The 57,671-nt window shown below is 67.3% G+C and carries 49 protein-coding genes, 1 tRNA gene and 1 pseudogene (1 of these 51 running past the window's edge); 24 read left to right on the forward strand and 27 right to left on the reverse strand.

The features are described from left to right. From LHJ74_RS30540 to LHJ74_RS30575, 8 genes are all read right to left on the reverse strand, one after another. Positions 1–157 (reverse strand): flavodoxin-dependent (E)-4-hydroxy-3-methylbut-2-enyl-diphosphate synthase (locus LHJ74_RS30540; protein WP_511262225.1); only part of this gene is annotated, 157 nt, incomplete at its 3' end. Positions 158–369: 212 nt separating this feature from the next. After that, entirely contained in the window at positions 370–1,674 is a 1,305-nt protein-coding gene (locus LHJ74_RS30545; RefSeq protein ID WP_260221501.1) for a M50 family metallopeptidase, read from the reverse strand. Then, positions 1,671–2,927 carry a 1-deoxy-D-xylulose-5-phosphate reductoisomerase gene (gene dxr, locus LHJ74_RS30550; protein WP_260221502.1) on the reverse strand — a complete coding sequence of 419 codons (1,257 nt, stop codon included), beginning with the start codon at positions 2,925–2,927 and terminating at the stop codon, positions 1,671–1,673. Before dxr ends, LHJ74_RS30545 begins: the two co-directional genes overlap by 4 nt. Positions 2,928–2,999: 72 nt before the next feature. After that, a complete protein-coding gene (locus LHJ74_RS30555) occupies positions 3,000–4,904 on the reverse strand; it encodes an acyl-CoA dehydrogenase family protein (protein WP_260221503.1) in 1,905 nt (634 codons plus the stop codon). A gap of 181 nt (positions 4,905–5,085) precedes the next feature. Continuing rightward, positions 5,086–5,868: a metallophosphoesterase gene (locus LHJ74_RS30560; RefSeq protein ID WP_260221655.1), complete on the reverse strand. Its 783-nt coding sequence runs from the start codon at positions 5,866–5,868 to the stop codon at positions 5,086–5,088. A 569-nt stretch (positions 5,869–6,437) separates the two neighbouring features. Beyond that, positions 6,438–7,004 (reverse strand): DUF4865 family protein, encoded by a 567-nt coding sequence (locus LHJ74_RS30565; protein ID WP_260221504.1) that lies wholly within the window; start codon positions 7,002–7,004, stop codon positions 6,438–6,440. A 129-nt stretch (positions 7,005–7,133) separates the two neighbouring features. Further along, positions 7,134–7,769 (reverse strand): TetR/AcrR family transcriptional regulator, encoded by a 636-nt coding sequence (locus LHJ74_RS30570; RefSeq protein ID WP_260221505.1) that lies wholly within the window; start codon positions 7,767–7,769, stop codon positions 7,134–7,136. A gap of 138 nt (positions 7,770–7,907) precedes the next feature. Further along, positions 7,908–9,368, reverse strand: a complete 1,461-nt coding sequence (locus LHJ74_RS30575) for an aldehyde dehydrogenase family protein (protein WP_260221506.1) — start codon at positions 9,366–9,368, stop codon at positions 7,908–7,910. Positions 9,369–9,766: 398 nt separating this feature from the next. On the opposite strand from LHJ74_RS30575, the gene LHJ74_RS30580 reads away from it, so the two are divergent. Next, positions 9,767–11,146 (forward strand): M14 family metallopeptidase, encoded by a 1,380-nt coding sequence (locus tag LHJ74_RS30580; protein WP_260221507.1) that lies wholly within the window; start codon positions 9,767–9,769, stop codon positions 11,144–11,146. Between the two features lie 114 nt (positions 11,147–11,260). On the opposite strand, the gene LHJ74_RS30585 is transcribed toward LHJ74_RS30580, so the two are convergent. Next, positions 11,261–13,027, reverse strand: coding sequence for a PucR family transcriptional regulator (locus LHJ74_RS30585; RefSeq protein ID WP_260221508.1), 1,767 nt, complete (start codon positions 13,025–13,027; stop codon positions 11,261–11,263). Between the two features lie 66 nt (positions 13,028–13,093). Further along, entirely contained in the window at positions 13,094–15,280 is a 2,187-nt protein-coding gene (locus tag LHJ74_RS30590; protein ID WP_375546873.1) for an ATP-binding protein, read from the reverse strand. A 348-nt stretch (positions 15,281–15,628) separates the two neighbouring features. Between LHJ74_RS30590 and gabT the strand changes: the two genes are divergently transcribed. Next, the gene (gene gabT, locus LHJ74_RS30595; protein WP_260221656.1) at positions 15,629–16,978 is read left to right on the forward strand and encodes a 4-aminobutyrate--2-oxoglutarate transaminase; all 1,350 of its coding nucleotides are present in this window, start codon (positions 15,629–15,631) and stop codon (positions 16,976–16,978) included. A gap of 390 nt (positions 16,979–17,368) precedes the next feature. After that, positions 17,369–17,902 carry a phosphatase PAP2 family protein gene (locus tag LHJ74_RS30600; protein ID WP_260221510.1) on the forward strand — a complete coding sequence of 178 codons (534 nt, stop codon included), beginning with the start codon at positions 17,369–17,371 and terminating at the stop codon, positions 17,900–17,902. Here the strand turns inward: LHJ74_RS30600 and LHJ74_RS30605 are convergent. Both LHJ74_RS30605 and LHJ74_RS30610 read right to left on the reverse strand, forming a co-directional pair. Continuing rightward, positions 17,823–18,290, reverse strand: coding sequence for a hypothetical protein (locus LHJ74_RS30605; protein ID WP_260221511.1), 468 nt, complete (start codon positions 18,288–18,290; stop codon positions 17,823–17,825). The two genes, LHJ74_RS30600 and LHJ74_RS30605, sit on opposite strands and share 80 nt — an antisense overlap. A 125-nt stretch (positions 18,291–18,415) precedes the next feature. Next, the gene (locus LHJ74_RS30610; RefSeq protein ID WP_260221512.1) at positions 18,416–19,216 is read right to left on the reverse strand and encodes a DUF4190 domain-containing protein; all 801 of its coding nucleotides are present in this window, start codon (positions 19,214–19,216) and stop codon (positions 18,416–18,418) included. A gap of 93 nt (positions 19,217–19,309) precedes the next feature. Here LHJ74_RS30610 and LHJ74_RS30615 point away from each other — a divergent pair, with 93 nt between their 5' ends. Both LHJ74_RS30615 and LHJ74_RS30620 read left to right on the forward strand, forming a co-directional pair. Beyond that, complete coding sequence (locus LHJ74_RS30615; RefSeq protein WP_260221513.1) at positions 19,310–20,341, forward strand: adenosine deaminase; 1,032 nt, start codon at positions 19,310–19,312, stop codon at positions 20,339–20,341. Next, positions 20,326–21,042, forward strand: a complete 717-nt coding sequence (locus tag LHJ74_RS30620) for a glycerophosphodiester phosphodiesterase (RefSeq protein WP_260221514.1) — start codon at positions 20,326–20,328, stop codon at positions 21,040–21,042. The genes LHJ74_RS30615 and LHJ74_RS30620 overlap by 16 nt, the downstream gene beginning before the upstream one ends. 22 nt (positions 21,043–21,064) lie before the next feature. Here LHJ74_RS30620 and LHJ74_RS30625 read toward each other — a convergent pair whose 3' ends face one another. Together LHJ74_RS30625 and LHJ74_RS30630 are read right to left on the reverse strand one after the other, a co-directional pair. Beyond that, positions 21,065–21,424, reverse strand: a complete 360-nt coding sequence (locus tag LHJ74_RS30625; protein WP_260221515.1) for a zinc-ribbon domain-containing protein — start codon at positions 21,422–21,424, stop codon at positions 21,065–21,067. Positions 21,425–21,690: 266 nt separating this feature from the next. After that, a complete protein-coding gene (locus LHJ74_RS30630; protein ID WP_260221516.1) occupies positions 21,691–23,139 on the reverse strand; it encodes a gamma-aminobutyraldehyde dehydrogenase in 1,449 nt (482 codons plus the stop codon). Between the two features lie 260 nt (positions 23,140–23,399). On the opposite strand from LHJ74_RS30630, the gene LHJ74_RS30635 reads away from it, so the two are divergent. The 3 genes from LHJ74_RS30635 (at position 23,400) to LHJ74_RS30645 (ending at position 26,618) form a co-directional block, all read left to right on the forward strand. Then, positions 23,400–24,182: an ABC transporter ATP-binding protein gene (locus LHJ74_RS30635; RefSeq protein ID WP_260221517.1), complete on the forward strand. Its 783-nt coding sequence runs from the start codon at positions 23,400–23,402 to the stop codon at positions 24,180–24,182. Further along, positions 24,164–25,423 carry a hypothetical protein gene (locus LHJ74_RS30640; protein WP_260221518.1) on the forward strand — a complete coding sequence of 420 codons (1,260 nt, stop codon included), beginning with the start codon at positions 24,164–24,166 and terminating at the stop codon, positions 25,421–25,423. The genes LHJ74_RS30635 and LHJ74_RS30640 overlap by 19 nt, the downstream gene beginning before the upstream one ends. Before the next feature lie 76 nt (positions 25,424–25,499). Continuing rightward, on the forward strand, positions 25,500–26,618 hold the full coding sequence (locus LHJ74_RS30645; RefSeq protein ID WP_260221519.1) for an LOG family protein: 1,119 nt from the start codon (positions 25,500–25,502) through the stop codon (positions 26,616–26,618). 166 nt (positions 26,619–26,784) lie between these two features. Here the strand turns inward: LHJ74_RS30645 and LHJ74_RS30650 are convergent, their stop codons facing one another. The 9 genes from LHJ74_RS30650 to rpsB all read right to left on the reverse strand — a co-directional run bounded on the left by LHJ74_RS30650 (position 26,785) and on the right by rpsB (position 36,887). Next, a complete protein-coding gene (locus tag LHJ74_RS30650; protein ID WP_260221520.1) occupies positions 26,785–27,816 on the reverse strand; it encodes an ABC transporter ATP-binding protein in 1,032 nt (343 codons plus the stop codon). Next, the gene (locus LHJ74_RS30655) at positions 27,816–29,429 is read right to left on the reverse strand and encodes an ABC transporter permease (RefSeq protein ID WP_260221657.1); all 1,614 of its coding nucleotides are present in this window, start codon (positions 29,427–29,429) and stop codon (positions 27,816–27,818) included. Before LHJ74_RS30655 ends, LHJ74_RS30650 begins: the two co-directional genes overlap by 1 nt. Positions 29,430–29,548: 119 nt before the next feature. Further along, on the reverse strand, positions 29,549–30,625 hold the full coding sequence (locus tag LHJ74_RS30660; protein ID WP_260221521.1) for a thiamine ABC transporter substrate-binding protein: 1,077 nt from the start codon (positions 30,623–30,625) through the stop codon (positions 29,549–29,551). 215 nt (positions 30,626–30,840) lie between these two features. Continuing rightward, a complete protein-coding gene (gene rlmN, locus LHJ74_RS30665; protein WP_260221522.1) occupies positions 30,841–31,947 on the reverse strand; it encodes a dual-specificity RNA methyltransferase RlmN in 1,107 nt (368 codons plus the stop codon). A 118-nt stretch (positions 31,948–32,065) separates the two neighbouring features. Beyond that, positions 32,066–33,217, reverse strand: a complete 1,152-nt coding sequence (locus LHJ74_RS30670; RefSeq protein WP_260221523.1) for a phosphatidate cytidylyltransferase — start codon at positions 33,215–33,217, stop codon at positions 32,066–32,068. 11 nt (positions 33,218–33,228) lie between these two features. Beyond that, the gene (frr, locus tag LHJ74_RS30675) at positions 33,229–33,786 is read right to left on the reverse strand and encodes a ribosome recycling factor (RefSeq protein WP_260221524.1); all 558 of its coding nucleotides are present in this window, start codon (positions 33,784–33,786) and stop codon (positions 33,229–33,231) included. Positions 33,787–33,960: 174 nt separating this feature from the next. Beyond that, entirely contained in the window at positions 33,961–34,728 is a 768-nt protein-coding gene (pyrH, locus tag LHJ74_RS30680) for a UMP kinase (protein ID WP_260221525.1), read from the reverse strand. 128 nt (positions 34,729–34,856) lie between these two features. Then, entirely contained in the window at positions 34,857–35,711 is an 855-nt protein-coding gene (tsf, locus tag LHJ74_RS30685; RefSeq protein ID WP_260221526.1) for a translation elongation factor Ts, read from the reverse strand. 207 nt (positions 35,712–35,918) lie between these two features. After that, the gene (rpsB, locus tag LHJ74_RS30690) at positions 35,919–36,887 is read right to left on the reverse strand and encodes a 30S ribosomal protein S2 (protein ID WP_260221527.1); all 969 of its coding nucleotides are present in this window, start codon (positions 36,885–36,887) and stop codon (positions 35,919–35,921) included. Positions 36,888–37,303: 416 nt separating this feature from the next. On the opposite strand from rpsB, the gene LHJ74_RS30695 reads away from it, so the two are divergent. After that, on the forward strand, positions 37,304–38,086 hold the full coding sequence (locus tag LHJ74_RS30695; protein ID WP_260221528.1) for a murein hydrolase activator EnvC family protein: 783 nt from the start codon (positions 37,304–37,306) through the stop codon (positions 38,084–38,086). Here the strand turns inward: LHJ74_RS30695 and LHJ74_RS30700 are convergent. The 4 genes and pseudogenes from LHJ74_RS30700 to LHJ74_RS30715 all read right to left on the reverse strand — a co-directional run. Further along, positions 38,040–38,579 (reverse strand): TetR/AcrR family transcriptional regulator, encoded by a 540-nt coding sequence (locus LHJ74_RS30700; RefSeq protein ID WP_260221658.1) that lies wholly within the window; start codon positions 38,577–38,579, stop codon positions 38,040–38,042. The genes LHJ74_RS30695 and LHJ74_RS30700 overlap by 47 nt on opposite strands. A gap of 71 nt (positions 38,580–38,650) precedes the next feature. Further along, positions 38,651–39,496, reverse strand: coding sequence for an RNA polymerase sigma factor WhiG (whiG, locus tag LHJ74_RS30705; protein ID WP_260221529.1), 846 nt, complete (start codon positions 39,494–39,496; stop codon positions 38,651–38,653). 237 nt (positions 39,497–39,733) lie between these two features. After that, on the reverse strand, positions 39,734–40,876 hold the full coding sequence (gene dprA / locus LHJ74_RS30710; protein ID WP_260221530.1) for a DNA-processing protein DprA: 1,143 nt from the start codon (positions 40,874–40,876) through the stop codon (positions 39,734–39,736). Beyond that, positions 40,873–41,841 (reverse strand): annotated as a pseudogene (locus LHJ74_RS30715) (ATP-binding protein); the annotation flags it as partial. The pseudogene LHJ74_RS30715 and the gene dprA, both read right to left, overlap by 4 nt. Before the next feature lie 52 nt (positions 41,842–41,893). Here LHJ74_RS30715 and LHJ74_RS30720 point away from each other — a divergent pair. The 15 genes from LHJ74_RS30720 to LHJ74_RS30780 form a co-directional block, all read left to right on the forward strand. Beyond that, complete coding sequence (locus tag LHJ74_RS30720; protein WP_260221531.1) at positions 41,894–43,456, forward strand: recombinase family protein; 1,563 nt, start codon at positions 41,894–41,896, stop codon at positions 43,454–43,456. Positions 43,457–43,998: 542 nt separating this feature from the next. Then, a tRNA-Asp gene (locus tag LHJ74_RS30725) sits at positions 43,999–44,071 on the forward strand. 1,033 nt (positions 44,072–45,104) lie between these two features. Next, a complete protein-coding gene (locus LHJ74_RS30730) occupies positions 45,105–45,422 on the forward strand; it encodes a hypothetical protein (RefSeq protein ID WP_260221532.1) in 318 nt (105 codons plus the stop codon). Positions 45,423–45,949: 527 nt separating this feature from the next. Continuing rightward, positions 45,950–46,384 carry a phage terminase small subunit gene (locus LHJ74_RS30735; RefSeq protein WP_260221533.1) on the forward strand — a complete coding sequence of 145 codons (435 nt, stop codon included), beginning with the start codon at positions 45,950–45,952 and terminating at the stop codon, positions 46,382–46,384. Positions 46,385–46,766: 382 nt separating this feature from the next. Continuing rightward, positions 46,767–47,993: a terminase large subunit domain-containing protein gene (locus LHJ74_RS30740; RefSeq protein ID WP_260221534.1), complete on the forward strand. Its 1,227-nt coding sequence runs from the start codon at positions 46,767–46,769 to the stop codon at positions 47,991–47,993. Between the two features lie 16 nt (positions 47,994–48,009). After that, positions 48,010–49,413, forward strand: coding sequence for a phage portal protein (locus tag LHJ74_RS30745; RefSeq protein ID WP_260221535.1), 1,404 nt, complete (start codon positions 48,010–48,012; stop codon positions 49,411–49,413). Between the two features lie 520 nt (positions 49,414–49,933). Next, positions 49,934–50,395, forward strand: coding sequence for a VG15 protein (locus LHJ74_RS34585; RefSeq protein ID WP_446033493.1), 462 nt, complete (start codon positions 49,934–49,936; stop codon positions 50,393–50,395). A gap of 60 nt (positions 50,396–50,455) precedes the next feature. Beyond that, positions 50,456–50,971: a hypothetical protein gene (locus tag LHJ74_RS30750; RefSeq protein ID WP_260221536.1), complete on the forward strand. Its 516-nt coding sequence runs from the start codon at positions 50,456–50,458 to the stop codon at positions 50,969–50,971. A 23-nt stretch (positions 50,972–50,994) separates the two neighbouring features. Further along, positions 50,995–51,957 carry a phage major capsid protein gene (locus LHJ74_RS30755; protein ID WP_260221537.1) on the forward strand — a complete coding sequence of 321 codons (963 nt, stop codon included), beginning with the start codon at positions 50,995–50,997 and terminating at the stop codon, positions 51,955–51,957. Between the two features lie 805 nt (positions 51,958–52,762). After that, positions 52,763–53,044 carry a DUF5403 family protein gene (locus LHJ74_RS30760; RefSeq protein ID WP_260221538.1) on the forward strand — a complete coding sequence of 94 codons (282 nt, stop codon included), beginning with the start codon at positions 52,763–52,765 and terminating at the stop codon, positions 53,042–53,044. Next, entirely contained in the window at positions 53,041–53,454 is a 414-nt protein-coding gene (locus LHJ74_RS34590; protein WP_446033492.1) for a phage tail termination protein, read from the forward strand. The genes LHJ74_RS30760 and LHJ74_RS34590 overlap by 4 nt, the downstream gene beginning before the upstream one ends. A gap of 8 nt (positions 53,455–53,462) precedes the next feature. Beyond that, positions 53,463–54,017 (forward strand): phage tail tube protein, encoded by a 555-nt coding sequence (locus LHJ74_RS30765; RefSeq protein WP_260221539.1) that lies wholly within the window; start codon positions 53,463–53,465, stop codon positions 54,015–54,017. A gap of 111 nt (positions 54,018–54,128) precedes the next feature. Continuing rightward, positions 54,129–54,485: a phage tail assembly protein gene (locus LHJ74_RS30770; RefSeq protein ID WP_260221540.1), complete on the forward strand. Its 357-nt coding sequence runs from the start codon at positions 54,129–54,131 to the stop codon at positions 54,483–54,485. Between the two features lie 385 nt (positions 54,486–54,870). Then, a complete protein-coding gene (locus tag LHJ74_RS30775) occupies positions 54,871–57,579 on the forward strand; it encodes a phage tail protein (protein WP_260221541.1) in 2,709 nt (902 codons plus the stop codon). 6 nt (positions 57,580–57,585) lie between these two features. Then, positions 57,586–57,671: the beginning of a hypothetical protein gene (locus LHJ74_RS30780; protein WP_260221542.1), read on the forward strand. Its footprint extends 1,777 nt past the window's final position; only the first 86 of its 1,863 coding nucleotides appear in the window; it begins with the start codon at positions 57,586–57,588; its stop codon lies beyond the right edge, outside the window.

The following is a 57,671-nucleotide window of genomic DNA, read 5'->3' on the forward strand; positions in this document are numbered from 1 at the left end:
TCGCGTTCACGTCGGAGGTGACGGTCGTGGTCATCGACTGGATGGAGACCGGCGCGTCACCACCGACGGCCACTGAGCCGACCTGGATCTGCCTGCTCCTCCGCCGGTCGGCGAGCTTGATCGGGACATCCGGCATTCCGAGCGAAATCGCGGTCATGGGCCTTCTCTCGTGACGGCAGAGCACACTGCGCGGGGCGACAGCGACTCTCGGTCGACGAACCAGTGGTCGCCACTGGAACCCCCTCCGTGGGGAGGGGCTGGGTCGAAGTGCGGGCACGCACCAGGCTAGCCGAGGTGCCGGACGCGCGAGGCCGCACACGAGCCGAGCGGGAAATGCCTTCCCGCCGTCACTTGTCCGGCACGGGTATGTCACCCGGTGAGCCGTACGGGATTCACCACGTCCGCCACGAGCACCAGGAGGGTGAAGCAGATGAAGACGCCCGCGACGACGTAGGCGACCGGCATCAGCCGGGCCACGTCGAACGGCCCGGGGTCGGGGCGGCGGAAGACTCTGGCGATTTTCCGGCGCAACGACTCCCACAAGGCTCCGGCCATATGACCGCCGTCCAGCGGCAGCAGGGGCAGCATGTTGAAGAGGAACAGCGACAGGTTGAAGCCCGCGACCAGGAACAGCATGGTCGCCACCCGCTGCTCCGGCGGAATGTCCAGGGAGAAGACGTCGCCGCCGACGCGGGCCGCGCCGACTACGCCCATAGGGGAGTCCTGCTTGCGTTCACCGTCGCCGAACGCCGCGTCCCACAGGTCAGGGATCTTGGCGGGGAGGTCTATCAGCGCCTCGACACCGGAGACCATGATGTCGCCCATCCGGTCGACGGCCTGCGGGAAGGACTGCTCGACAATGCCGCTTGCCGGGGTGAAGCCCAGAAAACCCGTGGTGACGAACTCACCCTGGACATATCCGCCCCGGCCGTCGAACTTCGCGACCTGGTTCTCCACGAGATCCGCGTGCAGGGTCTTACGGGTACCGTCCCGCTCGACGGTGAGGGTCGCGGGGCCGATGGTGTCGCGGATGTCCTTCTGAAGCTCGTCCCACTCGGTGACCTTGTGGCCGTTGAACGCCACGACCTTGTCACCAGGTTTCAGGCCCGCGGCCTTCGCCGGGGAGTCCGGAGCCTTGCCCGTGCACTTGTCGGTGTTGGCGGAGGCCTGGATGACGCAGTCGGAGACGCTGGACACGGTGGTCGTCGTCGTGTTGACGCCGAAGGACATCAGCACGCCGAGGAAGATCACCACAGCCAGGATCAAGTTCATGAACGGCCCGGCAAACATCACGATCACGCGCTTCCAGGGCTTGCGCGTGTAGAACAGCCGCTTCTCGTCGCCGGGCTGGAGCTCCTCGAACGCCGCCGCGCGGGCGTCCTCGATCATCCCACGGAAGGGTGAGGTGGAGCGCTGCCGGATGGCCCCGTCGTCCCCTGGCGGGAACATGCCGATCATGCGGATGTAGCCGCCGAGCGGGATCGCCTTGATGCCGTACTCGGTGTCGCCCTTACGACGGGAGAAGAGCGTCGGACCGAAGCCCACCATGTACTGGGGCACCCGGATGCCGAACATCTTGGCTGTCGAGAGGTGACCCAGCTCATGCCATGCGATGGAGAAAAGCAGACCCACGACGAAGACGACTATGCCGAGGATGGTCATGAATGTCGTCATGCACGGGCCTCCACTACGGCCTGGGCCAGCTCACGGGCTCGGCTGCGCGCCCAGCTCTCGGCTTCCAGGACATCGGACAGGGTCGGATCGGTTCCCGCGGGGTGGCCCCCCGAGTGTTCGCCGACCACAGCGGAGACCGTATCGACAATGCCGGTGAACGGCAGCCTGCCCGCGAGGAAAGCGTCGACGCACTCCTCGTTGGCTGCGTTGAAGACGGCAGGAGCGGTGCCACCGAGAGCGCCGACGTGACAAGCCAGCGGGACCGACGGGAACGCCTCCTCGTCCAGCGGGAAGAACTCCCAGGACATGGCCTTCGACCAGTCGAAGACCGGCCCCGAGTCCGGGACCCGGCTCGGCCATCCGAGGGCCAGCGCGATCGGCAGCCGCATGTCGGGCGGGCCGCATTGGGCCAGCGTGGAGCCGTCGGTGAACTCCACCATGGAATGGATGTACGACTGCGGGTGGACGACCACCTGAATCCGGTCGAAGGGGATGTCGTAGAGCAGATGCGCCTCGATCACCTCGAGTCCCTTGTTGACAAGGGTGGCGGAGTTCACGGTGATGACGGGGCCCATTTCCCATGTGGGATGGGCCAGCGCGTCCTGTGGCGTCACATTGGCGAGTTCCGCTCTCGTACGGCCGCGGAACGGGCCTCCGGAGGCGGTGACCAGCAGCTTGCGGACCTCCTGCCGGCTACCGCCCATCAGTGCCTGGAAGAGCGCGGAGTGCTCGGAGTCCACCGGGATGATCTGACCGGGTGCCGCGAGCGCCTTCACCAGCGGACCGCCGACGATCAGCGATTCCTTGTTGGCGAGTGCGAGCAGCCGTCCAGCCCGCAGCGCCGCCAGAGTGGGAGCCAGGCCGATGGAGCCGGTGATGCCGTTGAGCACCGTGTGGCACTCGGCGGCGGCCAGTTCGGTCGCGGCGTCGGGCCCTGCCAGCACCTCGGGGATGGGCTCCCCCGTCCCGTACTCCGCGCGCAGCGCCTGCCGCAGCTCGACGGCCTTGTCCTCCCGCGCGACCGCGACCGTACGCACCTGAAGACGGTGCGCCTGCCCGGCCAGCAGACCCACCCTGCCCCCTGCGGCGGACAGCCCGGTCACTCGGAAGCGGCCGGGATTGTTCAGCACCACGTCTACCGCCTGGGTGCCGATGGAGCCGGTCGACCCGAGAATCACGATGTCGCGGGGGCCGTCGGATGCCGGAGCATCGGCCGGGAAGCGCGTATGCGGATCAGCGAGGGAGTTGGTCATTGCCCCATTGTGTCTGGTCCGCTGTGACCGGGAGCACGGCGCCCTCCCGCCGTACGGGGCCGCCCCGGCCGGTCAGCGGACGGGCCGGTGCACGTTGTCCCTCCGGGCTGGTCCGGGTGCCTGGTCGGCGATCCAGGGGCCGTCGTCGGAGGGGTCGATGATGCCGGCCTCGAGCCAGGTGTAAGAGCCGTTGAGGATGCCGCGCACGACGGAGCGATCGAGGTCGTCGGTGTTCGTCCACAGCCGGCCGAAGAGCTCTTCCACGCGGATGCGCGCCTGGTGGCAGAAGGCGTCCGCGAGCCGCTGGGCGGCCCGGCCCTCGCCTCCCCCGTCGCTGCGCAGTTTCTCCGCACGTACGCAGGCCGCGCTCATCGCGAAGAGTTCCGCTCCGATGTCGACGATGCGGCCCAGGAAGCCCTGCTTCGTCTCCATCTTCCCCTGCCATCGGGTCATTGCGTAAAAGGTCGAGCGGGCCAGCTTGCGAGCGGTGCGCTCGATGTAGCGCATATGCGGGGCGAGATGACCGAACTCCGCGTACGAGCGCGGCAGGTGCCCCGGTCCGGCCACCAGCTTGGGGAGCCAGCGTGCGTAGAAGCCGCCTGCGGCGACGGCAGCCCGGCGCTTGTCGGCCATCGAGGCATCCGGGGCGATCAGATCACCGGCTACGGCAAGGTGCGCGTCGACCGCCTCTCTGGCGATCAGCAGGTGCATGATCTCCGTGGACCCCTCGAAGATGCGGTTGATACGCAGATCCCGCAGGATCTGTTCGGCCGGGACGGACCGCTCGCCCCGTGCGGCCAAGGACGCCGCGGTCTCGAAGCCCCGTCCGCCGCGGATCTGGACCAGTTCGTCGGCGATCAGCCACGCCATCTCGGAGCCGTAGAGCTTGGCCAGCGCGGCTTCGATCCGGATGTCGTTGCGGTCCTCGTCCGCCATCTGGGAGGCGAGATCGAGGACCGCCTCCAGCGCGAAGGTCGTCGCGGCGATGAAGGACATCTTGCTGCCGACGGCTTCGTGCTTCGCCACCGGCCTGCCCCACTGGACGCGCGCCTCGGTCCACTCCCGGGCGATCTTCAGGCACCACTTGCCCGCCCCGACACACGTGGCGGGAAGTGAGAGGCGCCCGGTGTTCAGTGTGGTGAGCGCGATCTTGAGACCGGCTCCCTCGGGACCGATGCGGTTGGCGGCTGGTACGCGTACCCGGTGGAAGCGGGTGACGCCGTTCTCCAGGCCACGCAGTCCCATGAACTCGTTACGGTTCTCGACGGTGATTCCGGGCGAGTTCGCCTCCACCACGAATGCGGTGATGCCTCCCTTACGCTCCGGCGTACGGGGCACCCGCGCCATCACGACCAGCAGGTCGGCGATCACGCCGTTGGTCGTCCACAGCTTCACCCCGTCCAGGACGTACTCGTCGCCCTCGGGGATCGCCGAGGTGGCGAGCCGTGCCGGGTCGGAGCCGACATCCGGCTCGGTCAGCAGGAACGCCGAGATGTCGGTGCGGGCACAGCGAGGCAGGAAGGTGTCCTTCTGCTCCTGGGTGCCGAAGAGTTTCAGCGGCTGCGGCACCCCGATCGACTGGTGTGCGGAGAGCAGCGCCCCGACGGCGGGACTGACCGAGCTGACCAGCGCGAGGGCCTTGTTGTAGTAGACCTGGGAGAGGCCGAGACCGCCGTATTCGGTGTCGACCTTCATGCCGAGCGCGCCCAACTCCTTGAGTCCGCCCACCACGTCGTCCGGGATGCGGGCCTCCCGCTCGATCAGCGGGCCGTCGATCACGCTTTCGCAGAAGACGCGGAGTGCGGCGAGGAACTCCTCACCGCGCCGAACGGACTCCGGTTCCGGCTGGGGGTGCGGGTGGATGAGATCGAGCCGGAACCGGCCGAGGAAAAGCTCTTTGGCGAAACTGGGCTTGCGCCAGTCCTGTTCGCGGGCGGCCTCGGCCACCTCTCGCGCCTCACGCTCTGTGACGGTCATGACGCTCGTTCACCTCGCACTTCCAGCGCTCGCTGCGCACTGGCGCCCGCGCACTCGCACAGGCGCTACCGACGGGTGCTACTCGTCCGTATCTACCCGAAACGCGCGGTCCGTGCCAGCCCCCGCGCGGAAAGGCGCAGTCGGTGCGGGGCCCGGGGTCACCTCGGTGCGGAGCCCGGGGTCACGGCACGACACGGAAATGGGTGGTGAGGCGGCCGTCGTCGTCATAAATATGGAAGGCGAGCATCGGGGGCAGCTCGTAGTCGATCGGCGTTTCGCCCTCCCAGGGCATTCGCAGCGTCGAGACGACTCCCGGCGCGGCGAGCAGCGGCATCCCGGCGAAGCTGGTCGCCGCCGCCATGTGGGTGTGCCCGCACAGCAGCGCGGCGACGTGGGGGTGGCGGGTGACCACCTCGGCGAGCCGCTCCTCGCCGAACTGCCGGATCGGGTCGACGTACTGCCCGTGCAGCGGCACGGGCGGGTGGTGGAAGCAGACGAATGCCGGGGCCTCGTGCGGGGCGGCAAGGAGTTCGCCGTCCAGCCACGCGAGCGTGGTGTCGTCCAGGTAACCGGCCCCGCGGCCCGGAATGCTGGAGTCGCACATGAGAAAGGTCGCGCCGGGAAGGCGGTGCGCCGCATTGACGGGCGACGCGTCGGCCGGATCGGCAGAGTCGGTGAGGCTGCCGCTGGGCAGCCCGGCGCGGTAGGCACCGCGCACGTCGTGGTTGCCGGGGCACAGCAGCACGGTGTGGCAGGACGAGGTGAGCAGCTCGGCTGCCTCCTCATACTCCTCGGGGGCCCCATGATCGGCGATGTCACCGGTCAGCAGGACGGCATCGAGTTCGCCGGGGAGATCGTCGAGATAGCGCAGCACACGCGCGGCGCGCTCGCGGGCGCGCTCGCCGTTGTCACCTTCGTGGTCCTGGCCGAGGTGGATGTCGCTGAAATGGGCGAAGACGAACATGTCGCCGAGTCTCACTTTCATGAGGCCGAGAAGGCGCGGACCGGATTGTGCACGAAGACACGGGCGGCGAGTTCGCCGCCCGACTCCTGTTCGATCCGGGGGTACAGGTGGCTGAGCAGGTAGGGCCTTCCGGGGGCCGAGCCGGCGGCGGTAGTCGTTGTAGCCGCCGATCAGAAGCTGGTCGGCGTGCCCGGCTGGGGCCAGCTCTACGAGCGTGCCAGCAGGTACCCGTCGGTGGCGTGGTGAGCGCGGGAAGGGCCATCGAACACCAGGTGGGCTCCGGTCGCGGCAGAGGAGCTCGGCCAATTCGAGCGCGGCGGTTCCCGCCCTCCAGATGGACGGCGATGGGTGCGCCGGTCGCGTGGTGCGCCGCAGCGGGCGGTGAGGGGCGCGTCGTCCGGGCCCCAAGGGGTCCACTGCACGACGGCGCCCCCCGAGCGCCGCGAAGGCATGCAGTTCCACCCCGCGGCGGGTCGGAGTCGGCGAGTTCCTGCCCCGGCAGTCGGGCGCTGCGCAGGAAGAGGTGATCATGAGAGTTGAAGGCTCCGATCAGCCGGGGACGGTGCGGATCACCGGGTCGTTCCCTGGGAAAGGTGCAGTACCTCGTAGCGCTGCTCCCCTTCGGAGCCGCCGGGCACGCCCAGGATGCGCAGGACGAAGCGGACCAGCTCCCAGCGGTGCGGGTCCAGGCCGAGAGCGGCGCTGTGGACGCCGGGTTCGCGCACCACCGCGCGCAGTTCGTCGAGCGCGAGGTCGATGGTGGTGGCGGTGTCGCCGCCTTCCGGGACGGCCCGCATCAAGCGCTCGGCCACACGCGGCGTCTCGCCATGCGCCGGACCGTGCTCGTGTGCGAGACCATGCCAGTTCCGTACTGCTGGACGCCCGAAGTCGTCGCTCAGCCCCTGGAATCCCGGACCACGGAGGAACCCGGTGAGGGCTTCGTGGTCGGTCCAGAGGTAGAAGGGGGCGTACTGGTTGACCGTTGAGCCGTCCTTGCCGCGTTCCCGAATAGCGAACGCCTTGAGGCCGAGCCCCGGCCAGCCGTCGAGCAGATGCCCCTTGCTGCGCACTCGACGGCGTATGACGTCCATTTCATAGTCAGCGGGCAGGGTGATCTCGTACTGCAGGGCATGCATGGAGCGGACTCCCGAAGGTTGAAGGGTCAGTCGGCCGAAAGCAGCGCGGGGCGGCGCACGGGGCGCACACTGTGCGGTTCGCGGGCGGGCCCCGTCGGGCGGGCCGGTCAGTTGGTCAGACGGCCCGCGTCAGCGGCCGAGCCGGCCGGGGAGCGACTTGACGAGTGTTTCCGTTCCGGGGCGGAGCCCAGGCGGGGAGGTCTGGGCGCGGGCTCCTTCGAGGAGCCGCAGGAGACCGTCGACAGCCTGATGGAACGGGGCGGCGTCGGCAGCGGACCGGGCCAGGACGTAGCCGCCCTGAACGACCGCGACGATGGTGGCCGCAGTGGCCCTTGCGTCCAGCTCAGCGGTCAGCTCTCCGCTCCGGCGCCCCTTTTCGAGCACCTCCGTCAGCTGGTCGCGTAGCCAGCCGAAGGTCTCCTCCAGTGGACGGCGCAGCTCCGGGTCGGCGACGATGTCGGGATCCTGCGCCAGTCCGCCGATGCGGCAGCCGCGGAGCACGGAGCGCTCTCGCGTGAGATAGGCCCGCACCCGCTCCAGCGCACTGCCTGAACTCCGCAGATCGCCCTCTGCGGTCGCCCGCAACTGTTCGGCGCTGCGGCGTACGGCGGCGGCCGCGAGACCCGCCTTCCCGGCGAAGTGGTGATACATACTGCCCTGGCCGGCGCCCGCTCGCTGCTGAATGGCTTTCGGGCTGGTCCCCACGTAGCCGCGCTCCCACAGCAGTTCCTGCGTGGCCACGATCAGCTTCTCCCCTGTACTCATGACCTCAATGTACATACCAGTAGGTACAATCGTCAGGCAGCGAACCGCTGCCCGGTCCGTGTGACCGGGCAGCGGTTGAAAGCAGTGCGGAGGAGAGTCAGGGCACGTCACCTGCGGCCGGACCTCCGAGCCGCTGCCTCAGAGATCGAGGCCGGTGAGCACCATGACCCGCTCGTAGGTGTAGTCCTCCATCGCGAACTGCACGCCCTCTCGGCCCACGCCCGACTGCTTGGCACCGCCATAGGGCATCTGATCCGCACGGTAGGACGGCACATCGCCGATGATCACACCGCCCGTCTCCAGGGCGCGGTGCGCACGGAACGCCGCTTGGACGTCGTGGGTGAAGACGCCCGCCTGCAGGCCGTACGGGGAGTCGTTGGCCGCCGCGAACGCCGCCTCCTCACCCTCGACCCTGGTGACCGACATGACCGGTCCGAACACCTCGTCGCAGCCGATCTTGCTGTCCGAGGGCACGTTCTCGAGCACCGTCGGGGCGTAGGACGCACGCTCACGGGTGCCACCCGTGAGTACCTTGGCTCCGGCCGCCACGGCTTCCGCCACCCAGGACTCGACCCGCTTGGCCGCGTCCTCGCTCACCAGGGGACCGACGTCCGTAGCGGGGTCGGAGGGGTCACCGGTTCGCAGTCGCTCGACCGCTTCGACGATCTTCGGCACCAGCCGGTCGTAGACCGAGGTGTCGGCGATGACGCGCTGCACCGAGATGCAGGACTGCCCGCCCTGGTAGTTGGAGAACGTGGCGATGCGCTGCGCGGCCCAGTCGATGTCGGCGTCGGTGGCGTAATCGGCGAGGACCACTGCCGCTCCGTTACCGCCGAGTTCCAGCGTGACGCGCTTGCGCGGAGCGGAGTCCAGAATGGACCAGCCCACCGGGGCGGAGCCGGTGAAGGAGACCACGGGCAGCCGCTCGTCCTGGACGAGATCCGGCATCCGGTCGTTCGGGACCGGGAGCACGGACCAGGAGCCGGCGGGGAGGTCCGTTTCGGCCAGCAGTTCGCCGAGCAGCAGCCCGGACAGCGGTGTGGCCGGAGCGGGCTTGAGCAGGATCGGAGTGCCGACCGCGAGGGCGGGGGCGACCTTGTGGGCGCAGAGGTTCAGCGGGAAGTTGAAGGGCGCGATGCCCAGCACGGGGCCGCGCGGGAACCGTCGGGTCAGGGCGAGCCGCCCGGTGCCGCCGGCGTCGGTGTCCAGACGCTGTGCCACGCCCCCGTTGAAGCGGCGCGCCTCCTCCGCCGCCAGCCGGAAGACCGAGATGCACCGGCCGACTTCACCGCGGGCCCATTTCATGGGCTTGCCGTTCTCCGCCGAGATCAGCTCCGCGATCTCCTCGGCCCGCTCCGTGATCCTCGAACAGACGTGATCGAGCGCGGCAGCCCGTACGTGCGCGGGGGTGGCGGCGAACTCGTCGGCGACCGCCACGGCGGCGGCCACGGCCTCTTCGACCTGCGCGGCGGTGGGCACGCTCACGGTGCCGACTGGACGGCCGTCCCAGGGAGAGGTGACCTCGAATGTCTGATCGCCGGTCGCCTGACGGCCGGCGAGCCAGAACGCGTGGGTGGCGGCTTCCTTCGTAGCTGGCACAGTGAATCCCGGCCCTTCCGAAATGGTGGTGAAATGAAGGGGATGGTGCGGTTGGGTCTCTGCCGCCCACCGTAGGGCGGCAAGGCCGGAAGGTTGATTGTCCGGCGCGGCGCATTCCGGCCTCCGTGTACACCTCTTTGTCCCCCTGGTGCTGTGACCGGCCAGGTTCACAGGCCCGCGACGCCCCGCACGGCGCCTCGCCGCGTTGTCCGAGGCGGCTGAGTACGCCCGGCACGAGGGGATCTCCACCTTGTGAAGCGTCCTCGTCCTCTGCCGCGGGGACGGCCGAGAAGGCGCCCCGAGCGGTTGACCAGTTCATGCCATAGCGCCAGTATGCGCGCGCACAGCGGTACACGGACAAACCCCCACCCGTCGCACTGGACACCCCAGGAGATGCGATGCGCATACCCCTACACGGCACGAAGCGGACCACAGCCGCAGCCGTACTGCTGGCCCTCGCGCTGGCTGCTCCGGTGGCCGCACAGGCCGCCGACGCACCACCACCCCAAACCGCGTCCGGGCACGACACCGACGCCCGCGAGCGGAGCGGACAACGCACCGGAGAACCGACCCTGAAGAGCTACCGGGCGAACGGCGTCCGCACACGGAAGCAGCGCAGCGCCGTCGCCGCGACCGGAGTCTCCATCGACACCGTGCACGAACGCTCGGTGGTCATCACCGGGGACCCCGCCCAAGTCCGCGCGGTAGAACGGCTGGGCCACGAACTCACCGCCCTGAGCGGCCCCCCGGCGCGTACACGACCGGGCGAGCGCCCCGGCGCTAAGGACTTCCCACCACAGGATTCCGGATATCACAACTACGCCGAGGCCAATAGGGCAATCGACGGCTACCTCGAGAAGTATCCGGACATCATGACGAGAGAGGTCATCGGACGCTCCTACGAGGGGCGCGACATCGTCGCCGTGAAGATCAGTGACAACGCGGCGCAGGACGAGAACGAGCCCGAGGTCCTCTTCACCCACCACCAGCACGCCCGCGAACACCTGACCGTCGAGATGGCCCTCTACACCCTCGGCGAATTCGGCGCGAAATACGGCTCCGAGGACCGGATCACCAAAATGGTCGACGAGCGCGAACTGTGGATCATCCCGGACATCAATCCGGACGGCGGGGAGTACGACATCGCGTCCGGCAGCTACCAGATGTGGCGCAAGAACCGGGAGCCCAACTCCGGTTCCTCCGCCGTCGGCACGGACCTCAACCGCAACTGGGACTACAAGTGGGCCTGTTGCGGCGGCTCCAGTGGAAACCCGGGGTCCCAGACCTATCGGGGCCCGTCGGCCGAGTCCTCGACGGAGGTCGGCGTGGTTGCGGACTTCACCCGCAGCCGCGTGGTGGAGGGCCAGCAGCAGATCACCGCGCACATCGACTTCCACACCTACAGCGAACTGGTGCTGTGGCCGTACGGCTACACCTACGGCGACACGGCCGACGGGCTCACGCAGGACGATCGGGACGCCTTCGCCGCCATCGGCACGTCGATGGCCGACAGCAACGGCTACACGCCACAGCAGTCGAGCAATCTCTACATCACCGACGGCTCGGTCAACGACTGGATGTGGGCCGATCAGAAGGACTTCTCCTACACCTTCGAGATGTACCCGGGCTCCGCAGGGGGCGGCGGCTTCTACCCGCCCGACGAAGTCATCGGTGAGCAGACCGCGCGCAACAAGGAAGCCGTGCTGATTCTTCTCGAGAACGCTGACTGCATGTACCGCTCGATCGGCAAGGAGCAGGAGTACTGCCCAACAGGTTGACCGGGGAATCGGCGGCCGCCCCGTCAGTCCCGGCGGAGCGGCCGCCGCACAGCCGTCGAGCCGTCGGCACGGGGCGGGGCAAGACCGCTCGGGCAGGCCGATGCGGGGCAGGGCTCAGCTGGTGGCCTTGAGCGCCAGCCAGAGCTCCATACGCACGTCAGGGTCGTCCAGGGAACGGCCGAGGATCTCCTCGACCCGGCGCATCCGGTAGCGGAGCGTATGCCGGTGCACACCGAGATCAGCCGCGGCGGCGTCCCACTGACCATGGCGGGAGAGCCAGGCGCGAAGCGAGGCCACGAGGTCACCCCGTCCGTGCGCATCATGCTCGTGCAGCTTGCGCAGCAGACCGTCCGCGAACGCGCGTACGGCGTCGTCCGCCAGCAGCGGCAGCACGGACCCCGCAGCGACATCCTCGTGCTCCACGAGCACCGCACCGCGCCGCCGGGCGACGGACAGGGCCTGGCCCGCCTGTTTGAAAGCCACGGCGGTAGCAGGAAGGCCAGCAGGTGCGGAAACCCCGACAACCAGTGCCTCCTCCTGGCGCGAACCGGACTCGGACCGGATCTCGGCCATATCGGCCGCGGAACGTGCGCAGGCGGCAGCAGCAGCGCCGCCGTCCGAGGCCAGCACCACCAGGCGCTCCCCGTCCGGTACGACCAGCACGGCCTCACCGTTGCGCGCGGCGGCCGTCTCCACGGCGTCGGCCAAATCGTCAAGCACGCTGGGGGTCGGTGCTCCGGACGAGGTTGCGAAGGGAGAGCTTCCGGACGGTTTCCCACCGTGCGCCAAGCTGTGAACCCTCGCCCGGGGCCCGGCGGGAGCCGTCCCCGGCCCGGTCACCGGGGCGCCCGCCGGGGTGATGGTGGTGAGGGCGGTCACAGCCCTCGACCCGACGGCCGCCCCGCCCCCGCGGGTGCGGGGCTTCCCTCCGGACGCCGGCTCCGCGACGATGACTCTCATCGGGGCATCCAGCAGTCCTCCGTACAGCTGCCCCGCCACCGCGCGGGCATGGTCGGCCTCTCCGGCCAGCAGCATCCGCAACACCGCCGCGCCCAGCCGCTGCTCGGCTTCCTGCAGCGCGCGCGATCGCTCCGTCGTCAGGGTCAACAGAGCGACCGCCGAGTGCACCGCGTAACGCTCGGCCGTGCCCAGTCGCGCAGCCGTCCCCACCGCCAGTACAGCCTTGGCACGGCGCCCGGTACCGACCGACTGGAGCTCGACCCGGTCGTCGCCCGCCTCTGACTCACTGACCACAGCGCTCGCCGGCGCCGGACGGTCCCGCACCCTCTCCGCGTCACCTGCGAAGCGGGCCGCGCGCCGTACCGCCCAAGCGGGGGCGGTGGCGACCACGGCCCCCGCGGCGTCGTACAGGGCGGCCCAGCCGTTCACATGCCCCGCCAACCGGGCGAGCAGCGCAGTCGGGCCCTCCTGCGAGAGCGCGGCCGTGGTCATGTCGCGCTGTGCGTCGAAACCCGCGGTCACCGCGCGGTACTGCTCGGCGGCGATCGCCGCGGACACCACCTTGCTGATCGCGATGAAGGGCGTACGGCGCGGCACTTCGAGCAACGGAAGATCCGCCTCGCACGCAGCGTTGATCAGGGCGCCGGGTGCCTTCTCATAGTTCACGCCAGCGGCGAAGGCCAGCCCCACCACCCCCTTGCCAGCGAGCAACCGCACGTATGAGCGCATCGCCTGGGGATCCTCCGCGTCCAGTTTCAGCGCGGTGATCATAATCAGTTCGCCGCCGTCCAGATACGGCGTGGGATCGGCCAGCTCGCTGGCGTGCGCCCAGCGCACTGGCGTGTCGAGCCGGTCCTGCCCCGCGAGCACGGAGAGTCGCAGTGCGGAGTGCTGGACGAGGCTGGCAAGAGTCGGTGGCATAACGCCCTCACCGTACAGGCGTCCATCCCATTCCGGTCATTCTCCCTCTTCCTCCCTTGGCCCTGCTCACTCCCCGAGCCTGGTCAGCACCGGTGGGGTGCGCTCCCCGCGTACGGTCGTCAACGAGAGCACCGCGTGCCCGGGCGGAAGCTCGTTGGCCAAGTCGGAAGCGGACCAACGCTCACGCTGCACGGTGCGTACGGTCACAGACTCGGCGGATACGTACCTGCCGGTCGCCAGCCGCCGCACGGCATGCATCAGGCGGGTCAGCGGCTCGTCCGAGACAAGCTCGCGGTTGGTGACATCACGGGTCTGCACCCACTCCGTGCCCCATACCTCCGCGAAGTGCTCCGCGTCCCAGGGTGTCACTCCGGCGCACACCATCCGGCAGCCGACCGCGCCGAGCAGCGGCCCCCGCAGCGCCCCGGGCACCTCATCGAGTGCCCTCAGCGTGAGCAACGCCCCTGCGTGGCCGGACCGCAGACTCTGGATGCCGCGCAGCGCCTGCGGAGTGACGGTCTGCGCCGCGTCGTCCAGTACCAGGCAGGCGAAGAGCGACTGGTCGGCGCGGGCCGCCACACACTCGGTGAACTGGGCGAGGACCAGCCGCGCGAAGATGCGGGAAGCCTCCGCGTGGCCCCGTTCGGGCAGGTCGATCCGGACCCGCAACGGGTGCTCGAGTGTCCGCAGGGAGAACGGCCGGTGCCCCGCACCGGTGGCTCTTCCGCTCCAGGGCACGAAGAAGTCGGCGAACGTGGGCCGGTCGAGCAGGGCGATCCGGTCCGCGAGCAACGGGGCGGTGTCACCGGAGCGGCCGGTCTGCCGCTCGTATGCATCCAGTTCGCGGATCTGGCTGTGCAAGTCGGCGCCTTCCAGCGCGCCACGCAGAGCCCGCAGGGCGGCCGGTGCCCCGTCCAGCAGCTCGCGTAGCTCCGGGACGTCCGGGAAGCGCCCGTGGACGGCCCGGTAGGGGCCGATGAGCTGGGCCAGCGCCGTCGCGGCGCGGCGGCTGTCACCGCCCGGAAGCGTTTCGGCCAGGTCCCCCACCAGTGCCTCGGCCAGCATGCCGGCCGCCTCGTCAGGGTCGGCCGAGCCACCGTAGAGGTCGAGGCCATACACCGATTCTGGACGGCCCAACCGCACGACGACGTCAAAGGCGTCGTCGGGAGCGAGCCGGGCACCGGCAGCGGTCACGACGACGACGGCTGCCTGGCCGGCGAGTGCCTGCAGGCAGAGCGACTCCACGACAGGCCTCACGAGGCGGGTGGACTTGCCCGAGCCGGGTGGGCCGACAGCCAGCGCGGAGGTACCGAGTAGCGAGGGGTCGAGGGCGAGACCCGCCCCCCGGTAGTCGTCCGGATTGCGCTCCACGTCCGCTGCGGTACCGATGCGGACCTGGCGCAGAGAGAGGTCGTGCCGTGCCGCGCGGAGAGGAAGGTCCCGGTCACCGGACGGATGGGCACAGGCTGCCGCACCGTCCCGCAGGACGGATTCGGTGAACGCGGGCAACCGGCCGACACGTGCCCGCACGGAGTGCCAGGCGCGGGTGATGCGCGCGTGATCCACGTCGCTCATCCGGCCGTTCCGGATCTCCGCGGCCAGGCGTTCCGCGACTTCCGGGGCCCCACCGGCACGCAGTTCAGGCCACCCGACGGGGTCGACTACCGGGGCCACGGGGGCCGACGGGGCAGTACGGCGGCGGCGCCGGGCCAGCCGGGCGGCGCCCCGGCGCCACACCTCCTGCCAGTGGCCGACACGTCCGAAGACGACCGCGATCCCGGTGAGGATCAGTCCAAAGTAGGGCCAGGACGCAAGACTGAAGACTGGTCCTTTGTCAGGCGTGAGTGCGTACAGCGGCCAGAGCCAATACGTGCCCAAGTAGCCGTTCCAGAGCAAGGACCAGATCAGCCAGCCGATCAGGAACGACACCACGGCGCCGCTGAGCAGCTGACGGGCGGGGATACGGTCCGGGTCAGCTGGCGGCCTCCGCTCGTATCCGCAGCGCCAGATACCCGGCTCCGTCTCGGGGCGCGGCATCCGCAGCCAATCGGCGAGAGACGGGCCGGTGTCGGGTACCTGTCGGGGCATTGAGGGCTGGCCGGAGGACGGGGGCCATGCATGGGGCGGAGCCGCGGGCGGAGGCGCAGAGGCGGGTGGGGGGATGGCAGGGGGCGGAACGGCGGCGCTGCCGGGCCGCGGAGTACCCGCTGCGTAGGTTCCGCCTGTCTCCCGTTCACGACGGGAAGAGTCCATGTCCGTCAAGTGTCTCTACCCCTGATCAGCCCGCGAGTGTCACTGCCTGCTCACCCAATCTAGCTGTCCGCGGGGCCAGTTGCTCCGTCTGTGCCAGAGGGGACGGAACGGACGCGACCGGTGGCCGATTCGCGCTCCGTACTCGCGGTCCCGCCCGCCGCGCCGCCCGCCGGACCGTGGGCTGCCACTGTCGGGCCCAGCCGCAGCCGGGACCGGCTCCTATATCCGTCGCGGCCAACATGACACGGCTACTTCTCCGTGGCGGTGCATGTCTCCCCTTGCCCCCTGCCCCTAGCCTGCGGAGAACGAGGCACGCCACTTCCTCCTGAGGAGAGCGCTATGAGCACGATGACCGAACTGTCCGGAGGCCCGGCCCTCCCACAGGAGCGCCGCATTGTCACCGCCATCCCCGGGCCGAAGTCACAGGAACTCATGGCCCGCAAGGAGGCGGCCGTGGCCAGCGGTGTCGGCACCGTGATGCCGGTTTTCGCGCGGCGCGCCGGCGGTGGGGTGCTCGAGGACGTGGACGGCAACTCCTTCATCGACTTCGGCTCAGGCATCGCCGTGACCTCGGTGGGCAACAGCGCTGAGGCGGTCGTACGGCGCGCGACGGCGCAGTTGGAGGCGTTCACCCACAGCTGCGTGATGGTGACGCCCTACGAGCCCTATGTAGAGGTCTGTGAGCAGCTGGCCGGGCTGACACCTGGTGACCACGCCAAAAAGTCCGCACTCTTCAACTCCGGCGCCGAAGCTGTCGAGAACGCGGTGAAGATCGCCCGCGTGTACACCAAACGGCAGGCGGTGGTGGTCTTCGACCACGGCTACCACGGCCGCACGAATCTCACGATGGCACTCACCTCGAAGAGCATGCCGTACAAGCACGGCTTCGGTCCGTTCGCGCCCGAGGTGTACCGCGTGCCGGTGGCCTACCCCTACCGGTGGCTGACGGGGCCCGAGAACTGCGCCGAGGAGGCTGCGGACCAGGCAATCGACCAGATCAGCAAGCAGGTGGGCGCCGGGAATGTGGCCGCCATCGTGATCGAGCCCCTGCTGGGCGAGGGCGGCTTCATTGAGCCCGCGAAGGGCTTCCTGCCGCGCATCGCGGAGTTCGCAAAAACGCACGGCATCGTGTTCGTCGCGGACGAGATCCAGTCCGGCTTCTGCCGTACGGGTCAGTGGTTCGCCTGCGAGGACGAGGGCATCGTTCCGGATCTGATCACCACCGCCAAGGGCATCGCGGGGGGTCTTCCGCTGGCCGCCGTCACCGGCCGCGCCGAGATCATGGACGCGGCTCACTCCGGTGGACTCGGCGGCACCTACGGTGGCAACCCGGTCGCCTGCGCCGCGGCACTCGGTTCGATCGAGACCATGCGCGAGCTGGACCTTCCCGCTCGTGCGAAGCGGATCGAGGAGATCATGAAGCCGCGGCTGCAGAAGATGGCCGAGCAGCACGGCGTCATCGGCGAGGTACGGGGGCGCGGCGCGATGCTCGCTATCGAACTGGTGAAGCCGGGCACCAAGGAGCCCAACCCGGAGGCCACCGCCGCGCTCGCCAAGGCGTGCCACCAGGAGGGACTGCTGGTGCTCACCACCGGCACCTATGGCAACGTGATGCGATTCCTGCCGCCACTGGTGATCGGTGAGGACCTTCTCAACGAGGGCGTGGACATTGTCGAGGCCGCACTGTCCCGGCTCTGACCCGGTACGCCCTCGCCGCGGTCCCCCGAACGCGCTGGTGAAGAATGTGTGCGAGCCCCATGCCGGGACCGTGATCGCACTGTCCGGGCGGCGGAGCCTGCCGTACGGTTCCAGCAGATGAAAGCCGAGTCGTCTTTTCCCCGAAGCCGACCCGGCCGTGCCCTCGCGCACACGCCTCACAGACCGGACAACCGCCCGTCCCACACCCCCCGGGGCGCGCGGCGGTCAGGTCCCATCGGCCGCCTCGGGACTCTCCCCCCAGCCCCGGGGCGGCCGGTTTTCTCATGTGCGGCGATCTCACTGGCACTCTTTCTGCTGATCACCTGGCAGGTCGCCGTCGACGGCCCGCTCGTCGGCCTCGATCGGGCGTTGCGCGGCGAGGCTTCGGACTTGGCCTCATCTGATGGCGCACTGGGCACCACGGCACAGTTCTTCGCCGACCTCGGCGGCAGTGTGATCGCCCTCTCCGTGCTGGCGTTGGGCGTCGTGCCGCTGGTGTACTCGCGACGCTCCCCGCTTCCGCTGGTCCTCGCGGTCCTTGCTGCTGTCGCCGTGCCCCTGCTGGTTCTGCCGCTCAAGTTCGCCATGGCCCGCACCGGTCCGGACGGAGCGCCTCTTGGCGACTACGCCGGTTACTACCCCTCTGGTCACGCCGCGACGGCAGCGCTGGCGTACGGCACGCTCATGCTGCTGTACGGCGGGTCACGCCGCACGCCGTATGCCGCCGTAGTCCTGCTCAACATCGCCGTCGGTGCGGGGCTCGTACTGCGCGGTTATCACTGGGCCTCGGATGTCGTGGCGAGCTGGGCGCTCGCGGTCCTGGTGATGTGTGCGCTGACCCTCCTCAGCGGCCGTTTCCTTCCTTCCCGGCCATCCGCGCGGCTGCCTCGTGCATCGCCAGTTCCAGAACCGCAGGATCGGTGAGCGTGCCGCATCCGTCCGGCGGAATCAACCAGCGCACTCCCCCCGTCGTGCGCCCCGGGTACGGCGCGACGATCCAGGTGCCGCGCCCTGCACCGCGCACGCCGGTACCCAGCCGGCGGGTGACCGTCCCTCGCGGGACGAAGAAGCCCGTCCGGAAGCCACCGAAGTCCGCGAGGACTGGGCTCGGCCGCGGCACACAGCTCATGAGCACGTCAAGTGTTCGGCAACCGAGTCCGCCGTTGACGATCAAAACGTCCCACCGCAGCCCCGCGGGCAGCAGCGTGACGCCGAGCGGACTGCGTTCCCACTCCCCTTGGCAGGCGACTGGATCCGGTGCCACCGATGCCAACCACTCGATCGCGTCGGCGTCCTCCGCAGTGCCGTTCATGAGTGCGCCTCTGTGTGGTGGTGCTCTGCCACCACAGAGAGCGGTGCCGGGACATATCCTTACGCCGTTTCACCGCATCGATTTCGTGTCGTGCGCCGCGGCGCCGTACGAGTGGCCGTCCCGCCCTACGGCGCGACCGGCATGGCCATCGCCTCCAGCGGCCGGTCGGTCGGCACCGCGGGAACCGCACGGGCGTCGACCGTGTCCGCATGGCCGGAGTCGCCGTCGTCCGAATCCGCGTCGGTGTAGACCGTGAGTGCGATCACCACCACGACTACCGCGAGCACGGATATCACGACGCCGATGATCCCCATGACGAAGCCGGCTGTGGCCTGGCTGTGTCCGCCCAGTTCGCCGCGCGCGACCTTACGGCGAGCCGCGATCCCCAGGCCCAGCGCGATGGGCGAGGTGACCAGGGCGAGAACGATCCCGTAGCAGCTGGCGATCAGCACCATGCTGACGATGCCGAGAACCATCGCGGCGACAGACTGGCCGTTCGGCAGCGGAGGGCCCCAGCCCATTCCGGGGTGGCCATATCCGAGGTGTCCAGGTTGTGCGGGATACCCGGCATAGCCCGGGTATCCCTGGTATCCAGGATGCTGTGGCCCCGCGGAGGAGTAGCCGTACGGGCCGCCGGGCTGAGTGGCCCCGTACGGCCCCGCGTACGGGGTGGACTGCTGTGCGTGTGGATGGCTCGTCGACGGGGCGGGCGGAGGCGGCCCGACGCCGGGCGTCGGCGTCCGCGCCCACGGTGTCCTCGCCCCGGACGGGGGCCCGCCCACGACGGGCCCACCGGGCATTGCCGTCATCGTCGGCTGCTCCGCCACGGAGTTCCGCTTACGCAGCCGGTTGTCCTCCTCCGGCGGCGCCCAAGGGTCCTCCTTCTCACGGCCCGAGTGTCCCGATTGGCCTGCGTCTTCCGCCATGTCCCCCTCCTTGTATCCGTCCAGCATGCCGGGCGTCCGCAACGAAGACCACCCCGATTACGATGATCGCAACCTGCTGCACCGGAGGCTCCGTTGTCCGATCTGACCAGCTTTATCGCCGGACTGCCCAAGGCAGAGCTCCATGTGCATCACGTGGGCTCCGCCTCTCCGCGGATTGTCGCCGCCCTCGCCGCGCGACACCCGGACTCACCCGTCCCGAAGGATCCGGCGGCGCTCGCGGAGTTCTACACCTTCCGAGACTTCGCTCACTTCATCGAGGTGTACCTCTCAGTCGTCGACCTGATCAGGGACGCGGAGGACGTACGGCTGCTGACCTACGAGGTGGCCCGTGACATGGCCCGCCAGAACATTCGCTACGCGGAGCTGACCGTCACCCCTTTCAGCTCCACCCGTCGCGGCATCCCCGACGCCGCCTTCGTCGAGGCGATCGAGGACGCGCGCCGGGGCGCGGAGAAGGAACTGGGGGTAGTGCTGCGCTGGTCGTTCGACATCCCCGGAGAAGCTGGCCTCCAGGCAGCGGAGGAGACGGCTCGGATCGCGACCGATACCCGGTTGGGCGCCGACGGCCTGGTCTCCTTCGGTCTGGGCGGCCCTGAGATCGGGGTACCCCGCGGGCAGTTCAAGCCCTACTTCGACCGGGCGATCGCCGCCGGTCTGCGCAGCGTTCCGCACGCGGGCGAGACGACGGGCCCGCAGACGGTGTGGGACGCGCTCACCTCGTTGCGCGCCGAACGCATCGGACACGGTACGAGCGCCCCGCAGGATCCGAAGCTGCTGGAGCACCTGGCGGAACATGGCATTCCGCTGGAAGTCTGCCCGACCTCCAATATCGCCACCCGCGCGGTCGAGGTACTGGACGAGCATCCGCTGCGGGAGATGGTGGAGGCGGGCGTGCTGGTCACCATCAACAGCGACGATCCGCCGATGTTCGGCACGGACCTGAACGCCGAATACGGCATAGCCGCCCGCCTGCTGGGCCTCGGTCCTCCGGGGCTGGCCGCATTGGCGAAGAACGCCGTCCAGGTCTCTTTTCTCGACGCTTCCGGCAAGACCCGGATCTGCGACGAGATCGACGCGCATCTGTCGGCATGGCAGCAGTCGTAACCGCGGTGGCGCACCGGGGTGCACCGTACGTCGCCCGGGAGAACACCCTCGCGTCGTTCCGCTCCGCCATCGCGGCGGGCGCGGACGCGGTGGAACTGGATGTGCGGATCAGCCGCGACGGCGTTCCCGTCATTGTGCACGACCGCACGCTCGCCCGGCTGTGGGGTCTTGACACACCCGTCTCGGACCTCACGGCGACCCAACTCGAGGAAGTCACCTCCGGCGGGGTGCCGACGCTCGCCGACGCCCTTGCCACCACGCGGCAGGTCCGCACCCTCATCGACCTGCCCGACCACGCAGCGGTCCCCGCGGTGGTACACGGGGCGCGGGAATGCGGAGCGGAGGACCGCGTCTACTACTGCGGTGGCCCCGTGGCGATGCGCTCCGTGCGGGCGGCCGACCGGCACGCGGAGATCGCCCTCACCTGGAACCGGAGCGCCCCAATAAGACCCTCGCTGCTCGCGGACGTACAGCCACGGTGGCTGAACTACAGCTTCGGCGTGCTCAGCCCGCAACGAGTACGCGCCACCCTGGCCGACGGTTACCGTGTCTCGGCCTGGACTCCAGACACCCGACGGACCATGCGGCGGTTGGTCGCCATGGGAGTCGAGTCACTGACCACCAACCGCATCGACACTCTGTGCCGCCTCCTCGGTCGCCCCGTTCCGCCGTGCGGCCCCTTGCGTCCAGCACGCCGTTGACGGGCTGGTCCGGCCGTCCGGCTCAGGACTGGTACGGGTTCTGACCCTGCTGGCCGCCCTGCTGGGGCTGTCCGGCGAACGGGTTACCAGTGCCCTGCGCCGGGGCCTGCTGCTGGGGCGCGCCGTAGCCCTGCGGCTGGGGCTGGGCCCCCTGGGCGAGCAGGTGCTCGACGTTGTCCTTGGGGACTTCACTCTCGGCCCCGCAGAAGGTGCACTGCATGGAGTGCTTAGCCGGTGCTATCGGGAAGAGCGGGATGAAGAAGAGCGAGAACTTGGTGACCCGCTTGCGCAACGCATGTGCGGACGGGTTGCCGCAGAAGCCGCAGAGCAGGTTGAGCATAGCCAGCTGAAATGTCTTGGACGAGGTACCGAAAATAATCACGGCGGTTCCCTTTCCGGGCGTGTGCGGAACAAGTGTGCGGAAGCACGTGTGCGGAAGCACGCCGTTGCCGTCTCTGCCCCGTCGTCCGTGCCCACGGCAGGCACGGGACAGGAGATGGACGCAGGCGCGCGGACACGCCGCTTTCACCGCAAGCCTAGCCAACCACTCACCCCTCGCCACACGTCAGGGATCCGACGTCACAACTCCGCTGCAAGCCCCGGGCGGTGTGTCCGCCCGGGGCCGAACGGGCCGATGGCCGACGCGTTCTACAGTGCCGTCATGACGTGCTTGACCCGCGTGTAGTCCTCAAAGCCGTAGGCGGAGAGGTCCTTGCCGTAGCCGGACTTCTTGAAACCGCCGTGCGGCATCTCGGCGACAAGCGGGATGTGCGTGTTGATCCAGACGCAGCCGAACTCCAGCACCTTGGACATCCGCATCGCGCGCGCGTGGTCCGTCGTCCAGACCGATGAGGCGAGTGCGTACTCCACGTCGTTGGACCAGGTGACCGCCTCCTCCTCGGTGGCGAACGACTGAATGGTGATCACTGGCCCGAAGACCTCGTTCTGCACGATCTCGTCGTCCTGCCGCAGACCGGAGACGACGGTCGGCGCGAAGAAGTAGCCCTTGTCCCCCACCCGCTCGCCGCCCGCCTCGACCTTAGCGTGGGCGGGGAGCCGGTCGATGAAACCGCTTACCTTGCCAAGATGGACGGCGTTGTTCAGCGGGCCGTAGAAACAGTCCTCGTCGTTCGGATCGCCGGTCTTGACCTCGGCTGCGGCTTTCGCCAGCGCCGTGACGAACTCGTCGTGCACGGACTCGTGCACGAGGACGCGGGTTGCCGCTGTGCAGTCCTGGCCCGCGTTGAAGAAGCCGCCGTCACGGATGCCCTCGACCGCCGACGGGATGTCCGCGTCGCCGAAGACGACGCAGGGTGCCTTGCCGCCCAGCTCCAGGTGGACCCGCTTCACATCCTTGGCCGCGCTGCCCGCGACCTCCATTCCCGCCCGGACGGAGCCGGTGATGGAGGCCATGGCCGGTACTGGGTGCTCGACCATGAGCCGACCGGTGTCGCGGTCTCCGCAGACGATGTTGAAGATGCCCTGGGGCAGGTCCAGCCCTGCGAGTACGCCACCGATGATCTCCGCCATCAGAACCGTCGAGGCCGGGGTGGTGTCGGAGGGCTTCAGGACGACCGTGTTGCCGGCGGCGAGCGCCGGGGCGTACTTCCACACGGCCATCATCATCGGGTAGTTCCAGGGGGCGACCTGGGCGCAGACACCAATCGGTTCGCGCCGTACGAACGAGGTCAGCCCGTCCATGTACTCGCCCGCCGACTTCCCCTCAAGCATCCGGGCCGCCCCCGCGAAGAAGCGGATCTGGTCCAGCATCATCGGCAGTTCTTCCTGCCGGGTCAGTTCCAGCGGCTTGCCGGTGTTCTCGCACTCGGCGGCCAGCAGCTCGTCCTGCCGCTGCTCGAAGGCATCGGCGATCTTGAGAATGACGCGCTGGCGGGTAGCCGGGGTGGCGTCACGCCACGCCGGGAAGGCAGCCTGGGCGGCGGCCATCGCGGCGTCGACGTCGGCGGCTGCCGACAGCGGGGCGGTGGCGTACGGCTCGCCGGACGCCGGGTCGATCACCTCGGTCGTACGCCCGTCCGCAGCGTCCCGGAACTCCCCGTCGATGTAGTTGCGCAGTCGACGCAGCTCGGCGGTCACTTCGCACCCTCCTGTCAGCTGTCCAGCAGTTGAGACACATCTGTCAGCGCCAGCCTAACCACCCGTGCGGCCTTCCCGAAGGGCCCGGGAGGACGGACCGTGATGAGTCCATACGGACGGACCTGGGCCGCCCTCCCGCCGAGCCTCCGCCCGCTTCGGCAGCGGCTGTCCCTACGGTGCCAGTGACCGATGTCCCTGGCGGTCGTTCACCCAGCCAGGGGTAGGGACGAGCAGAGCAGAGGTGAGTGGAGGTGCCTTCCATGGCTGCCCCGCCGGATGACGACGTGCTCTGGGCACGTGGACTGCACTACACGTACGACGGCTCTCCGGCCCTGCAAGGAGTCACCCTGGGCGTGCGGGAGAGGGAGATCGTCAGCATCGCCGGGTCCCGCGGCAGCGGGAAGACCACTCTGCTGGGCTGCCTCTCGGGGCGACTGCTCCCGGCCGGAGGCGAGGTCTGGTTCGACGGAGTGCCCGTGCACACGCTGGGGCTTGGGGCACGCGAGCGGCTGCGTCGTGACCGCTTCGGCTGGATCGGCAGCGAACCGGAGCTCGTCCCCGGACTCACGGCGTGGGAGAATGCCGCGCTGCCGCTGCTGCTGCGCGGCGCCGGGCACCGTGCCGCGCGCACCGCCGCCCACGAGTGGCTGGATCGGCTGGACATCGGGGACTGCGCCGACAGGCGCCCCGCCCACCTGCTCCAGTCGCAGCGTCAGCGAGTGGCGATCTCCCGGGCATTGGCACACTCCCCTGCCGTGCTCTTCGCCGACGAGCCGACCGCTCCACTGCACCAGGCGGACCGGCTCCAGGCGCTGCGCACGCTGACCGCGGCGGCCCGGTCGCACGGCATCACCGTGGTGCTCACCTCCCACGACCCGACTGCCGCTTCAGCCGTTGTCGGCGGTCCGGCTGACCGGTTCGACGACTCCCCCGCGGCCACACTGGTGGACCGGACGATCACGCTGATCGACGGCCGGCGGACGCCGCCCGTCGCCACCGCACCGGATCCGGAGGGCAGCGCCGCGTGCTCGCTCTCCGCCTAGCCCGCGGCGCACCTCCCCTGGTCCTCATCAGGAGGCTGCTGGTCATGGGCTCGGCGGCAGGCGTCGGCTTCCTCCTGTTGAGCACTCTCGGTTACGCCGCCTCGCACCCGCGCCACTCCGGAGACGCTCTGGTACGACTCCTGTGGTGTCTGGCGCCGCTCGCGGCGACCGTGCAGCTGGCAGCCAGCAGTACGCGGACCGATACGGGGAAGCGGTCCCTGTCCGCCCTGGACGCCGCGGGGGTGGGGCCCGGACGTCTGCCGATGCTGGCCGCGTTCACGACCGCCGTCCCGTGTGTGCTGGGCAGTGCGGCGGCGCTGCTGGCGTTCCTGCATCTCCGCGGCGGGCCCGACTCCGTACCGTTCGACGGTGCGGCCGCCGATGTGCTCTCCGCACACCGGCCCCTGCCCGTGGGGGCGGTGTTGCTGCTGCTCTGCATCGCACCGTTCGCCGCGGCCTCAGCCAGCGCGTTCACCCTACGGCCGCGTCCCGCCCGCCGGGTGCGGGGGGCGCGGCGCGGAGACGCCTCCGCGGGCTCCGCCGGCGACCGGGAACCGGCCGTCCCCGCGCCGCTCCGCTTCGCCTGCGACGACCGGCAGGTGCCGACGCCGTCCGGGCTGCCCTGGGGTGCGGCGCTCACCGCCATCGGGATCACGGTCGCCACGCTGAGCCGTGGATCATCAGAGGACTCGCAGCGTTCCGAGTTGCTGCCGCTGCCCGGAACGCTGGAGGGAAGCCCGCCAGGTGTCCTCGGCGGCTGGCTGTTGACGGCACTCGGGCTCGTGCTGGCCGGGCCCGGGCTCACACACCTGTGCGGGCAGCTCATCAGCGCCGGCCGACCCGGTGCCCTGCGTCTGCTGTCGGGGCGGGCCCTGCAGGAGGAGGCGGGCAGCGTCGGGCGTCCGCTCGGTGTGCTGTGCGCGATCGGCTCGGGCACACTCGCGGCGGTCGAGGCGTACGGCGCGGCGCCCGACGACGGCACGCGGGTGTTCGGACCACTGACCGCGATCGGCGCGGCTCTGATCCTGTGCTGCGCCACCGCGAGCGCGCTTACGGCGGTCGCCGAAGCCCGCGCCGCACGTGCTCCGGCGACCACCATCCTGCTCCGGCTGGGTGCGCCCCGGTCGCTGCTGCGCCGGGCCGCAGCACTGCGGGGCGCGGTGCTGGTGACCGTACTGGTGGCGTTGACCTGTCTGGTGGGTGAGGTGGCTGCGCTGCCGCTGAGCCGGTCCGCGGGCTGAGCCGCCGAGGCTTCGCCGTCTGCTGCTCCTGGGGGGCTGCCCCGTTCGGCGCGGTACGGCACTCTACGCTGACCGCATGCCGACCCCGTATACCCCTGAACAGGCCGCTCCCGACCGGGAGATAGAGACCCTTCACGAGTTCGACCGAGTCATCGCGGCCACGGGTTCTCTCAGTGGCCTCCGGATACAGTCCGTCGATCTCAGCTCGCGTACGAACGTGCTGGCGGAGGCCGATACCGAGGGCACCGTCTTCCTCGGGTGCCGGATGCCTGTGGAGGCGGCCGCCCGGGCACAGGCCGGCGGCGCCCTTGTCTTCCCGCCGGTGCCTCATCTGCCGTTCAACCCGTACCGGGCGGCACTGTACACACCGGAAGAGCTCTTCCACGGTCTGTCCGACGGCTATCCGCAGACGCCGGACGCCCGTTCGTACGCCTGGTTCCAGCACACCAGGTCGGACGGCGATGTCTTCTCCTCGATGCTGCGTGCCGTCCACGACGACTCGGTTTCCGACGCCTTGGACGAGCTCCTCACCGGTGCCCGAGTAGTGGGCGTGATGGGCGGTCATGCCCTCCAGCGGGGCTCGGAGGCGTACTCAGGTGCGGCACGGCTCGGGCGTACACTCGCCCGAAGCGGTCTGACCGTCGCGACCGGCGGGGGGCCGGGCGCGATGGAAGCGGCGAACCTCGGCGCCTACGCCGCGCCCTTCGACGACGGCATGCTGTCCAAGGCCCTGGCCCTGCTCGCCGACGCCCCGTCTTTCGCCCCGTCGGTCGGTGACTGGGCGCGGGCCGCGTTCGCGGTGACTGACGGGTGGCCCGACGGCGGGCACTCCGTGGGCATTCCGACCTGGTTCTACGGGCACGAGCCGCCCAACCCCTTCGCCCGGCACATCGCGAAGTACTTCGTGAACGCCGTCCGTGAGGACGGCCTGCTGGCCCGTTCCAACGCGGGCGTGGTCTTCCTGCCGGGGGCGTCGGGCACGGTGCAGGAAGTCTTCGACAACGCCACACCCAACTACTATGAGTCGCGCGGCGTACCGACCCCGATGGTGCTGGTGGGCAGGAGGCACTGGACTGACGAGTTGCCTGCCTGGCCCCTGCTGCGGGCGCTGGCACGCGAGCGGCCGATGGCCTCCCGTATCGCGCTGGTGGACGAGGTGGACGAGGTGCCCGCAGCGCTCGCCCAACTCGCCTGACGCCTCGCTCCGTTTGTGCCATGCCACGAGGACGCGTGGTGAACGGCGCACGTGAGGTCCGGGTACGGCACCAGGTCTGGCGCGATGCGGCCGAGGCTCTCGGCCGGCAGGACGGTGCTGCCCCGGACACTCGCCACCGTGCCGATGGGACACATCAGGCCTGCAGTCAGCCGCCCGGCAGCACCACGACGTCGCCCCCGGCGAACACGACTCCGACCCGCTCGTCCATTTGAGGAGCGGCGGGCAGAGTGCAGGTGGCCTCCAGACGAGGCCCTGCCTCGGGCTGCAGAAGCAGCGAGACGGCAGAAGTCGCACCGCCACGGAAGGTGCGGCCGGTGACGGTGCATCGCAGCCCTTCCTCCGGCCCCGTGAGCACAACGCCGGTGGGGCGGACGAGTAGTCGACAGCCCCCCTCGGGAGTGCCGGCCGGGACGGGGATCTCACCCCAGGACGTTCCGGCCTTGTCCCCTCGCACCATTGCCTCGACGACGTTCTCGAAGCCCAGGAAGCGGGCCACGAATTCTGAGGCGGGATGCTGCCACACCTCGAGCGGTGTACCGGTCTGCTCGACGCGGCCTTCTCGCATGACGACCAGCCGGTCGGCGAGCGCGAATGCCTCACCCTGATCGTGGGTCACCGCGAGGACGGTGGTCCCCAACCGGCGGAACAGCTGGCGGAGTTCGACGAGGAGTCGCTCCCGAAGGCTGCGGTCCAGTTGTCCCAGGGGCTCGTCGAGCATCAGCAGACGCGGCTGCGGCGCCAGCGCACGAGCCAGAGCCACCCGCTGCTGCTCTCCTCCGGAGAGGGAGGACACGGCTCGGTTGCGGACGCCGGGCAGGCCCACCAAGTCGAGCAGTTCACCGACCCGGCGTTCGGACTCCCGGCGCCCCGTACGCCGCATCCGGAGCCCGAAGGCGACATTGTCCTGGACGTTGTGCTGCGGGAAGAGCTGGTGGTCCTGGAACATCAGGCCGAGCTGGCGCTTGTGCGCGGGTATGCCGTTCTGGTCGATTCCCGAGAGCAGCACGCGCCCCGTGTCGGGCTGCTGCAGACCGGCGACGACGCGCAGCAGCGTGGACTTCCCGCTTCCGCTCGGTCCCAGCACACAGACCGTTTCCCGGTCGGCGACGTCCAGTCCGACCGTGTCCAGCGCGGTGTGCCCGCCGAAGCGGACGGTAACGCCGTCGATCCGCAGCATCAGAACTCCCCCGAGCGGTCGGTCCGCAGACGTTCCAGTACCAGCAGCGAACAGGCGCACACGAGCATCAGCACCGTACTCAGGGCCATGGCCTGCCCGTAGTTGAGCTCACCGGCCCGGCCCAGGAAGCGGCCGACCGCGACGGGCAGAGTGGGACTGTCGGGGCGCGCGATGAAGATCGTCGCACCGAACTCGCCGAGCGAGACGGCGAACGCGAAGCCCGCGGCGACCAGCAGCGCGCGCCGCACCAAGGGCAGGTCCACCTCGCGCCAAGCGCGCAGCGGCGAGGCGCCGAGCACCGCGGCGGCCTCACGCAGCCGTACGTCGACCGCCCGCAGCACGGGAAGCATCGTCCGTACGACGAAGGGAACGCCCACCAGCGCCTGGGCCAAGGGCACCAGGATCCACGACGAACGCAGGTCCAGCGGGGGTTCGTCCAAAGCTATGAGGAAACCGAAGCCGACGGTGACGGCGGAGGTGCCCAGTGGCAGCATCAGCAACGCGTCGAAGCCCCGTACGAGCTTGCCGGCGCGGCGGGTCAGCGCAGCGGCGGCGAGGCCGCCGACCAGCACGGCGATCACGGTGGCCGCGGCTGCGTAGGCGAGGGAGTTGCCGATCGCCTCCGCTGGGGCCACCAGGAAGGTGCCGGTCTCGTCGACGGACCACAGGGCACGGTAGAAGGTCAGCCCGTAACTTCCGTCCGACGTACGGAGCGAGCGTTCCATCAGGACGCCCAGCGGTGCCAGGAGCAGCACAGCGATGACGGCCAGTACGGAGCACAGCAGCGCCCACTGTCCGGCGCCGTGTGGCCGGCGGGCGGTCTGCCGGGCATCGACGAGCCGCAGCGCCGCCTCCCTCTTCCGCACCGACCAGGCGTGCAGAAGGAGCAGCACTGCCACCGCGGCGAACTGCACGAGCGTCAGCACGGCGGCGGTGGACAGCTGCAGCAGTCCGGCGGTCTGCCGGTAGATCTCGACCTCGAGCGTCGCATAGCCCGGACCACCCAGGATCTGGATGACTCCGAAGGAGGTGAAGGTGAACAGGAAGACCATCAGCGCCGCCGCGGCCAGGGCGGGGGCCAGGGCGGGCAGCGTCACTCGCCGCCAGGCCTCGAAGCGGCTCGCGCCCAGCACGCGAGCTGCCTCCTCCTGACGGGGGTCGAGCTGGGCCCACAACCCTCCGACGGTGCGTATGACGACGGCGTAGTTGAAGAACACGTGCGCCAGCAGGATCGCCCAGACCGAGGTGTCCAGCCGCACCCCCCACAGCTCGTCCAGCACTCCGCCGCGGCCCAGCAGCCCGAGGAAGGCCGACCCGACCACCACGGTCGGCAGGACGAAGGGCACCGTCACGAGTGCACGGAGGAGCTGCTTGCCCGGAAAATCGAAGCGGGCGAAGACGTACGCACCGGGCAGCGCGATCAGCAGGGTGAGTCCCGTCGACGCCGCGGCCTGCCACACGGTGAACCACAGGACGTGGAGGGTGCCCGGATCGGAAAGCACCTCCGTGAGGCCACCCAGTTGCCAATGACCGCCCTCCCGAAGTCCGCGGCCGACGATGGCGGCGACGGGATAGGCGAAGAACAGCGCGAAGAACGCGAGAGGCACGGCCATCAGGCCAAGCCGCACGGCCGCAGCGCGGCGCCGTACGGTGCGGCGGCGCGGAGCCGACGGCTTCGCCGGAACGTTGCCTCGCTTGGTCACCTCAGTCAGCACGGGCGCTGCTCACACGGTCACTTGAGCACCAGTGAGGTCCACGACTTCACCCACTGGTCCCGGTTCTTCCCGATCCGTGCGGGCTCCATCCGGGCCGGGTTGTCGACGGTCACTCCGTAAGTCGTGAACAGCTCCGGCAACTCGACGTCCCCGCGCGCCGGATTGACGAACATGCTGAGCGGCAGTTCTTGCTGGAACGACTTACCGAGCATGAAATCCAGCAACGCCTTGCCGCCCTTCACGTTCGAGGCGCCGTCCAGCAGCCCGGCGAACTCGACCTGTCGGAAGCACGTTTCCTCGGCCACACCGGTCGGAGCCTGCTTCGGCTGCGGGTCCTTGCCCAGGACCTCGGCGGGCGGGCTGGAAGCGTAGGAGACGACGAGCGGCCGGTCACCCTTGCCCTTGCTCGCCCCGGAACCGCTGAAGCGGTCGTTGTACGCCTGCTCCCAGCCGTCGACGACCTCGACGCCGTTCGCCCTGAGCTTCTTCCAGTAGTCCTGCCAGCCGTCGGCCCCGTATTTCTGCACCGTGGCGAGCAGGAAGCCCAGGCCGGGAGAGGACGTACCGGCGTTTTCGGTGACCAGCAGGTTCTTGTAGTCCGGCTTGACCAGGTCAGCGAGGGTACGCGGCGGGTCGAGCTTCTTGTCGGCGAAGTACTTCCGGTCGTAGTTCACGCATATGTCGCCGGAGTCGATCGGCGTGACGCGGTGCTGCTCCGCGTCCAGTTGCAGCTTCCCGGGGACCTTGTCCAGGCCCTTGGCCTCGTACGGAGCGAAGACGCCTTCGTCGAGGGGCCGGGAGAGGAAGGTGTTGTCGACGCCGAAGAAGACGTCGCCTTGGGGATTGCCCTTGTTCAGCACCGTCTGGTTGACGGCGGCGCCCGCGTCACCGCCTCGCAGGATCCTGACTTTGTAGCCGGTCTTTTCGGTGAACTCCCGCAGCAGCTTCTTGGACACCCGGAACGAGTCATGTGTGACCAGCGTGACGCTCTTCGCCCCGTCGCCGCCCCCTTGAGAGCCGTCGGAGCCGCTGCAGGCGGAGAGCAGCGCCAGGCCCAGCGCGATGGTGAGGGCGGTGGTGCCGGTCTGCTTCATCGTGCTGCCTTCGGGTGCGGGAGTACGCGGGCACGCGGGCAGCATAAGAGTCGGTCCGAACTTCCTACCCAGCATGACCTGGGCGAGGTTCGAGGGTCTGCGGCCGATAATGCCGCACTCTCAGCGCTGCTCGCGCTCCCCTGTCGGTTCTGCGTAAACGTTCGTTCGAACAGTACCAGCCCGGCAGTACCGTCCGGCCGGTCTCTTCGCCCGCTTCAGCGCTCGGTCGCGGCGAGCTGGCCGCACGCTCCGTCGATCTCCTGACCACGGGTGTCACGTACGGTCACCGGCACTCGGTGCGCCTCCAGCGCCCGTACGAACTCCTGCTCGTCCTCGGGCCGGGATGCCGTCCACTTGGATCCCGGTGTTGGATTGAGCGGGATCAGATTGACGTGGACCGGCTTGCCCTTGAGCAGCCGTCCGAGGAGGTCGGCTCGCCACGCCTGGTCATTGATGTCCCTGATCAGTGCGTACTCGATCGAGACCCGCCGACCGGACCTTTCCGCGTATTCCCAGGCCGCGTCCAGCACGTCGCGGACCTTCCAGCGCGTGTTCACGGGCACCAGCGTGTCCCGGAGCTCGTCGTCCGGGGCGTGCAGGGACACCGCGAGCCGGCAGCTGAATCCCTCGTCGGCGAAGCGGCGCATCGCCGGCACCAGGCCGACCGTGGAGACCGTGATGCCTCGCTGTGAGAGCCCCATCCCGTCCGGCTCGGAATCGGTGAGCCGACGGATCGCACCCACCACCCGCTTGTAGTTCGCCAGCGGCTCCCCCATCCCCATGAAGACGATGTTCGACAGCCGGGCCGGGCCGCCGGGCACCTCGCCGTCGCGGAGCGCCCGCACCCCGTCGACGATCTGATGGACGATCTCGGCGGTGGACAGGTTGCGGTCCAGCCCCGCCTGTCCGGTCGCGCAGAACGGGCAGTTCATGCCGCATCCCGCCTGTGAGCTGACGCACATCGTGACCCGGTCCGGGTAACGCATCAGCACCGACTCGACGAGCGTCCCGTCGCGCAGCTTCCACAGCGTCTTACGGGTGGTGTCCTCGTCGCAGCTGATATGCCGCATCACACTCATCAGCGGCGGCAGCAGCTCGCTCGCCAGCTTCTCGCGCGCGGCCGCCGGGATGTCCGTCCACTGCTCCGGATCGTCCGCGTAGCGGGCGAAGTAGTGCTGGGACAGCTGCTTGGCACGGAACGGCTTCTCGCCGAGCGCGGCGACCGCCTCGCGGCGTTCGCCGGGGTCGAGGTCGGCAAGATGCCGCGGCGGCCTGGTGGCCCCGCGCGGCGCGACGAAGGTGAGTTCTCCGGGTACAGGCATGATTCCTCAAGTGTCGCAGACGAGCGGCAGGGCCCCTACCGCGCACGGAACGGGCCCTGACCTCACCCGTACCGGGCGCCGTACGGCGTGCGGCAGCGGGGTGTGCCGCACCGTGCGTTCAGCCGGAACCGACGAAGACCACCAGCAGCAGCCAGACCACCGGGGCCGTCGGAAGCAGCGAGTCCAGACGGTCCATGATCCCGCCGTGCCCCGGCAGCAGAGTGCCCATGTCCTTGATTCCGAGGTCCCGCTTCATCATGGACTCGCCCAGGTCGCCGAGGGTGGCGGTGACGGCGACGGCGAAGCCGAGCACGAGGCCCTGCCACCAGATTCCGTCGTCGATGAGGAAATGTGCACAGAGCGCACCCGCCGCCATCGCGAACACGACGGCGCCGAGCAGACCCTCGCGCGTCTTTCCGGGACTGATCCTCGGAGCGAGCTTGTGCGAGCCGAAGCGCCAGCCGACGGCATACGCCCCTGTGTCGCTGACCACTGTCAGCAGCAGGAAGGTGAGCACCCGCCATGCGCCGTCGTCCGCTGCGAGCATCAGCGCGACGAACGTCGCCAGAAACGGTACGTAGAACGCGGCGAACACCGCTGCCGTGACATCCCGCAGATACTGCTCGGCCGAGTCCGTCATCCGCCAGACCAGTACCGCGAGTGCCGTCAGGGCCATCGCCACCCAGGCGCCCTCCGCTCCTCGTGCGTAGCCGGCGACGACCATCGCCGTGCCGCCTACCGCGAGCGGCACCAGCGGCACCCGGATGTCCTTGCGTTCGGCGAGCCGGGAGGTGAGTTCCCACAAGCCGACCACAACCGCGACGACGACGACACCGACGAAAGCCGGCTTGTAAACGAAGAGTGAGGCGGCGATCACCACTCCGAGACCGAGGCCGACCCCTATCGCGGCCGGCAGATCCCGCCCGGCACGCTTCTTACCGCCGCTCCGCGCCCCCTCACGCCTGCCCGCGGCAGGTACGGGTGGCGGCTCAGCCTGAGCTCGCTCACCGTCGCGGCCTACGTCGCTGTTCCCCGCGCCACCAGAGCGTGGGTCGCGGGGGTCGGAGTCACCGGGGCGGCCGGGTACTCCCGGACTGGGCACCATGGGCATGGGCCGAGTCTGCGACGTGGCCGCCAGGTCGCCGCCGAGGCGCGCGGGACCGGCACCATCGCTTCGCTGGGCGGAGCTCACCGGCCCGGCACGTCCCGGACCGGGAGGGCTCCAGTATTCCGCTCCAGGCGGCGGAGCCCCTTGTGTTGAGTCAGTCACTGATCGCAGCCTCAGACTTCGAGCAGTTCGGCTTCCTTGTGCTTGAGCAGTTCGTCGACCTGCCCCACGTACTTCGCCGTGGTGTCGTCGAGTTCCTTCTCCGCACGGCGGCCCTCGTCCTCACCGACCTCGCCGTCCTTGATGGCTTTGTCGATAGCCTCTTTGGCCTTGCGGCGCACGCTGCGGATTGAGATCTTGGCGTCCTCGCCCTTGGTCTTCGCGACCTTGATGAACTCCCTGCGGCGTTCCTCGGTCAACTCGGGGAGAACCACCCGGATGAGGTGGCCGTCGTTCGAGGGATTGACCCCCAGATCAGAGTCACGGATCGCCTGCTCGATGTTGCGCAGCGCGGTCTTGTCGAAGGGTGTCACCACCGCCATCCGCGGCTCGGGCACCGAGAAGGACGCCAGTTGATTGATCGGTGTCATCGAGCCGTAGTACTCCGCCACGATCTTGTTGAACATCGCGGGGTGCGCACGGCCCGTGCGGATCGCGGCGAAGTCCTCCTTGGCGACGACGACCGCCTTCTCCATCTTCTCCTCGGCCTCGAGGAGGGTCTCTTCGATCACCACGTGCTCCTGGTATTTCGATGAATGGGCCTGATACTGCATTCTTCCGGTAAGGATCCCCGGCCGTCCGCAGTGCGCTGATTCCTGCACGGTGTCCGACCTGCAGGGTGTTGTCCATCCCCGTACCGCGCTGTCCGACGGCTCACCGCCGCAGGTGAATTCGGCGGCAGCAACTCAGTCGCGCGTACTCTGGCTGCTGACCAGGGTGCCGATCTTCTCACCCTTGACCGCCCGGTCGATGTTGCCCTCGGTCAGCAGCCCGAAAACGAGAATCGGCAGCTTGTTGTCCCGGCACAGGGTGACCGCGGTGGCGTCGGCGACCTTGAGGTCCCTGGTGATGACCTCGCCGTACTCCAGCGCGTCGAACTTCACGGCGGAGGGGTTCGTCGCCGGATCGGCGTCGTACACACCGTCCACACCGTTCTTGCCCAACAGCAGCGCCTCCGCGTCGATCTCGAGGGCGCGCTGTGCGGCTGTGGTGTCGGTGGAGAAGTACGGCATGCCCATGCCCGCACCGAAGATGACGACGCGGCCTTTCTCCAGGTGCCGTACGGCCCGCAGCGGGATGTACGGCTCCGCGACCTGTCCCATGGTGATGGCTGTCTGGACGCGGGAGTCGATGCCCTCCTTCTCCAGGAAGTCCTGGAGGGCAAGGCAGTTCATGACCGTGCCCAGCATCCCCATGTAGTCGGAGCGCGCCCGGTCCATGCCGCGCAACTGGAGTTCCGCGCCGCGGAAGAAGTTGCCGCCCCCGATCACGACGGCGATCTCTGCGCCTTCCCGCACGACGGAGGCGATCTCCCGCGCCACCTTGTGCACGACATCGGGGTCGACTCCCAGTCCTCCACCTCCGGCGAAAGCCTCGCCCGAGAGTTTCAGCAGAAAGCGACGCCGCTTGCCGTCTTTGTCGATGTCATTGCTCATGGAGATCTCCTCGTGCATACGAAGGAGGCCATTGCCGGCGGATCCTCTCGGCTCCTCGTGGCAATGGCCTCCTCGTCAGAACTGCCGTGTACCCGACCCTAGCCGGTCCGTGACCGGACCGCGGATCAGGAGGGGCGGCGTACGGGTCAGGCGCCTACGCGGAAGCGGGCGTAGCGCTTGATGGCGACACCAGCCTCCTCCAGCACCTTCTGTACGGACTTCTTGTTGTCCTTGGCGAACGGCTGGTCCAGCAGGCAGTTGTCCTTGAAGTAGCCGTTCACCCGACCCTCGACGATCTTCGGCAGGGCCTGCTCGGGCTTGCCCTCCTCGCGCGCGGTCTCCTCGGCGATACGGCGCTCGCTCGCCACCGTCTCGGCCGGCACGTCCTCGCGGGAGAGGAACTGCGGCGAGAACGCGGCGATGTGCTGGGCGACATCCTTGGCGATGACGGCCTTGGCGGCCTCGTCCGCGGAAGCGGCGTCCAGCTGGACGAGCACGCCGACCTGCGGGGGCAGGTCCGGGCTGGTCCGGTGGAGGTAAGCGGCGACGTAGCCGTCGGAGAACTGCGCGAAGCGGTCCAGGACGATCTTCTCGCCCAGTGTCGCGTTCGCCTCGTCGACGTAGGCCTGAACCGTCTTGCCGCTCTCGATCTCCGACGCGAGCAGCGCCGGCGTGTCGGCCGGGCTTACTTCGGCGACATGGGCGGCGATGGCGTCGGCAGCGGCGACGAACTTGTCGCCCTTCGCCACGAAGTCGGTCTCGCACTTGAGCTCGACGAGCACGCCGGTGGCGTTTCCGTCGGCGATAAGGGCGACGACCGCGCCGTTGGAGGCGGTGCGCGACTCGCGCTTGGCCACGCCCTTCTGGCCCTTGACGCGCAGGATCTCGACGGCCTTGTCGACGCTTCCCTCGGCCTCGTCCAGCGCCTTCTTGCAGTCCATCATGCCGGCGCCGGTGAGCTCGCGCAGCTTCTTGACGTCAGCGGCGGTGTAGTTCGCCATCCTTCTTTCCTTCTGTGCACTGGGCCCCGCACCATGCTGAACACGGGGCGGGGCTGATCCGTATGAGGTCGCTGGAGCGGCCTGGTGAGAAGCTCCTCGCTTTACGGCGAGGGTCGTCACGACGAGCGTGCAGTCCTTCTCAGAAGAGCCGTACCGGATACGTCGGCCGACGGCGGGAGAATCCCTCACACCGTCGGCCGACGCGTATCACGCGTCTTCGGCGGGCTTCTCGTCGGCCGCGGGCTCCTCGGCGGCAGCCTCGGCCGGCTTCTCCTCGGCCACCGGCTCCTCAGCCTTGGTCTCCTCGACCGCGGGCTCCTCGGCCACCGGCTCAGCGGCAGTCTCGGTGGCTTCGGCGGCGGGCTCCGCAGCCTTGGCCTCGTCGGCCTTCGGCTCCCCGGCCTTCTCGCCCTCGAGCAGCTCCCGCTCCCACTCGGCCAGCGGCTCGCCTGCGGCCTTCTCGCCCTTGCCCTCCGAGGAACCGGCGGAACGGGCGATGAGGCCCTCCGCCGCGGCGTCGGCGATCACACGGGTGAGCAGGGTGACGGAGCGGATCGCGTCGTCGTTGCCCGGGATCTTGTAGTCGACCTCGTCCGGGTCGCAGTTGGTGTCGAGGATCGCGACGACCGGGATGTGGAGCTTGCGCGCCTCACCAACGGCGATGTGCTCCTTCTTGGTGTCCACGATCCAGACGGCGCTGGGCACCTTCTGCATCTCGCGGATACCGCCGAGAGTCTTCTCCAGCTTGGCCTTCTCACGGGAGAGGACGAGCAGCTCCTTCTTGGTGAGGCCGGAGGCGGCCACATCCTCGAAGTCGATCTGCTCGAGCTCCTTGAGGCGCTGGAGACGCTTGTAGACGGTGGAGAAGTTGGTGAGCATGCCACCGAGCCAGCGCTGGTTCACGTAAGGCATGCCCACGCGGGTGGCCTGCTCGGCGATGGCTTCCTGGGCCTGCTTCTTGGTGCCCACGAACATGATGGAACCGCCATGGGCGACGGTCTCCTTGACGAACTCGTAGGCGCGGTCGATGTACGACAGCGACTGGAGCAGGTCGATGATGTAAATGCCATTGCGCTCGGTGAAAATGAAGCGCTTCATCTTCGGGTTCCAGCGACGGGTCTGGTGCCCGAAGTGGACGCCGCTTTCCAGCAGCTCCCGCATCGTGACGACGGCCATGGCCGTTCTCCTTGAGGTACTCGGTTGTTTCGCGGCGTCCACGCGGGCGCCGCATGCCTGACGCCCCTGACGCGTTGTGCCCTGGAACTCTCCTGGGAGAGCGTCCGGGGACCGAGGTACGCGGCCACCGGGTGAGGGTGGCGGGGCGTGCGAAGTCGATCCGGTGACCCGGATCGCCACCAGAAGTGTACGGGACCCCGGCGCGGGCGCGCGACGGAGCCCGCGCACGGGGCAGGAACGGCGTACGGAGCAGGTACGGCTCAGCGCCCGCGTCACCGTGCGCAGGGGGCGCCGGGGTGCGACGCCGCGTTTACGGATCACCACGTTCGGGTGACGAGGATTTCCACAACCGGCCAGTAGTCCACCGGTTCTCACCTTGATCCCCAACAGAGCTCAGCGTCGGTCACCTTTTGTGCATGCGAGGACGACAGTACGTATGCGCAGGGTTGGCGGTCGCGATGGCGGCCGCGCTGCTCACGGTCGGCGCGTGGGCCCGTGCGGCCTCCACGACAGACGGCACGGGAGGGGCCGAGGCCACCACCCGGGGCCGCAAAGAGGTGGCGGATGCCCCGGTCGTGCCCGGCGGACGCGGCGGGACCACCCGCCCCCGCGAGGACGGGCGTGATCGCAGCTGGCCCGTGCCCGGTGAAGGCAGAGGCGCGACACGGCCGCTGGTACTCCGCGGCTGGGAGCCACCGGCGACGGGCTGGGGCCCCGGCCACCGCGGGGTGGATCTCGCGACCCGGTCCGGCGGGCCGGTGTACGCCGCGGCGGCGGGCCGCGTGGTGTTCGCGGGCACGGTGGCCGGTCGCGGCGTCGTCTCCATCGAGCTGACAGGCACCACCCTCGACAGGAGCCGCCGGGCCGGGGACGCCTCACCGCTGCGGACGACCTTCGAGCCGGTACGGGCATCGGTGGTGAGGGGAGACCGGGTCCGGGCCGGGGAGAGGGTGGGCACGGTGGAGTCAGGCCCCTTCCACTGCGGTGACGCCTGTCTGCACTGGGGACTGCTGCGGGGCGAGCATTATCTCGATCCGCTCGCACTGCTCCCGCCTCGGATGCTGAGCCGCGGCCCCTCCCGACTGCTGCCGTTTCTCGGCCGCCCGCTGCCCGAGCGGCGGGCGGATCCACGGGGCTGGCCGCGGGGCGGCGTCAGCCGCGCACTCCGTGCAGTGCCATCGACACGGCTGCCTCCGTGATGCGGTCCGGGTCCTCCGCAGCACCGAGCTCGATGCGCCGGACCGCCGAGTCCACGACGCCCTGCAGCAGCATCGCGGTGAGACGGGGTTGCTGATGCCCGAGGTCGGCCAGCGCCTCGACGACCATCGAGATCAGACCGCCGTGCGCAGCGCGGATCCGTTCTCGTGCGGACGCGTCCAGCTCTCCCGCCGAGATGGCGACCACGGCCCGGTGCCGCCGGTCGCCGACGAGCGCCAGCTGGCGACGCACGTACGCCTCGATCCGCGCTTCGGGGGTTTCCGCGTCAGCCATGGCCGTCTCGACTTCGGCCGCCCACACCGGGAAGTCGGCGGCGCACAGTTCCTCGACGACAGCTGCGCGCGAGCGGAAGTATTCGTAGACGGAGGAGCGGGCGAGGCCCGTGCGCTGCGCGAGCGCCGGGAAGGTCAGTGCCTCGGTGCCGCCCTCGGACAGCAGCGAACGTGCGGCGTCCAACAGTGCGCCGCGCTGCATGGTCCGGTGTTCGGCCACGGAGGCTGCTCGGATCCTGGGCACATGGCCACTCTACGGAGGGCAGTAGGGATTCAGCGACCCGCCTCGGCAAGTTTGGCCCGGAGCTGCAGCACTGATTTGGTGTGAATCTGACTGACCCGGCTTTCGGTGACTCCCAGCACCTGACCGATCTCGGCCAGGGTCAGGCCCTCGTAGTAGTAGAGGGTGACCACCGTCTTCTCGCGCTCGGGGAGCGTGTTGATCGCGCGGGCCAGGAGCCTTCTCAGCTCACGGTCCTCGGCGATCTCGACCGGATTATCGGCTGCGGTGTCCTCGAGGGTGTCCATCAGGCTGAGCCGTTCGCCGCTGTCGCCGCTCCCGTGCAGGAGCTCCTCCAGCGCCACCACGTTGGCCAGGGACAACTGGCTGAAAACGCCGTGCAGTTCCTCCAGCGTGATCTCCATCTCGGCAGCGACCTCGGCCTCGGAGGGGCTGCGCCGCAGCGATGCCTCCAGCGTGGCGTAGGCGCGTTCCACCGCGCGGGCCTTCTGCCGTACCGAGCGCGGAATCCAGTCCATGGCCCGCAACTCGTCGATCATTGCCCCTCGGATGCGGGTGATCGCGTAGGTCTCGAACTTGATGGACCGCTCGGGATCGAACTTCTCGATGGCATCGATGAGGCCGAAGACTCCGGAGGAGACGAAGTCCGCCTGTTCCACGTTGGACGGCAGGCCGACGCTCACCCGCCCGGCGACGTACTTCACCAGTGGTGAGTAGTGGAGGATGAGTTGTTCCCGCAGCCTGCCGTCGCCGGTGCCCTTGTACGACCGCCACAACTCGTCGAGCGAGCTGGGGACAGCCCCGGACGCCGCGTCGTCGACTGCGACGGGCGCCTCGGCAGTGGCCGTACGGTCGGGCCCGGAGTTGTGCTGGGGCATTCGTCGCCTTGAGCCGTTCTAGTGGAGAGTCGGAGAGATGTCGTGAGCGTAGCGTGACTGTAGTGTCGCGATGTGCGATGCACCCGTGGCCCGGCATGCGCAGATACGTTCCGCTGCACGCACCCCGGGGTTTCGCCCAGCGGCAGTGCCCGTACCGGGCGGGCGGAGCACGGGCAAGGAGGTTCAGCGCACCAACTCACCCTTTCACCCAGGAGCCGCAGGTCAAGGACCGCACCGTCACCCGATGGAGTGCCTGTGCCCGGCGGTGACGCCCGGAGTGAGCCGCCAGTGCTCGCCACGGCGTTCGACGAAGCCCAGGGATCTCAGCTCATGGAGCCGCACGAGCGCCTGCTCGGGCGGTGTGCCTGCCGTGTCTGCCAGCCGCCCCACATCGACGGCGCAGTGGGCGGGCATCGCCTCCAGTACCCGCACCGTGTCGGGGGGCAGCACGTCTCGCGGGAGTACGGGGCCCCGCCGCTCCGGCGCCAGCTCACCGACAGCGCCGACGAGTTCGACCACTTCGGCCGGTTCGGTGACCAGTTCCCCCTCCATCCGCAGGAGTTGATGGACCCCGGCGGACATGCCCGAGGTCACCGGCCCCGGCACGCCCATGACCATCCGCCCCAGTTCCCTCGCCCGCCGGGCCGTCGAGAGGGATCCGCTGCGCAACTCGGCCTCCACGACGACGGTGCCCCGGGTGAGGGCGGCGATGACCCGGTTGCGCAGCACGAAGCGGCTGCGGGTGGGATGGTCGCGAGGTGGAAGTTCGGCGATCAGGAGGCCCTGTCCGGCCAGGCGACCGATGAGCTCACGGTGACCTGCCGGGTAGGCGACATCGACTCCACAGGCGAGCACGCCGATGGTCGCCCCGCCGACCGTGAGCGCTCCGCGGTGGGCCGCACCGTCGACGCCGTAGGCGGCCCCGGAGACCACCGTCCAGCCCCGGTCGGCCAGTCCGGCACCGAGCCCGGCGGCGACATGGAGGCCGTAGTCCGTGCAGGCCCGGGCCCCCACCACGGCGACGGATCGAAGAGCCCAGAAGCGGAGGGACGGCGCGCCCCGGACCCACAGACCGATCGGCCGGGCGGCCCCGAGGTCGTCCAGCTGGCCTGGCCACTCGTGGTCTCCGGGGCAGAGGAATCGGCCGCCCAGCTGCGCCAGACCCTCCAGGTCGGCCTCCGGTCGCGCGCCCCGGGCTCGCCGCCGCAGACCGTCCCATCGCTGTCGGGTCACGCCGTCCAGTGGGTGATCGCCTGCGGAGAGCGCGCGCATCACCTCCTGCGGTCCGTACCGCTCCAGCCAGCGCCCCATCATTTGGTCTCCAGGTTCGGCGATCCGGGTGAGCGCGGCCCGTGCCGCCCGCTCTGCGTCGCCGCTCACCCCGCGCCACCCTGGTGGCCGTCGCGCTGGAAGCTGCTCCCCACGTACCTGCTCCTGTCATGGCCGCTTCCGCCTTGGTCGTTCCTCGCCTCGGGGATGCCTCGCCGGATCCCGGTGCGCATTTCCAGCGCGCACCTGACGTCGGCGGCGGCAGGGCGGTCGCGCCCCGCGAGGTCCGCCACCGTCCAGGCGACCCGCAGCACCCGGTCCAGACCGCGGGCGGTGAGCAGACCGCGGTCCATGTCCTCCTCCGCCTGTACGAGGGCTCCGGATGCGAGCGGCCAACGGGTGCGCAGCGCATGCCCGGGCACCTCGTTGTTCGTCGTCCACGGGGTGTCCGCCAGCCGGGCGGCGGCCCGCTCCCGTGCCGCCAGCACGCGGGCGGCCACCGTCGCCGTGGATTCCGCGCTGCCGTACAGGGCGGCAAGCTCGGAACGGGCGAGGGGCTGCACCGTCACGCGCAGGTCGATACGGTCCATCAGCGGCCCGGACAGTCGCGCACGGTAGCGCCGGACGGACGACGGGCGGCATTCACAGTCCACGCCCCTCATGCCGTGTCGCCCGCAGGGGCACGGATTGGCGGCGAGCACGAGGAGGAAGCGGGCGGGCATGCGCATCATGCCGTTGGCCCGGGCCACCACGACATGCCCGGATTCGAGTGGCTGACGCATCGCGTCCATGACCTTCCCGCTGCACTCGGCTGCTTCGTCCAGAAAAAGCACTCCGTGATGTGCCACGGACACGGCTCCCGGGCGGGGCAGACCGGTGCCGCCGCCGATGAGCGCGGCCATGGTCGCCGAGTGGTGCGGCGCGCAGTAGGGCGGCCGGGTCACGAGCGGCTGCTCCTGCGGCAGCGTCCCGGCCACCGAGTGCACGGCCGTCACTTCGAGGGACTCCTTGGCCGTCAGGGCAGGCAGGAGTCCGGGGAGCCGCTCGGCGAGCATGGTTTTCCCAGCACCTGGGGGAGCGTAGTGTATGGAACGAAACCGGAGTCCAGCACCCAAAGGGGGCCTGTCAATGGCAGACACACCGAGACGCGCGGCGATCTACTGCCGCATCTCACGAGATGACGACTCGTCAACTTCGATCGAAACACAAGAGAGGGACGGGCGCGCGTGGTGCGAACTGCGCGGCTACGAAGTCGCAATGGTCGTGCACGACGTAGGGGTGAGCGGCAGCATCCGACCGGAGGAGCGGGAAGGATTCAAGAAGATCCTTGCCGAACTCCACGGCCTTGATGTGGTAGTCGCACGCAGTGTCGACCGCTTCAGCCGCGTGACGGGACACTTCGCCTCGCTGGTCGAGACGCTCGACAAACGGCATACGACGTTGGCCGATGTCCACGGGCAAGCTGACCTCACGTCGCCGTATGGCCGCTTCGTTGTGACCCTTATGGTCGCGTTCGCTCAACTGGAACGCGAGACGATTCAGCAGCGGATCCTACGGTCACGCACGGCGCTACAAAAGGGCGGTAAGTGGGGCGGAGGAGCTGCACCCTATGGGTTCCGCCTAGTCCCACACCCGGAAGGCGGTAAGCGATTGGCGGTCGACCCTGTGCCCGCTGGCGTGCTCCGTGGAGTTATCCGACGCGTAACGGCGGGACTGTCCCTCACAAGGGAAGTAGATCGCCTTAACCGAGAAGGTGTGCTGTCTCCTGGCGATCTACGGAAAGGGCAACGCGGTGAACTTCCGCCACCTGCACCGGGGTACGGAATCTGGACCTATTCACCTCTGTACCAGCTGCTCCGCAGCGAAGTCCTGCGGGGGTACCGCGTAATGGGCAAGCGGGAGACGCGCCGAGTAGTCCGGGACGAAGCCGGTGAGCCGGTCCGGGTCGGACCACCGCTCGTGACCGACCAGGAATGGAATGCGCTGCAACGCGCACTGGACGCTTCCGGGCAGACCAACCGCAAACCGCATAAGAGAGACACGATGCTGCTGCACGTCGCATGGTGCCCACACTGCGACGGAACGTTGTACTTCAACACGCGCAACCAGAAGGGGAAAGACAGCTCTTTCTATTCGTGCATGGCGTATAGGGGGATCGCACGGAACAAGGGGTGCCCTGGCGTCGCCGTATCCGCGCGTCTGATCGAACAGCGCGTAGAGGATTGGTTGCTTGACTCCTTCGGACACGTTGGCCACAAGGAGCGCGTTCTTGTCGGCGGTGGCAGCGCTGTACCCAAGATCGACGAACTACGTGCGGACGTGGAAGAACTCGCACGTGCGCTGGTCGGCCTGAGAGGGGCCGCAGCGGACGCCGTGACCGCACAACTGATCGCTCGTCAGGAAACACTGGAGGCAGCACTAGCGGCGCCTGCCGACGAACCACGTTGGGAGCTGCGCCCGACAGGGGTTACGGTGGCGGAGCGCTGGCAGAAGAGCGACAGCGCCGAGAAGCGGCTGATGCTACTGGACATGCGTGTGCGCGCCGAAGTACTCCCCCCCGAAGAGGGTCGGCGGTGGACACCCGAGCGGGTGCGAGTCGGCGTATACACGAGCCAGGAGGAGGATCACCTAGCTGAGCTGGAGTCGATCATCACGGCCGAAGAGGCGGGGGGCATGGGGCAGCCCAAGTAGCCACCCCGCACCCACAGCGTCCGTCCCTCACCACGAGGGGCGGGCGCTTCGTCGTGTCTGGGCAGGGACCACAGCGAGGAAGGGTGTCTATGACGGAATGACGAATTTGACTAGGAAATCAGATAACACCTATACGCCTTAGAGCTAACCTCAAAACCCCCTTCGAATCGTCATAGCGTCATCCGGCCCCTTGGAAACCTCTGCGCTCCCTAGTATGTAGAGGGTTGACGGATCCCGCCCATAGGTCACACACGCGCGGTACGAATCCATCCCCTCTACGCCCGGACGCTCCCGATACTCTCCGTCGGTTGAGCGTCCGGGCCTCTGTACCGCCCCTGGCGACTGACAACCCGTCACCAGGGGTGCGCAACGGCTGCACGGACGGACACCACGCGAGAACGTACGCTCGTTCTGCTGTCTGACGCGCAGAGGGCACGGTCTCGGTGCTGCCACCGTGGCGCGGTGCCCAGGCAGTGAAGGGCTCTCGATGCGCTCCCATTAGCAGCACTGCCACGCAGTCGTCGGAGCGGACGCCTGTGCAAGCTCCCATAGCTCAACGGCCAGAGCAACGCCCTGTCGAGGCGTAGGCTACCGGTTCGAATCCGGTTGGGGGCGCACATAGCGGGCAGGGTAGCTGAATGCCTTCACCAGACACCGGAGATCAAGGGACCGGCTGAGGTGATGTGCTTGAGCCAGCACCCTGCCCGCTGGCTTGCTGCATGTGAGGCGCCGGTGACGGGGCTTCAGGGCGTACGCCTGAGGCCGCATGTAGAGGCACGGGCCGGGTTCGAGCCGTGGCGCCAAAAGGGACCACCTAGCCTCACCGCTAGGTGGTCCCTTTGCTGAGCCTCAAGCTCCCTGGTCTTAGAGTCGACGACCCAACGGGTTGGTTTTCAGTACGTGCCGTACGTCCGACCGTTCCATTCGGCCAGCGACACTCATCCGCCATGTCTCTACGCCGGACGCGTAGAGGTCTGACAGTAGTTTGGTGCGCTGAGCCTCAAGCTCCCTGATCATGGCCGAGACGGTGCTAAGCTCGTTAAGTGCGTTGTCCACGGCGCTGGTGTCGCTCTCAGAGGCGGTCACGATGCGGCTCCTTCGTTTGGGCGGAACACCAGTAGAGCACACCGCCTCCCGAAGCCGCAACCCCTAGAGCCTCCATCCCTGGCGCGGCTTCCGAAGATACGCAAACACCCTGCCCGCTCTGGCCGCGTCATGGTCCAGCAGCGTCACGACCACAGTGCACGTACGGCACAGCGCACCACCGCTGATCTCCTCCAGGCAGACACGGCACTTCCCCGCTCGCTGCCTGGCTCGTCGCGCGGCAGCCCTTTGCCGGTCGAAGTCAGGGTCATGCTGCTTGAGCGTCACATACCTGATCCTGCTGTACTCCGCTACACACGCACGACAGCGCGACTCCTTGCCGTCCTTACGGTCACGACGGGCCCCAAAGTCCCCCAAGGGCTTGACCGCGCCGCACTTGGTGCAAGACTTGCTTCCTTCTCCCACGTGTGCATTCTACCGCACCCCATACACTCCCTGGCCCACTTGCGCAAGCAGCGGGCGCCGAGAATACGCATACGCGCGGTGGGTCAGGGTCCTTACGTAAGTACCTCCAGGGGACCAGCCATCTACCTAAGGAACACCCATGGCGTACCAGCGTCTCACCCCTGTACTCACCTCCGCTGACGGAGCCCTGCCCGTGGACGAACTCACGGACGAGATCAACGGCAATGTGGTGATCAACGCCAACACGATCACCCTGGAACTGGAGAACACCACAGCGGCCCCTGTAGCGGTCACATTCGTCACCTCTGCGACCGTGCAGGGGTACGCCGTGGAAGACCACACCGTGACCCTGGAAGCAGCGGAGAAGCGCACGTACGGCCACTTCCCCACGGAGGTGTTCGGTCCTGATCTGGCGTTCACCTCTGACGCCCCGATCACTGCCAGGGTGTACCGCTAGTGGCATGGGAGCGCAGCACACGCCGAGACAGCCTGCCCTCAGACTGGAGCAAGAGGCGCACCCTGGTGCTGAAGAGGGACGGGTACCAGTGCACAGCCACCACACGGGACGGCACGCGGTGCGCAGCCCAGGCTACGGACGTAGACCATGCGGCCCACCGTGACGACCACGACGTGTCCTCTCTCGCCTCGCTGTGCCGTTGGCACCACGACCGCAAGACAGCCCAAGAGGCAGCAGAGGGCAGACGTAGGGCACACGCCGCACGCCCTGCCCGTGTTCGTCCCGCCGATCGCCATCCTGGTGAGCTGTGATGCGCTGAGTCACACGCTGAGTCACTGCCAGGCGCGCTACGACGACGCCGACCACGTGACAGTGCGTGACCAACCTGACCGCCTGGGGCGGGGGGACCCCCCTTGGCGCACCCCACACGCATCGAAGCGTGATACCGGCTCGCCAGCTGTACGGGTTGCAGGGTCGCCAACCCCTTACACCGACCACTCACAGTGACTCCCGAAGGAGGTGACCCCGTGTCAGGACCGGTCCCCAAACGATCAGACCAGCGCGTGAGGCGGAACACCCCCGAGGGTCCCGCCGTCGTCAAGGCGCCAGCCGGAGAGTCGCCCGGTATCCCCCAGGCTGACCCCGACTGGCACCCCATCGCACTCCGCTGGTACGAAGCCCTCACCACCTCCGGGCAGGCGCAGTTCTACGAGGCGTCCGATTGGGCAACGGCTCAGTATGTCGCTGAAGCCATGAGCCGCAACCTGGCCGCCGAGAAGCGGTTTTCCGCGCAGCTATTTCAAGCGGTCATGTCCGCCATGACCGACCTACTCACCACCGAAGGTGCCCGACGTCGCGCACGCGTAGAGCTTGAGCGCGAGACCGGCCCGGATCCCGCCGAAGCGGCGACTCTCACACTCATGGACAGCTACAGGAAGGCGGCCGGAGGTGGAGACGCTTGAGCCAATACGCACATGGCCGGACACCGTTCCCCTTTCGAGCCGAACCCTGGGTTGGGCAGTCCTTGAATGGACGTCCCGATATCTACTTCAGCCAGACGGACCTAACGCCGGTCAGCCCTGGCAGTTCACCCCCGAGCAAGTGCGCATCGTCCTCCGCTGGTACGAGATTGACCAACACGGCTCATTCACCCGACGACAAGGCACAGTCCGCCGACTCAAAGGATGGGGCAAGGATCCCTTCCTCGCTGCCCTTTGCGCCGTAGAGTTCGTAGGTCCGTGCCGTTTCGGCGGTTGGGCCACCACCGGTAACCCCATAGCCATTCCGCACGGAGCCGCGTGGATACAAGTCTGTGCGGTATCGCGAGATCAGACAAGAAACACGATGCGTCTCTTCCCCGGCCTGTTCTCCCAAAGGTCGATCTCCGAATACGGAATCGACCTGAACAAGGAGATCATCTATTCCCGGAACGGCGGGGTCATTGAGGCTGTCACTTCCTCCCCCCGCTCCTTGGAAGGCGGGCGCGCAACGTTTGTCGTCATGAACGAGACACACCACTGGATCTCGTCCAATGGCGGTCACGAGATGGCGGAAACCATTGCGGGCAACGTCGGCAAGTCCCGTGGTGGCGGTGCACGAACCATGGAGATCACAAACGCTCCGCTCCCCGGCGAAGACAGTGTTGCTGAGAAGACCCACGACACGTGGTCTAAGGTCGCTGAGGGCAAGATGCGGGACACGGGGATGTACTACGACTCCGTAGAGTCCCCGCCGGTCGACATGTCCGACCCTGACGCACTCCGAGCGGGCATCATATCCGCACGTGGTGACGCTGACTGGCTTGACGTCGACTGGATCATATCCACCATCTACAGCGGCACCATGCCACGCAACCGCTCGCAGCGGATGTTCCTAAACCAACTCGTGACGGCGGAAGACCAACTGATCTCGCCGGAGGATTGGGACTCATGCCCAACCGCCGACCCCCTCATGCCGGGGGACCGGATTACGCTCGGGTTCGACGGTGGTCGGACGGAAGACGCTACGGCATTGATCGCGTGTCGAGTCAGTGACCGCTCTTTCCACCCCATCGCGATATGGGAGCGACCGGACGGGCCAGAATCCGAGGGTTGGGAGATCGATCGTTCCGCAGTCGACGGGGTTGTCAGAAATGCTCTCGCAGAATATGACGTCGTAGCGTTCTTCGCTGACGTCGCCCTGTGGGAAAGCTATATTGACGCATGGTCGGAGGATTACCGCGACAAGCTCATTGTCAAGGCTTCCACGGCGTCAGCCGTAGGCCGGGACATGCGAGGCGGTCAGCAGGAACTCACACAGGCCAACGAACGTCTCGTTTCCGCAGTCGAGGAACGCAAGATTCGCCATCTTGGACGCGGATCCCGTCTCGCGCAGACACTCCGCCGACACGTCCTCAATTGCCGACGTCGACCTAACCGCTTCGGCCTGGGTTTCGGCAAGCCGAACCGCGAGTCTTCCCACAAGGTCGACGGCTACGCGGCGTCTCTGCTCGCTGATCTCGCACGCCATAAGTACATCGAATCCGGCAAGACACGCGCTCCCGAACGCTCTGGAGCCGTGTACTTCTTCTGACCCCAAAGGGGGACGCATGGCTGACCCAACCCCCGAAGACTTGGCACAACTGGGGTTCGACGGTATCGCCAAGGACCGGCCGCGCCTTGACACGATTGACGACAACATCCGAGGGGACCAGGCTGACCCGTACATACCTCAGAACGCCAGTGACCTATATCTGACGCTAGTACAGCGCTGTAAGACCAACATCCTTCCGCTGCTGGTCAAAACTCCCGCTCAGACTCTCGCTGTAGACGGGTACACGCGCTCTGACTCCAACGGCAGCGAAGAAGCCCCCGCCGAGTGGGTAGCCTGGCAGGATAACCGAATGGACGCACGGCAGGCGTCCGTCCACCGTGCGGCGCTTCAGTACGGACAGTCATACGTCACGGTGCTTCCCAAGGACGGCGAAGACAGCGTCCCCGTGTTCCGTGGCGTGACACCCCGACTCATGCACGCTGCGTACACCGACCCCGCTGCTGATGCACTGCCCAAATGGGCGTTCCAGCTTGAGCAGCAGCAGGAAACAGAGGGGGTAGCGGTACGCGGTTGGTTGTACGACTCCACCACGGTCTATGAACTCATGGTCGGCGGTAAGAAAGGGCCGGAGGTCATCAGTTCCCGCCCTCACGGAGTGCAGATCAACGGGGAGCCCGTGTGTCCCGTAGTCCGCTTCGCCCCTGATATCGACCTAGAGGGACGCGTCACCGGTGTAGTTGAGCCGATGATTGTCATACAGGACCGACTCAATCAGACAGTCTTTGATCTGCTGGTTGCCCAGACGTTCGGATCCTTCAAGGTCCGCACGGTGTCGGGTATGGCGCCGGAGTTCCGTCGTGACCCGGAAACCGGCGAAATCCTTGTTGACACCAACGGGCGTCCAATTGCGATCCCCGTACGGGCGGACGCCTCGCGTCTCCTCATGGCGCCAGATGCCGATACGAAGTTCAACACTCTGGACGAAACCCCGCTCTCGGGATTCCTCGAAGCCATCGATATGGCTGTCAAGCACATGAGTGTGGTTTCCCAGACTCCCCCGCATTACCTCCTTGGCTCCATCATCAACATCGGTGCTGAAGCTCTCGCAGCAGCGGAATCCGCCCTGCAACGGGCCGTACAGGAGTACAAGAACGCTCTTGGTGAGTCCTGGGAGACGGCAATGATGATCGCTGCCTCTATCCAGGGAGGCACACCTGACCCGCGCGCACAGGTCAATTGGAAAGATGTCGAATCCCGCTCCCTGGTGTCCACAGTGGATGCCCTCGGTAAAGCCGTACAGCTACTGAAGGTACCGCCGCGTGCCATGTGGACGCGCATCCCCGGTGTCTCCAGCACGGACGCTGAGCAATGGGCGCAGATGCAGGAGTCTGACGACCCCGGTCTGAGAATGGCTGACGCAATCGCCTCCAATACCATCCCGGAGGTGACGGATGGCTGATGTCCGCCTCATTGAGTCCTACTGGCGCACACAGGCCCGCATAGGTCTCCGTCTCGCTCAACTAGTCCTACTCCGCTGGTCCCGCGTCAATCCGCTTTCCCTGGAGGAGAGCGGACGCGCATGGCTGGCTGTGTCTTTGGACGCAATCCGGGCGGAGCGATCAGCATCAAGGGATGCCGGAGCGGCTTTCTACCGGCTCCACCGCGCCATTGAGACCGGAGCCACACTGGCACCCACCACGGGGCAGGACATGTCCCACACGACACTAGGGGCCCTGCGCTCCGAGTGGTCACACCACTCCGGCGAACCCCCCATTCCGGAGTCAGACGACGGTAACCGTATAGAGGTAGACGATTTCGACTGGCCTGACGAACCGGAAGCCGACTTCGACAGGGCTGCGGTCGTCTCCCTGGCATCGCAAGGCATAGCACCTGTGCGGGATCTCATGTCCCAGACGGACACCGACACCGAGCGTGGGCGCCTTGATGACGCCGGGTTCCTTGCTGATCTGGAAGACCAGATGCGTAACGCTGGAACTCGCGCCGCACAAGCGGCAGACCGAGAAGCCCAAAGGGGCGGGCGTGACATCCTCGACCGGGCGTCTCAGGTAGACACCCTGGTTCGTGGTTGGGCACGTCAGACGGACGGCAACCCCTGCCACTTCTGCGCAATGCTGGCCTCACGCGGCGCCATTTACTCCTCGCGCGCACGCGCGGAACTGGGCGGGCGCAAGAAGCCCAAGGGTTCCGCAGACGCGCGCAATCCCCGTAACAAGCGTCCCCCGGTCACGTTGGCAGACCTGAGTAAGTACCACAACGGATGCCACTGTCAGATGATCCCCGTCTACGACCGGAACGACTTCATGAGCCCTCAGGCACGCGACTACGCACGCCAGTGGGCTGAGGTCACCAAGGGGCTGTCTGGAGACAACGCCCGTAGAGCGTGGCGCAAGCACATCGAATCTCAGCGCCTTAGCGCGTAACACCCACACACCACGGAGCCCCCGGCGGGCTCCCTTTGGCATGCCCTGGAGGCACCCAAAATGGCGACACCTGTAGAGCCTGTAGAGCCTGTAGAGCCTGTAGAGCCTGTAGAGCCCGTAGAGCCCGTAGAGCCCGTAGAGCCCGTAGAGCCCGTAGAGCCCGTAGAGCCTGTAGAGCCGGTGGAACCGGTCGACGACATTGAGTCTCTCCGTGCTCAGCTTGCAGCCACCCGCAAGGAGTCTGCCAGGTACCGGGTCAAGGCGCGCGAGACGGCGGATGCTCTCAAGGCTGCCAAAACACCCGAAGAGTTCCAGGCTGTAGCGGATCAGGTCACCTCGCTCGAAACCAGCCTTCACCGCGAACAGCTTGCCCGCAAGTACAACCTTCCCGATGCTCTCGCTGCCCGGATTACCGGCGACACCGACGAAGAGCGGGATGCGGACGCTAAGGCCCTTTCCGTCGTCGTTGGCTCAAGGCCGACCGGTAGGGAACGTGGCGGTCTGGATCCCACCACTAAGGCAGTACCCACTGACCCCCGCGAACTGGCGAAGCTCGTGCCTCGCGAGCGTCGCTAACCCTTCCCAAGTAAGGACTAACCATGGCTCACGCGTTTATCAAGCCTGAGGTCATCACCTCCACTGCTCTTGGAATCCTTGAGCAGGAACTGATCATGTCCAGCCTGGTTTGGACAAACCCCGGATTCGATTTCGCGGGTGCCAAGGACGACACTCTGACTATCCGGCTGCCGGGTAAGACTACGGCCAACACCTTCCCGTGGCGCTCTGACCGCACCACTGACACGGTGCAGCTCAACGACATCACTGAGGACACGACCACGGTCACTCTTGACACGGATATCTATTCCGCTGTGGCGCTTACCGATGAGGAGCTGTCGCTTGACATCTCGGACTTCGGCTCACAGGTGCTCCGCCCTCAGGTTCGTGCCGTTGCTGAGTACATTGACGCCAGCGTACAGGGCATGATCACTGGCGCGACGTACGCCACTACGGTCGCCGTTGCTCCGGCCACCGGCGCCAGTGACGACGAAGAGGCAAAGGCGATCTATAACGGCATCGTAGAGATGCGCACGGCCCTGAACAGTGAGAACGTTCCGGCATCCGGGCGGACTCTTCTCATGGGTTCCGGAGTTGAGGCCGCGCTGCTCAAGGGTGGTTTCCTTCGGGATGCCAGTCAGGCAGATAGTGACTCCGCACTGCGGGAAGCCACCGTTGGGCGTCTGCTCGGTTTTGACATCGTCGTCTCGAATCTCCTCCCCGCCAATGAAATGTACGGCTTCGTACGCTCTGCGTTCGTCCTGTGTACGCGAGCACCGGCTGTTCCGTCTGGCGCCACATTCGCCGCTTCGCAGTCCGCTAACGGCCTCAGCATGCGCTGGATCCGCGACTACGACCCGATGAAGCTGCGGGACCGCTCGGTTGTCTCGCTTTTCTCCGGCCTGAATGTCGTTCAGGACGTATCGGTCACCAACACTCCGGGAGACCTCACCAAGTCCCTCGTTCGAGCCGTGAAGGGCACGTACACCCCGGCCCCTTTGGCGTGATGGCGCTTTCGTCTCCCCTCTCAGCCCCCACGCTGAGCACGGAAACGCCAGCGCCGAAGAAACGCGCTCCCGCTAAGCGGGCAACCCGCCGGAAGGCACCCCCGAAGGAGTAGCCATGGCACCGCCCCTTGCGGATATAGCGACATTGTCCGCACGTCTTGGATACACCCCTGCCGGGGCGGAACTGGATTCAGCAGAGGCGGCTCTAGAGTCTGCCTCTGCTGTGGTTCGGTTTTTCGGTCTTCCTTGGCCGGACCCTGCCACCGCCCCGCCCATTGCCGTAAAGATCACCCTTGACGCTGCGGAGCGGAAAGTTCGCTCCCCCGAGGGGTACGCGTCAGAGATGCTCGGCGGGTACCAATATCGAATTCCAGCTAGCACACCCATGGGTACATCCCTGTCGTCGTCAGAAATTCAGATGCTCCAGTCGACAGCCGGTCTAGGCGGCCTCCACTCTGTCCCCATTAGCTCCGTCGGGGGTGAGCTGTGAGTCTGTTGGACCACGGATCAAAAACGGCAGTTGTGTATCCGACCGTGGACGGAGACGACGGGTACGGCGGGACCATCCCCGTACCCGGTGAACCGGTCACCATTCGCGCGCACGTGCTCCCTTCTGACCGAGAAGCGGAAGGCACGGGCCTGGTAGTAGAGACCGTGTACCGAATTTACGCACGCCACCTACCGGCCGGACCATGGTCCCGAATTGAGTGGGGCGGGGAAGTATGGGTTGTCGCGGGAGACATCAGAAGGTACAGGGTCGGCAGGGTGCACTACGACCAAGCAGTCATCAGAAAGCGAAGCTGATATGTCGAGTCTCCGAAACGATCTCAACGCCAAGATTGCACACATGCCTGGAGTCAAGGCGGCAGTTCGCGATGACCTGGAGTCTCGCGCCACGCGTGTACGAGCGGTGGTCGCTGACCACATTCATGACGGTCACGTGTCCGCCTCGCTGAAGGTCCGCACGAACATTGTGGACTCAACGGTCTCTATCTCCGACCCTGCCATTTACGCCATCAACTATGGTCACAAGTCGCGCAACGGCTCATGGGTTGAGGGAATCCACGCGATTGAGGCGGGGTTGTGATCCCTACCCTGCCGGACATGGATGCACTGGTGACCGAGGCACTCCGGTCCGGCCTTCCAGGCGTAGCCGTCCGCGTGTCCGTACCTGCCGACTGGCTCACACTCTTGCCTCTGGTGACCGCACTACGGGTAGGGGGAGTTTCCCCTGACCCGCGAGGAATTGACCGTGCACTAGTGGACGTGCAGGCACTTGCGGCCACCCGCAGAGAAGCCAGTGCCGTAGCACGCTCCGCGCGCGTCACGCTGGCCTCTGCCTGCCGAACTCAGTTCAGGGGTAGTGACGGGTACCTGACCCACTTTGAGGAGGTCAGCGGACCGCGTGAGCTGTCGACGGGGGAACCCGACGACGGACCGGATCTCTTCCGATTCCAGGCTACCTACCGACTGACCTCCAGACCCATCACACCCTAGGACGACTCATGGCCGAGATTGACAACTCCGCACTTGTGGCAGCCGGTGGCTACATCTATGTAGCGCCGGTTGGCACCGTTAAGCCAGCCGATATCACCGACCCACTTAACCCCGGTGTCGGGTACGAGACTATTGGGCACACGAGCCTGGACGAACTTCCGGAGATTGGCCGAGAGGGTGACGACCCCACAAAACTGGGGTCCTGGTCTAACCCGTCTCTCAAGGTTGTTACTCCGTCTGTCACGTACAGCATTGCGTTCCGGTCTATCCAGTCTACGGAGCTTACCTACCAGATGTACTTCGGCGCTGGCGCCAGTGCCACGCAGCCGGATGGATCCTTCCGGATCCCTGCCACTCCGATTCCACAGGAGAAAGCCCTTCTGCTGGTCGTGGTGGACGGGGAGAACTTCCTCCCGCTGTGGCACCCGCGTGTGTCGCTTCTGGGATCCGATGCCGTAGGCATGTCGACCGAAGGTTTCATCACCTACCCGATCACCGCAACCCTTCTTTCCTCCCCCGATATTGGCGGCGGCCTGGGTGAGTGGGCATCGATCATCACCTAGAGGTACTTACGTAAGTACCCGGCGAGAAAACAGACAGCCCTCTGCTATGGAAGGTCCCCCGTAGCAGAGGGTGCACTAATACCGGGGCCACACAGACACTAGGGACCCCAAATGACAATCTCCTGCGCAGACATGATGGAAGAGGCGGCCTCCAAGCACGCGGGGGTGGAGCTGGAGACTCGCTCGGGTAAGAGCGTCACGCTCCGAAGCGTGCTCCTCCTTGATGAGGCAGGGCTTAAGTCAGCAAAGGCGATCCTTTCGAGCTTCGCTGATGCCGATGAGGGTAACGACCTTGACAAGGTCGACGACATGGTTCCCAAGATTCGCGATCTTCTGCTGCTCATTGCAAATGACGCCGCTGCCATGAAGGCGGAAATGAAGGACTGGCCAGTCAGTATCTACATTCAGGTAGTCAATGAATGGCAGGAAGGGACGCAGACGGGGGAAGCCGAGCCCTCATCCGAATGATGGATGAGGGGTACGGCTCAGCACTTCTAGCTGATCTCCAGCGCTGGTACGGACTCAACTTGGCGGACGTATGGCGAGGCACACTGTCCCCCCGTCGCGTATGGGGGCTACTGGAGCACCTGCCGGAGGATTCGGCGCTAGCCATCGCGTACGCCGGGGGCCCGTCATTCCGGGGTTGGACGGTGCAGACGCATCTCCTTGCGGGAGTCCTCAACGCACTGCGTTTCGCTGACGCCAACAACGTACGCGTGAACGGCGGGAAACTGGAGAAGAAGCCGCGTCCGGTAGAGACTCCGACCGGCAAGTCTGGCGATAAGCCTAGGCGCCAACTTGATCTGTCCAGCCACCCGCTGGCGCAGCCGATACGAATTTCAGAGGGGTAACCATGGCTGGTCCGGGAGGACAAGAGGCAGGCCGGATCAGCATCCGGGTACTCCCGAATACGGAGAACTTCGCCCGGTCCCTGCAACGGTATCTGGACCGCATTGAAGAGCGGTCACGCGTACAGGTCAAGGCCACGCTGGATATGACGGGGTTCGCAACTGACCTCCGCACCACGCTTAGGGACCTGAATGCGCGGGTCAAGGTCCGCGTGGATCCGGATCTTTCCAACTTCGCAACGGACCTCCGCGCGCAGCTTTCCACCGGCGGAGCACGGGTGCCCGTGCGCATTTCCCTTGCTGATGGGGAGATCACACGACTGCGGGCCCAGTTGGCCAGCATCACCCCGCCTATCGTCATCCCTGTACGAATTGACGGCGACAACCCCGACCTGAGTGGACTCACGAACCAGCTATCGTCTGTCGGTGATTCATCGGGGTCTGCTGCGGGAGGAATAGGCAAGCTCGTAGGGTCCCTTGGTCGGCTCTCGGTCATGGCATCGTCCATCCCGTCGATTGCCTCGCTGGCGTCCACGCTGACACAGCTGGGGCCCGCTGCCGCTCTTGCAGCCCCGGCGCTGCTTACTGTGGCTACAGCGGGGGCTGCTGTCAAAATTGGTATGACCGGGGTAAGTGAAGCGATCTCCGGTGGCTCCAAGGAGCTTAAGAAGCTTACCCCCAACGCGCAGGAATTCGTTAAGGAACTCAAGGCGTTGGCGCCTGCCTGGAAAGACCTACAGAAGTCCGTGCAGGAAAAGCTGTTCGTCAAAATGGGCAGCACGCTGAAGAGTACGGCTAAAGAGGTTCTCCCTGAACTCAAGAAGCAACTAGGCGAATCAGCCGAATCCCTCAACCTCATGGGCAGGCAAGTCCTCAACACGGCTACGGGCTTGTCAAAATCGGGCGCACTAGGCACAGCACTTGATGGGGCCAACGAGGGTCTACGTAACATGTCCGGACTTCCGGCTGTGATCGTTCAGGGCCTGGTGCAACTCGGCGCAGCCGCCGCGCCAGCATTTGGCAAGATCACTGCTGCTATCGGCAGGAGCATTGAGAACCTGAGTGTCAGTCTCACCAATGGCCTGGAGAATGGCGACCTACAGGCGTCCATCGATCGCGCTGTCTCCTTGGCCTCCCACCTTTGGGAGGTAGCCAAGGACCTAGGCGCCACCCTGGCTAATATCTTTGGTCCCGCTGCTGCCGCCGGAGCCGGGTTCATCAACGTGCTTGCTGTTGTCGCGCAGACTCTCCGGGACGTCACCGGGTCGGCGGAAGCCCAAGAGACCCTCAAGGCACTTTTCGAGACTTTGGCCTCACTCGGTACGGCCGTAGGGCAGATACTCGGCGCGGCACTCAAGGCAGTCATGCCGCTCATCAATACGTTGGTGACCACTCTCGCCGGTCCCCTGCAATCCGCTTTCGAGACGCTGGCACCGGTACTAAGCACCTTGATTGCACAAATCGGTGAGGCACTGGCACCCATTGTCAAGGCAATGGCGGAGCACTGGGCGAAGCTCATCCCGATTGTCGTGCAAATCGTCTCGATGCTAGGTACCGCCCTGGGTCCGATTCTGGTTGTAATCGGAGAACTTTTCGGTCAGCTTATCGAGGTTCTTTCCGCTGCGCTCATGCCGGTGCTGGAGCAACTGCCTACGATCCTTCAGCCAATCTTGGACGCCTTCACCACACTCGTGCCGATTCTGGGCGACGTCATTGCTCAGCTCATAGAGGCACTGGCGCCCGCTCTGCAATCCATAGGTGAGCTTCTGGCTGTCCTCATGGTCGCGCTTGAGCCGCTTATCACTGCACTCGGCGAACTGCTCGTGAAGGCACTTGAAGCTGCAATGCCTGCCATTGAGGCACTCATGCCGCTAATCACGAAGTTGACAGACATCATGGCAGACCTCATGGCGTCCGCCATCATGAACGTGGTCATTCCGGCGATTGAAGTACTCGTTGCGCTGCTTTCCGGAGACTTCAAGGGAGCCATTGAGGCGACCGAGGATCTTCTTAACGGTATCGGCCGATACTTCAAAGACGTTTTTGAGTCCATGACCAAAATCGTAAAGAAGGCGTCTGACCTCATCATTGGATCCCTTGCTTGGATGGCTTCCAAAGCATGGGAGTGGATGGGTCAAATGGGGACGTGGCTTTGGGAAAAGGCCACAAGCGGTATGAGCGACGTATCCGAAGCCATCAAGTCGGGCGTATCTGATGCCGTTGACTGGCTCGCTGAGTTGCCCGGAAAGTCAGTAAAGGCCCTTGGCGACCTGAGCATGAAGTTGTACAGCGCAGGATCCAAACTCATAGGCGGATTCGTAGATGGCATCAAGGGTGCCATTGGCGGAGTCAAGGACACCCTTACCGGTCTTACTGGTGACCTCACTTCGTGGAAAGGCCCGGAAACCCTTGACGCGCGCATCCTGACGCCAGCCGGTGAGCTGGTCATAGACGGGTTTATCACCGGGCTCCGTAAGAGGGTCCCCGACCTTAAGAGCATGCTCGGCGGTCTGACCATGGACATTCCCGAAATGCTGGGTACCGCATCTGTGGTCGGATCCTTCTCCGCTGACACCCCTGCCGGTCTCCAGCCTGGAGACCGGATAGTCCTTTCTCCAGACGGACAACGGGAGTTCTCGGCGTACATAGACCGACTGGCAGACGCGCGCATGGTGCAGCGTCTTGGCGCACCCGCTACGCGGGGAAGGAGGTGAGCGGGTATGAAGTACAGCTATCGCCGGAACCTACTCTCTGACTATTCCGCGTACCCCATCGTGACACCCCTTGGGTGGGACGTAAACGGCGG

Origin of the sequence: Streptomyces gossypii (genome assembly GCF_025165795.1) — a bacterium.
Classification (GTDB): Bacteria; Actinomycetota; Actinomycetes; order Streptomycetales; family Streptomycetaceae; genus Streptomyces; species Streptomyces gossypii.

What these genes read in the sequence shown, in the direction of transcription:
- LHJ74_RS30545 (WP_260221501.1), bottom strand. Translation starts at nt 1,674, where the DNA reads ATGACGACATTCATGACCATCCTCGGCATAGTCGTCTTCGTCGTGGGT.
- dxr (WP_260221502.1), bottom strand. Translation starts at nt 2,927, where the DNA reads ATGACCAACTCCCTCGCTGATCCGCATACGCGCTTCCCGGCCGATGCT.
- LHJ74_RS30555 (WP_260221503.1), bottom strand. Translation starts at nt 4,904, where the DNA reads ATGACCGTCACAGAGCGTGAGGCGCGAGAGGTGGCCGAGGCCGCCCGC.
- LHJ74_RS30560 (WP_260221655.1), bottom strand. Translation starts at nt 5,868, where the DNA reads ATGTTCGTCTTCGCCCATTTCAGCGACATCCACCTCGGCCAGGACCAC.
- LHJ74_RS30565 (WP_260221504.1), bottom strand. Translation starts at nt 7,004, where the DNA reads ATGCATGCCCTGCAGTACGAGATCACCCTGCCCGCTGACTATGAAATG.
- LHJ74_RS30570 (WP_260221505.1), bottom strand. Translation starts at nt 7,769, where the DNA reads ATGAGTACAGGGGAGAAGCTGATCGTGGCCACGCAGGAACTGCTGTGG.
- LHJ74_RS30580 (WP_260221507.1), top strand. Translation starts at nt 9,767, where the DNA reads ATGCGCATACCCCTACACGGCACGAAGCGGACCACAGCCGCAGCCGTA.
- LHJ74_RS30585 (WP_260221508.1), bottom strand. Translation starts at nt 13,027, where the DNA reads ATGCCACCGACTCTTGCCAGCCTCGTCCAGCACTCCGCACTGCGACTC.
- LHJ74_RS30590 (WP_375546873.1), bottom strand. Translation starts at nt 15,280, where the DNA reads ATGGACTCTTCCCGTCGTGAACGGGAGACAGGCGGAACCTACGCAGCG.
- gabT (WP_260221656.1), top strand. Translation starts at nt 15,629, where the DNA reads ATGACCGAACTGTCCGGAGGCCCGGCCCTCCCACAGGAGCGCCGCATT.
- LHJ74_RS30605 (WP_260221511.1), bottom strand. Translation starts at nt 18,290, where the DNA reads ATGAACGGCACTGCGGAGGACGCCGACGCGATCGAGTGGTTGGCATCG.
- LHJ74_RS30610 (WP_260221512.1), bottom strand. Translation starts at nt 19,216, where the DNA reads ATGGCGGAAGACGCAGGCCAATCGGGACACTCGGGCCGTGAGAAGGAG.
- LHJ74_RS30620 (WP_260221514.1), top strand. Translation starts at nt 20,326, where the DNA reads ATGGCAGCAGTCGTAACCGCGGTGGCGCACCGGGGTGCACCGTACGTC.
- LHJ74_RS30635 (WP_260221517.1), top strand. Translation starts at nt 23,400, where the DNA reads ATGGCTGCCCCGCCGGATGACGACGTGCTCTGGGCACGTGGACTGCAC.
- LHJ74_RS30645 (WP_260221519.1), top strand. Translation starts at nt 25,500, where the DNA reads ATGCCGACCCCGTATACCCCTGAACAGGCCGCTCCCGACCGGGAGATA.
- LHJ74_RS30650 (WP_260221520.1), bottom strand. Translation starts at nt 27,816, where the DNA reads ATGCTGCGGATCGACGGCGTTACCGTCCGCTTCGGCGGGCACACCGCG.
- LHJ74_RS30655 (WP_260221657.1), bottom strand. Translation starts at nt 29,429, where the DNA reads ATGGCCGTGCCTCTCGCGTTCTTCGCGCTGTTCTTCGCCTATCCCGTC.
- LHJ74_RS30660 (WP_260221521.1), bottom strand. Translation starts at nt 30,625, where the DNA reads ATGAAGCAGACCGGCACCACCGCCCTCACCATCGCGCTGGGCCTGGCG.
- rlmN (WP_260221522.1), bottom strand. Translation starts at nt 31,947, where the DNA reads ATGCCTGTACCCGGAGAACTCACCTTCGTCGCGCCGCGCGGGGCCACC.
- pyrH (WP_260221525.1), bottom strand. Translation starts at nt 34,728, where the DNA reads ATGCACGAGGAGATCTCCATGAGCAATGACATCGACAAAGACGGCAAG.
- tsf (WP_260221526.1), bottom strand. Translation starts at nt 35,711, where the DNA reads ATGGCGAACTACACCGCCGCTGACGTCAAGAAGCTGCGCGAGCTCACC.
- rpsB (WP_260221527.1), bottom strand. Translation starts at nt 36,887, where the DNA reads ATGGCCGTCGTCACGATGCGGGAGCTGCTGGAAAGCGGCGTCCACTTC.
- LHJ74_RS30695 (WP_260221528.1), top strand. Translation starts at nt 37,304, where the DNA reads ATGCGAGGACGACAGTACGTATGCGCAGGGTTGGCGGTCGCGATGGCG.
- LHJ74_RS30700 (WP_260221658.1), bottom strand. Translation starts at nt 38,579, where the DNA reads ATGCAGCGCGGCGCACTGTTGGACGCCGCACGTTCGCTGCTGTCCGAG.
- whiG (WP_260221529.1), bottom strand. Translation starts at nt 39,496, where the DNA reads ATGCCCCAGCACAACTCCGGGCCCGACCGTACGGCCACTGCCGAGGCG.
- LHJ74_RS30720 (WP_260221531.1), top strand. Translation starts at nt 41,894, where the DNA reads ATGGCAGACACACCGAGACGCGCGGCGATCTACTGCCGCATCTCACGA.
- LHJ74_RS30730 (WP_260221532.1), top strand. Translation starts at nt 45,105, where the DNA reads ATGGCGTACCAGCGTCTCACCCCTGTACTCACCTCCGCTGACGGAGCC.
- LHJ74_RS30740 (WP_260221534.1), top strand. Translation starts at nt 46,767, where the DNA reads ATGCGTCTCTTCCCCGGCCTGTTCTCCCAAAGGTCGATCTCCGAATAC.
- LHJ74_RS30745 (WP_260221535.1), top strand. Translation starts at nt 48,010, where the DNA reads ATGGCTGACCCAACCCCCGAAGACTTGGCACAACTGGGGTTCGACGGT.
- LHJ74_RS34585 (WP_446033493.1), top strand. Translation starts at nt 49,934, where the DNA reads ATGCGTAACGCTGGAACTCGCGCCGCACAAGCGGCAGACCGAGAAGCC.
- LHJ74_RS30750 (WP_260221536.1), top strand. Translation starts at nt 50,456, where the DNA reads ATGGCGACACCTGTAGAGCCTGTAGAGCCTGTAGAGCCTGTAGAGCCT.
- LHJ74_RS30755 (WP_260221537.1), top strand. Translation starts at nt 50,995, where the DNA reads ATGGCTCACGCGTTTATCAAGCCTGAGGTCATCACCTCCACTGCTCTT.
- LHJ74_RS30760 (WP_260221538.1), top strand. Translation starts at nt 52,763, where the DNA reads ATGTCGAGTCTCCGAAACGATCTCAACGCCAAGATTGCACACATGCCT.
- LHJ74_RS30765 (WP_260221539.1), top strand. Translation starts at nt 53,463, where the DNA reads ATGGCCGAGATTGACAACTCCGCACTTGTGGCAGCCGGTGGCTACATC.
- LHJ74_RS30770 (WP_260221540.1), top strand. Translation starts at nt 54,129, where the DNA reads ATGACAATCTCCTGCGCAGACATGATGGAAGAGGCGGCCTCCAAGCAC.
- LHJ74_RS30775 (WP_260221541.1), top strand. Translation starts at nt 54,871, where the DNA reads ATGGCTGGTCCGGGAGGACAAGAGGCAGGCCGGATCAGCATCCGGGTA.